This is a genomic window from Urinicoccus timonensis (assembly GCF_900232945.1).
In the GTDB taxonomy this organism is placed as follows: Bacteria; Bacillota; Clostridia; order Tissierellales; family Peptoniphilaceae; genus Urinicoccus; species Urinicoccus timonensis.
The window spans coordinates 1-57671 of sequence record NZ_OCTU01000001.1 but is presented as its reverse complement, the minus strand read 5'-3'; the positions used below and the strand labels follow the sequence as shown (position 1 = coordinate 57671).

Annotated in this window: 37 protein-coding genes and 1 pseudogene (1 of these 38 running past the window's edge); 1 reads left to right on the top strand and 37 read right to left on the bottom strand. The window is 36.6% G+C overall.

Annotation, left to right across the window (positions count from 1 at the left end; translation table 11 throughout):
• The 14 genes from CS898_RS00190 to CS898_RS00125 all read right to left on the bottom strand — a co-directional run.
• Positions 1-151 carry the 5' portion of an MATE family efflux transporter gene (locus CS898_RS00190; protein WP_099207690.1) on the bottom strand. Its footprint begins 1202 nt before the window's first position, so 151 of the gene's 1353 nt are visible here — the first part of the coding sequence; its start codon is at positions 149-151; its stop codon lies off the left edge, out of view.
• 12 nt (positions 152-163) lie between these two features.
• Positions 164-1612, bottom strand: coding sequence for an ABC transporter ATP-binding protein (locus CS898_RS00185; RefSeq protein ID WP_099207689.1), 1449 nt, complete (start codon positions 1610-1612; stop codon positions 164-166).
• Positions 1609-2289 (bottom strand): energy-coupling factor transporter transmembrane component T family protein, encoded by a 681-nt coding sequence (locus tag CS898_RS00180; RefSeq protein WP_012291072.1) that lies wholly within the window; start codon positions 2287-2289, stop codon positions 1609-1611. Before CS898_RS00180 ends, CS898_RS00185 begins: the two co-directional genes overlap by 4 nt.
• Positions 2289-2867: an MptD family putative ECF transporter S component gene (locus tag CS898_RS00175; protein ID WP_005956598.1), complete on the bottom strand. Its 579-nt coding sequence runs from the start codon at positions 2865-2867 to the stop codon at positions 2289-2291. The genes CS898_RS00180 and CS898_RS00175 overlap by 1 nt, the downstream gene beginning before the upstream one ends.
• Positions 2868-2918: 51 nt before the next feature.
• Positions 2919-3485 (bottom strand): TetR/AcrR family transcriptional regulator, encoded by a 567-nt coding sequence (locus tag CS898_RS00170; protein ID WP_099207688.1) that lies wholly within the window; start codon positions 3483-3485, stop codon positions 2919-2921.
• 85 nt (positions 3486-3570) lie between these two features.
• Positions 3571-4323 (bottom strand): alpha/beta fold hydrolase, encoded by a 753-nt coding sequence (locus tag CS898_RS00165; RefSeq protein WP_002838924.1) that lies wholly within the window; start codon positions 4321-4323, stop codon positions 3571-3573.
• Complete coding sequence (locus CS898_RS00160; RefSeq protein WP_099207687.1) at positions 4324-5379, bottom strand: Rossmann-fold NAD(P)-binding domain-containing protein; 1056 nt, start codon at positions 5377-5379, stop codon at positions 4324-4326.
• A gap of 89 nt (positions 5380-5468) precedes the next feature.
• The gene (locus CS898_RS00155) at positions 5469-10988 is read right to left on the bottom strand and encodes a non-ribosomal peptide synthetase (protein WP_099207686.1); all 5520 of its coding nucleotides are present in this window, start codon (positions 10986-10988) and stop codon (positions 5469-5471) included.
• 20 nt (positions 10989-11008) lie between these two features.
• Positions 11009-12949: a condensation domain-containing protein gene (locus CS898_RS00150; RefSeq protein WP_099207685.1), complete on the bottom strand. Its 1941-nt coding sequence runs from the start codon at positions 12947-12949 to the stop codon at positions 11009-11011.
• 12 nt (positions 12950-12961) lie between these two features.
• Positions 12962-14548: a (2,3-dihydroxybenzoyl)adenylate synthase gene (locus CS898_RS00145; RefSeq protein WP_099207684.1), complete on the bottom strand. Its 1587-nt coding sequence runs from the start codon at positions 14546-14548 to the stop codon at positions 12962-12964.
• Entirely contained in the window at positions 14548-15240 is a 693-nt protein-coding gene (locus CS898_RS00140; protein ID WP_017645389.1) for a 4'-phosphopantetheinyl transferase family protein, read from the bottom strand. The genes CS898_RS00145 and CS898_RS00140 overlap by 1 nt, the downstream gene beginning before the upstream one ends.
• The gene (locus CS898_RS00135) at positions 15230-15982 is read right to left on the bottom strand and encodes a thioesterase II family protein (protein WP_017645388.1); all 753 of its coding nucleotides are present in this window, start codon (positions 15980-15982) and stop codon (positions 15230-15232) included. Before CS898_RS00135 ends, CS898_RS00140 begins: the two co-directional genes overlap by 11 nt.
• A 162-nt stretch (positions 15983-16144) precedes the next feature.
• A complete protein-coding gene (locus tag CS898_RS00130; protein ID WP_075574293.1) occupies positions 16145-16516 on the bottom strand; it encodes a metal-dependent transcriptional regulator in 372 nt (123 codons plus the stop codon).
• A gap of 367 nt (positions 16517-16883) precedes the next feature.
• Positions 16884-18161, bottom strand: a complete 1278-nt coding sequence (locus CS898_RS00125) for an IS110 family RNA-guided transposase (RefSeq protein ID WP_099207683.1) — start codon at positions 18159-18161, stop codon at positions 16884-16886.
• A 297-nt stretch (positions 18162-18458) separates the two neighbouring features.
• On the opposite strand from CS898_RS00125, the pseudogene CS898_RS10140 reads away from it, so the two are divergent.
• Positions 18459-18554 (top strand): annotated as a pseudogene (locus CS898_RS10140) (IS3 family transposase); the annotation flags it as partial.
• 52 nt (positions 18555-18606) lie between these two features.
• Here the strand turns inward: CS898_RS10140 and CS898_RS00115 are convergent.
• The 23 genes from CS898_RS00115 to CS898_RS00005 all read right to left on the bottom strand — a co-directional run.
• Positions 18607-20184, bottom strand: a complete 1578-nt coding sequence (locus CS898_RS00115; RefSeq protein ID WP_099207682.1) for an S-layer homology domain-containing protein — start codon at positions 20182-20184, stop codon at positions 18607-18609.
• Between the two features lie 13 nt (positions 20185-20197).
• The gene (locus tag CS898_RS00110; protein WP_009430913.1) at positions 20198-20710 is read right to left on the bottom strand and encodes a cob(I)yrinic acid a,c-diamide adenosyltransferase; all 513 of its coding nucleotides are present in this window, start codon (positions 20708-20710) and stop codon (positions 20198-20200) included.
• 7 nt (positions 20711-20717) lie between these two features.
• The gene (locus CS898_RS00105) at positions 20718-21185 is read right to left on the bottom strand and encodes a LuxR C-terminal-related transcriptional regulator (RefSeq protein ID WP_099207681.1); all 468 of its coding nucleotides are present in this window, start codon (positions 21183-21185) and stop codon (positions 20718-20720) included.
• Complete coding sequence (locus tag CS898_RS00100) at positions 21163-22173, bottom strand: LacI family DNA-binding transcriptional regulator (protein ID WP_099207680.1); 1011 nt, start codon at positions 22171-22173, stop codon at positions 21163-21165. The genes CS898_RS00105 and CS898_RS00100 overlap by 23 nt, the downstream gene beginning before the upstream one ends.
• 11 nt (positions 22174-22184) lie before the next feature.
• Complete coding sequence (locus CS898_RS00095) at positions 22185-23081, bottom strand: diacylglycerol/lipid kinase family protein (protein ID WP_099207679.1); 897 nt, start codon at positions 23079-23081, stop codon at positions 22185-22187.
• Between the two features lie 215 nt (positions 23082-23296).
• A complete protein-coding gene (locus CS898_RS00090) occupies positions 23297-28624 on the bottom strand; it encodes an S-layer homology domain-containing protein (RefSeq protein ID WP_099207678.1) in 5328 nt (1775 codons plus the stop codon).
• 11 nt (positions 28625-28635) lie between these two features.
• Positions 28636-33981, bottom strand: a complete 5346-nt coding sequence (locus CS898_RS00085) for an InlB B-repeat-containing protein (RefSeq protein WP_099207677.1) — start codon at positions 33979-33981, stop codon at positions 28636-28638.
• 443 nt (positions 33982-34424) lie between these two features.
• Complete coding sequence (locus CS898_RS00080; protein ID WP_009430911.1) at positions 34425-34697, bottom strand: DUF1294 domain-containing protein; 273 nt, start codon at positions 34695-34697, stop codon at positions 34425-34427.
• Positions 34694-36901 (bottom strand): AAA family ATPase, encoded by a 2208-nt coding sequence (locus tag CS898_RS00075; RefSeq protein WP_099207676.1) that lies wholly within the window; start codon positions 36899-36901, stop codon positions 34694-34696. Before CS898_RS00075 ends, CS898_RS00080 begins: the two co-directional genes overlap by 4 nt.
• Positions 36902-36910: 9 nt before the next feature.
• On the bottom strand, positions 36911-38143 hold the full coding sequence (locus CS898_RS00070; protein WP_099207675.1) for a tetratricopeptide repeat protein: 1233 nt from the start codon (positions 38141-38143) through the stop codon (positions 36911-36913).
• A gap of 19 nt (positions 38144-38162) precedes the next feature.
• Positions 38163-39671 (bottom strand): Hsp70 family protein, encoded by a 1509-nt coding sequence (locus CS898_RS00065; RefSeq protein WP_099207674.1) that lies wholly within the window; start codon positions 39669-39671, stop codon positions 38163-38165.
• Positions 39672-39856: 185 nt separating this feature from the next.
• On the bottom strand, positions 39857-45751 hold the full coding sequence (locus CS898_RS00060; RefSeq protein WP_099207673.1) for a G5 domain-containing protein: 5895 nt from the start codon (positions 45749-45751) through the stop codon (positions 39857-39859).
• A gap of 272 nt (positions 45752-46023) precedes the next feature.
• Positions 46024-46959 carry an alpha/beta hydrolase gene (locus tag CS898_RS00055; protein ID WP_099207672.1) on the bottom strand — a complete coding sequence of 312 codons (936 nt, stop codon included), beginning with the start codon at positions 46957-46959 and terminating at the stop codon, positions 46024-46026.
• A 127-nt stretch (positions 46960-47086) separates the two neighbouring features.
• Positions 47087-47647, bottom strand: coding sequence for a LemA family protein (locus CS898_RS00050; RefSeq protein WP_009430631.1), 561 nt, complete (start codon positions 47645-47647; stop codon positions 47087-47089).
• A gap of 9 nt (positions 47648-47656) precedes the next feature.
• Positions 47657-48613, bottom strand: coding sequence for a DUF3137 domain-containing protein (locus CS898_RS00045; protein WP_009430214.1), 957 nt, complete (start codon positions 48611-48613; stop codon positions 47657-47659).
• A gap of 298 nt (positions 48614-48911) precedes the next feature.
• Positions 48912-49172 (bottom strand): DUF2700 domain-containing protein, encoded by a 261-nt coding sequence (locus CS898_RS00040; RefSeq protein ID WP_099207671.1) that lies wholly within the window; start codon positions 49170-49172, stop codon positions 48912-48914.
• Between the two features lie 31 nt (positions 49173-49203).
• Entirely contained in the window at positions 49204-50253 is a 1050-nt protein-coding gene (gene mcrC / locus CS898_RS00035; RefSeq protein WP_099207670.1) for a 5-methylcytosine-specific restriction endonuclease system specificity protein McrC, read from the bottom strand.
• Positions 50250-52751 (bottom strand): DUF8426 domain-containing protein, encoded by a 2502-nt coding sequence (locus tag CS898_RS00030; protein ID WP_099207669.1) that lies wholly within the window; start codon positions 52749-52751, stop codon positions 50250-50252. The genes mcrC and CS898_RS00030 overlap by 4 nt, the downstream gene beginning before the upstream one ends.
• 83 nt (positions 52752-52834) lie before the next feature.
• Positions 52835-53878, bottom strand: coding sequence for a Fic family protein (locus tag CS898_RS00025; RefSeq protein WP_009431036.1), 1044 nt, complete (start codon positions 53876-53878; stop codon positions 52835-52837).
• Positions 53879-54555: 677 nt separating this feature from the next.
• Positions 54556-55242 carry an MgtC/SapB family protein gene (locus tag CS898_RS00020; protein ID WP_099207668.1) on the bottom strand — a complete coding sequence of 229 codons (687 nt, stop codon included), beginning with the start codon at positions 55240-55242 and terminating at the stop codon, positions 54556-54558.
• A 40-nt stretch (positions 55243-55282) separates the two neighbouring features.
• A complete protein-coding gene (locus tag CS898_RS00015) occupies positions 55283-56203 on the bottom strand; it encodes an alpha/beta fold hydrolase (RefSeq protein WP_234975980.1) in 921 nt (306 codons plus the stop codon).
• 376 nt (positions 56204-56579) lie between these two features.
• A complete protein-coding gene (locus CS898_RS00010; protein ID WP_039880671.1) occupies positions 56580-56837 on the bottom strand; it encodes a hypothetical protein in 258 nt (85 codons plus the stop codon).
• A 13-nt stretch (positions 56838-56850) separates the two neighbouring features.
• Positions 56851-57671 (bottom strand): ABC transporter permease (locus tag CS898_RS00005; protein ID WP_143614535.1); only part of this gene is annotated, 821 nt, incomplete at its 5' end.

Here is a 57671-nt window from a genome sequence, read left to right as displayed (position 1 = left end):
CAGTTTGCCCTATAATATTTCCTGCAAAAATTCCATCCATAAGTGGATAAAGACCTATTACTATCATTCCTATTACAGCAGGGATAGATAATTGAAAAAGTAGGTCTATAGGTCTTTTGCTTAATAATTGTTCTTTCATATCTTGTTTCAAAAAATCAACTCCTTACACAATCAGTCCATCTTTAATAAATTTCAAAATATCTTTTTCATGTCCTTGAACATATACTTTCTTATATCCATCTTCTTCAAGCATTAACACAGAATTACAAACTTTAAAAATAAGTTCTATATCATGAGTTATTATGGCAAAAGGATATATTTTTGAATATCTTTTTATTATTTCAGAAATATCATTCATCCTCTTGTAATCTAAACCTGACGTAGGTTCATCAAGAATTATTAGTTTTCTACCACTTAAACAAGCAGTTAATAGTGCAAGTCTTTGTTTTTGTCCACCAGATAGATTTTGTGGATGGTCATACCTATTTTCCCAAAGGTCAATATGTTTTAATTCGTTTCTAAGTCTATTTAAATATACAACGTCATTAATTCTATCTTTTTGTAAAAGCTCATTTTCCACCGTATCAAAAAATATTTGGTATTCTACATCTTGCATCATATAATAAGAGTTTCTTAATCTTTCTTTTTTATTTCTCCCAAAGCTTGTCTTGCCTTTAAAGTTTAATAAACCAGCTAAGGATCTTGCAAGAGTCGTTTTACCTACTCCATTTTTACCTATAATCGCCATTATCTCATTTTCATATAAGCTTATATTTAAATTTTTTATTAATTCTTTTTTACCAATAGAAATACCAACTCCTCTTATCTCCTCAACTACATTTTTGCAATTATCAATATTTTCAGATAGCAAAAAATTATAATTCGTTGTTCTTAGAGAGTAATTTTTACAATCCTTTTCTGTTAATTCACCTTTTTTAAAAACTTTTTCGATTTTACCATCTTTCATATACAAAAAACGATCATATAAATCATTTAAATAGAACAATCTATGCTCAGATATTATTATCGTTTTTCCTAATGATTTTAATTTTTCAAGAATATTCTTAAGTTCGACTATTCCCCTATAGTCTAAATTTGATGATGGTTCATCAAAGAAAATTATTTTAGTATCATAAACAAGAGTAGATGAGATAGCAACTTTTTGCTTTTGTCCACCTGATAAAGAATTGATATTTCTATATTTTAAATTTTCAATTCCCATCACACTCAAAGAGTCATCAACTCTTTTCTTTAATTCTGAAAGCTCCATTCCTAAATTTTCTCCAACAAAGGCAAGCTCATCCTCAACAATATTTGCGAAAAACTGATCTGTTGGATTTTGAAAAACATTTCCTATATACTTTGCCAATTCTCCGTTGTTATATTGCGAAATATTTTTTCCTAAAATAGATACTTGTCCATACAATTGTCCTTGATAATGATTCGGAATTAAACCATTTAATATTCTTGTTAGAGTAGTTTTTCCACAACCAGATAAACCACTTATAACAACAAGTTCCCCTTCTTTAATATTTAGCTCTATATCTTTTAAAATTACCTTATCATTTCCGTCATAAGAGAATTTTTTAATATCTGCTTCTATTACATTCATATTGACCTCCACAATAAGAAAATAGCTAAAAGTAAGAATACGATATCAAAAAATTTAAAAGTTATTTTATGATAATTAGTCCTTTCCCCTCTATATTCTGCTCCTTTAGATATAATAGATGAAGTCAAAGTTTCACTCACTTGCAAACATTTATAGATAAGAGGGATGAAGTAAAGTTCAAAAGACCTAACAGGATGGAGGGGACTTAATCTTAGCCCCCTTACCTTCATGCCATTCTTTATTTCTTTAATCCTTAACCCCATCTCTGATATAAACTTCATTCCTATCACTATGCTTAGAGCAAACACATTTGGAATGTGTAAAAACTTAAGTGAACTCATCATTTTAAGTGGTGATGTATTCACAAGAATACCGCCAATAATAAATATCGGAAAGAGTTTTAATACGATTTCTACAAGACCTAAAATTGCATTTCCACCTATTCCTAAGTCTATAATAGTTAATGTTTTGCCAACAATTAACAAGATAAGAACTGTTGCTAGTTGTTTAATAAATTGTTTTAAGGAAAAAGTTAAGGTTAGAAACATTGATATTCCTATCATAATATAGTAGCCAATATCATCTGTTATAAATAATATAATCGAAAACGCTAAAATTAAAACAAATAAGATTATAGGATTTACAAGACAGTTGTCATCTCTCCTTATGTTTTCCATTACAATATTCCTGATTTTTTACTCTTTTTAAAAAACTTATTATTTATATATAATCCAAATCTTCCTGCTATTAATACCAAAACGATATTAATGCCTATTGAGATTAGCATTGCCTTTGGTGTAAAAAAGGCATCCATAAAGGCAGCCTGTTCTTTTGTAAATACGCTAAAAACTTCAACAATTTTTTCTGGTCCAAGTAATCTTACAAATGTCATTGCATGCATTGAAATAACAAACATTCCAGCAGATAATGCTAAGGCAACTCTATTATCATTTTTATAGTTACCTATAATTAATTCTGCTACAATAGCTGCGATGGCATTTACTATAAGCATTGGCCAATATCCACTTAATGCATAAAATACACCCAGCAACATGAAAAATATAAAAGCTATTCCTCTTTTTTGTAATTTTTTAGCCATAATTATAAATGGCGGAGCTACTACAAAGGAAGAAAATCCTGCCGCTATATATAAGGATAAAGTTCCTAACATTCCTGTTGCTGTTGATACAGCCATGTTTAATATAAACGCCACTACTGTAAAAATTGTAACTTGTACGATATCTTTTAATTTCATATAAACCTCCAATTTAAGATATGTTTTTTCTTTCTGAGTAAACCCTAAGATCTACTTAGCATTATTATCTAAGATAATTCGTATCATTTTTTTTAATGCAAGTTTGTTCTTCACAAAATTTTCTCTTGCATTTAGAACTTCACAACCTAGAATAAATGTGTTAATCAAATCAGTTATTAATTCGATAGCTTCACTTAATTCACCTCTTACATCTTCATCAAATAACATTAGAATACTATCAGATGATGATTTTTTTAGTTTCTTATATAAGTCTTTTAACTTATCGTCATGATTTAATTCCTGCAAAAACATTGCATAAATTGAAACATAGTCACTCTGATATAGCATTTTTTCTAAAATAATCTCAGATAAAACTTCGCTAAAATCCTGACTTGTTTTATTCATCTCATCATAGATTATCTTCTCTCTGTATTTATTTCCTTCTACCATAATGTCGTATAAAATTTCATAGGTAGAACCATAATGATGATACAAGCCACCTCTAGAAAGCCCAGTAGCTTCCATAATGTCATTCATAACGGTATTTCTAAATCCTTTTTTTAAAAATACAGCTATTGATGCTTTTTTTATTTGATCCAATCTATCTTTAACATTCATTCGCACTCTAGAAATACTACCACCTCCTTAAAGACACATATGTCGGTATCTTTGAATATTATACCATATTTTTATGATAATCAACTCATTTAATTCTACTCTTTATCATCTCAATTATTATTTCTGGATGCTTACTTAAAGCTTCTGAATGCCCCATATCTTTTATTTCTTCTACTTCTAATTCTTTTTTTATTAACTTTTCTAAATAATTTAAAGAATCTTTTGCGTATATTTCTCTACTTCCAAAAGAAACAGATATGTCTTTCGTAGCTAATTTGTCAGAATTTTTATTTGTTATATCATAACTATATGCAGCTTTAAATGTACTGTATAAAGTTTCATTACTTATGGACTTAAATAACATTGGTTTTAATACTTCAATGTCGTTTTCATCATATCCCATGTTATCTCTGATTTCTTTTTGAAGATGATTATTTTCTAATAATCCAATAAATTGTTTTGACATTATATTTGAAAATAATTCAATATTTTCTCCCATATTTATATATTGACCACCATCTAGGATTACTTTTTTTATGTTAACTTCTCCACACAATATCGTTTCAAGAACAATACTGGCTCCTAAAGATATACCATATGCTAGTTCAATATTATCAACTCTTAAATCTTTAATTTCCTTTATTATCCTTGCAGCAACTTGTTCTACAGATTTAATTGGTTCTTCATTGATATTACTATGACCTGGTAAAACAGGTAATAGAATGCAATAACTTGATTTTAAAGATTCTATTATTTCCCTAAAACAATTTTCCCAATAAAAGCCAGCACCATGAACTAGCATAATTTTAGGATTGTTTAAATCACCCACTATCTTCATTTATAACACACCCTCCTCATATTCCTTTTTTTCTTTTTTGATATTTACTTTAACATTTTTCAATATCAAATCCCTTTCTATATCTTTAAAGTCTAAAATATCCATTGAATAATATAGCCCATTTTTATAATTTTTCTCCAGGATTTTCTTAACAAGATTAGAACAAATTACAGCACTCATTGTACTGCTTTCTTTACTTTCTACTTCAATCTCAATGTTTTCCATAGAATTTTTCGCAGAAATTATTAGCTTGTTAAAATTATTTTTAGAAACATTTGCTTTAAAAAATGAAATTATATTATCTATATCTTTACTATAACTACCCTCAAATTTATCAGATTTTAATACTATTTCCTGCATTTTTCGAATAACTTTATCGTCATAAATTTGATTAAACCAATTTGCAGTGTTAACATTAAATTTTTCTGCTACTCTTAAAAATTCTTTGGTAATATAGTTTGATAGCTTATAAATATCACCATTAACATTTACAAATTTAATTCCATCTTCATATACAAGCTCACCATTTTTGTAATAATATAACGCTTTTCCAAACCCAGATAAATTTGTTAAAACAAAGTCTTCAATTGCTGATTTACTGGGAATTTCTTCACTTACATTAAAACCTGAAATAGAATCAACATTTTTTAAACAACTACAAGCATAACTTGCCATAATTCCACTTAATCCAGGGAAATATCCCGAAGATAAAACAAATATGTTGTTATCTAGTTCTTCTTTTATTTTATCCTCTAAAAATGATTCACCTGATGGATCTATATATGGAATATTGCATTCACTTGCTATTTTAGCTATCTTTTCTCCATTTTTATATGATGCTCCAGCACAATTTATCAAAATATCGACTTGATTACAAAATTCAGCGACTTTACCCAAATCTTTTATGTCCATCTGTACATAGGTGCGATTTTCTGTATCTTGTTTTTTATTGTTCTTGTAGGTAGCATATAAAGGATATATCTCACTTATAATTTCTACACATTTTGAACCAATATTTCCACTTCCTCCCAATATTCCAATTATCGGATTTTTCATATATTCACCTCTCTTTTAGTAAATAAAAACCAATATGACTTCAATTTTTAGCTTGAATCATTAAATAATTTTATCATCTTGAATATTCCCTATTCATTAATGAATTTTAATATCTTCATGCTATTTTGTTTTAGATTTTCTCCAGTTAAACAATCAAAATGTTGTCCTGATATACTGCTGTACAATATATTCCCAGCTAAATACTTCTCCCAAGTTTCTTTATCTTCTCCAAAAAATTCTCCATAAAAACTTTTTTCTGTTTCTTCACAAGAGAAAACCCTTACATTCCCGCTATATTTTGGGGGTTTATAAGTTGATACACATCCAAAATTTTGAGAAAAGATGTTAAATAGTGTATTTAACATTCTTATTTCATTATCTAATAAATTTAACTTATCTCTATTTATTGAATTATAAAGATTATTTAGTCTTTCAGAAATTGGAATTGAAGAAAGTCTTTTAAACTCAAGTCCTATATCCTCATACTCTCCAACAAGCCTCTCAAATGACTCTATTTTCAAGTCACCATCTAGATTTTTTACCATATATTTTATACAATCATCGAGTCTTTCATCACTTACAGTATGACCAGCTTTAAAAATATCAGCATTTATTAGCCTAGAAAATGTTCTTTCTAGCAGTAATTCATTTTCTAAACTCGTCCTTAGTGCTATATCATATTTATTTCTTGATAAACAATGGAAAACTGTTCTGTTTTGTTCTCTTGGAATAGTCGTACTCAATAAAGTTACATCTGATACATTCATGTTTTTATTGGTTATATAATTCGCAGTCTCAATAGCTATCAATCCACCAACGCAATGTCCAATAAGGATATACTTGGAATAACCGAGTTTACATAATACCTCTCCATATTTTTCTCCAAGATTTTTAAATGTATCCTCAGTTTTCATAGAAACATATTCTGCCTCATCTCCAAAAGAAAAGCCCAATACATCTTCGACATCATTACTATCTTTTATAATATAATCTAATAATTCTGTATATGCAGATAATGTGCCTGTCCCTGCGTGAAATAAAACTTTAGCAGTTTTCTTATCATTATCTAAATTGGATTTTTTTAATACTGATAAAGACTTATCAATCTTTTTATCAATCTTATCAAACCTGTTTTGAATTTTTTTGGAAATTTCTCTGATTGTCGGCGTTTGCATCATTTCAGTAAGCAAAGAACTCCAGTCCCAATCTTTTGCTTCTTCTACTTTTTCCAAAATTTCACTTATAATTTGTGCTATTAAAAGAGAGTCTCCTCCTACACTATAAAAGTTTTCATCTAATCCAATAAAAGACTTATTTAGCTCTTTACACCATATATGTTCAATCTTTTTTTCTATCTCTGTCATTTGAGATTTATCAATACTAATATCATAATCTTCTACTTTGAATAAACTTGATATTTCCTCTTTGTTAATTTTCCCATTGCTTGTTTTGGGTAAACTTTGTAATATTTTTATATCAGATGGAATCATATAGTTTGGCAAAGAATCATTTAAATGCTCAAATAATTCTGTTTTGTCAATGTTATAATATTCATTTTTAAATCTCGTTACAAAAACACTTTGTCCTGATACTTCTAGTAACTGACTACTTGGAAATGCATAAGATATGTTGCCATCATTTCTATCTATAATATCTTCCCATTGCTTTTTTGAGAAAAATGTTTGTTCACTTTCTTTTCTTTCATCTTCAAATCCTATCAATCCATCCTTGAATTCCATTGATGTTAATAACATATAACTCATTTTTGTTTCCTCTAATATAATCAATGTCCCAGAATCTACTAATAGATTTTTTAAGTTTTTTATAACGAAATCTATATTTCTAGAATTGTGTAATACATTTGCACATAGTATTAAATCAAATGAGAACGCATCTAGACCCTGCTTATAAAAATCTTCATTTATATCAAATATTTTGTATTTTATCCAATCATATTCATGAAAAATGTTTTTTGCATTGTTAAAAAAGAATTCAGAAACATCAGTGAAATAATATTCAACTTTTGAATCTTTCAATTTAGTAATCACATCAATAGTTGTTCCACCTACTCCTGCTCCAACTTCTAAAATCCTAAATGGTTTATCGCTATTTTTTATTTTTTCATTATATAAATAATGTATTTCATTAGCTATAAAACCATTATTGATTCTATTTATTTTATTGTCGTGATATGATGCCAAAGCAGGTTTTAAATCCCCTTTTGGAAAAAGTAAATTTAGCGGATCTTCGATTCCTGTTATTAGTTCAGGTAAAGAATCATTAGATCTTTTCAGATAAGCTAAAAAATCCTTACTGTAATTAAATTCATTTTCTACTTTATAAAAATCATTCCATAATTGTTCAAGTGTTTCTCCATTCTCTTCACCTAAATATTGGTATTGTTCCTCATCTAATTGTAATATTTTTTCTTTAACCAATACATTTAGCCATCTCTTTAATAACTTTTCTAACTTTTCAGGTACTTTTATTATTTTTTTAATCTCTTGAATATTATATTTGCTTTTTTGGTCAGTAAAAATTCCAAAATGTTGAAATGTTCCTAAAATAGATTTCAATGATACCTTGTCAGCACAATTTCCCCATTTTATTAATAAATCAAGATTCATATTCTCTAAAACACTTGATTCTAACTCTTTTAAAAACTCAATTTCATCGCAACCCAAATAAAAATCATTAGATATATAACTTTTAATTTTAGGAGTAACCACAGCATTTATTTTACCATCTAAAGATTTCCCTTTTGTATATACAACTTGTGCAGAATCTACTTTGTTATAAGAAACAATTGCATCCTCTATCTCTGATAATTCTATTCTATATCCATGAATTTTTATTTGTCCATCTCCAGACTCTCTACCAGTAAAAATAATTAAACCATTTTTTAAATAATAACCTGTATCACCTGTTTTATATATAATTTCTCCATCTCTTGTTCTTATAAATTGTTCTTTATTTAATTTTTCATCTCCGATGTATCCCTTGGATATTCCCTTACCGCCAATATACAATCCACCTTTAACATAGTCGGGGCAAGGATTTAAATCTCTGTTTAAAACGAAAAATTTTTGATTTGACATAGGGTATCCATATGGAACACTAATATCAAATTTCTCATTTTTACCTATATTATAATAGATAGACCAAATTGATGCTTCTGTAGCCCCACCCATGCTAACAAGCTTCACATTTTCAAAAATATTGTATACTCTACTTGGTAAATTTGTTGGAATCCAATCTCCCGACAACATACATAGTCTTAAATATTCACTCTTTTTTATTTTTTCAGATGCCTCTAAATAATTAACTATCAGTTGCATTTGAGCTGGCACAGAGCTCCAAATAGTTACTCTATGAAGCAACATTAAATCATAAATATACTTTGAATCATTTGTCTTCTCTGATTCTGGTAGTACTAATGTTCCCCCAATATCAAAACACCCAAATATATCATATACCGATAAATCAAAGGATAATTTTGCTAATCCTAAAAACACGTCTGTTTCTTTTATCCTATATCTTTCATTGACATCAATTATTGTATTCATAACTGCATCATGCGTTATTCTTACACCCTTAGGTTCACCAGTAGTCCCAGAAGTAAAGATTATATAAGCATCATCCATGTAATATTTTTCTAAATTTAAATCTTTCATGCTATTAAATTCACTTAAAGAAATATTGTGTAAATTTATATTTTTAAATTCAGAATTGCTCAGCTCTTCATCACATGATAGAACCACTTTAACATCTGACTTTTTTAGAATCTTGTTTTTTCTATTAATTGGCTGGTCTACGTCTATTGGAACATATACAGCGCCGCTTAATACAATAGCTAGTACAGATGCAATCTGCCACTCATTTTTTTCAATATTAACTGCTATTCTATCTCCAGATTTTATTTTATTATTTTTTAAAGCTTCCATTATCGAACTAACATATAAGCTTAATTTTCTATAAGAATAAGTATTTCCCTTGAAAATTAGAGCTGTTTTCTCTGGATTTTTATTTAGCATTTTTAAAAATCCATCTCCTAAAGTTCTTTTTGGAAATTTTCTTTGTGTTGAATTAATATCATGTCTAACTTGCAGAATATTTTCAGGTAATTCCACTGGATTTTTCAAATCTAGGATTTTATACGGATTTTTACATAGTTCCTTAATTATATTTACAAAACCTGCAAACATTTCATCCATGACAACTTGATCAAACACAAATTTTCTAATATCCCAATTTATCCTAGCTCCTGTCTTTTCTTCTGCTAACTGACAATCAATATAAACTTGAGGTGTTTGGCTGATTTTATAATTGACTTTTCGCTTTAACAATACGTCATTTTCATTTGACAGACCAACTGTGCTTGTAAAAACTAATGGCACTACAACATTCTCACCTTTTAATCTGCTAAGCATTCTTAGAACTTCAACTCCAGAAAATGAGTTATGTTCCATATCCATCCATAAATTCTTTTGCAGATTTATTATTCTATCTTTAAATGTTAATTTACTGTCTATATCTATTGCCGATACATTCACATCCGTAAAATCTCCCACTATTTCATTAATATCTTTTATATTTAAAGAACTCCTCTTAAATAAAGTGGTGTTTATGCAAAATTTATTTGTACCTGACCAGTAATATACTATTTCTGACAATACTGACATAACCACAGCCGACACAGTTACACCGATATTTTTTGACAAATCGCAGAGTTTACTCCACATGTCTTCATTTAAAAAAATACTTTTTTGAAGAAAAGAGCTATCTTCTATATCTACAGTCTTTAGTGTCGGTAAGAATGGTGAGTTTCCCATATTTTCTATCTTATTTTCCCAATATTTTTTATCTTCTTGGCTATTAGCACTTTTATTTTGTTTTCTCTCTTTTTCATATATAACGATATCTCTATAGCTACTAGAATTACACGCTTCTTTTTCGGGGTTATAATAAAAATCTTCTAAATCTTTCAATATGATATTCATGCTTATATAGTCAGCAACTATCATATCAACAGAAAAGTGAAGCAACGTTTTTTCATTTATTTTAGTTATTGCAATATCACACATTGGCCATTCACCAATTTTATACTGTTTGTTAGCTAATTTCTCCCTCAAATCTAATTCTTTTTCATCTATTGAAAAATTCTCTTCAATTTCAACAAATGGTACATCCTTTTGCACTTTTTGTTTACCATTCTTATATATGATTGCTCTAAGCATATCATGCTTTTTTATGACTTTATTCCATGCTATCTCTATTTTGTCCTTATCTAAAAGCTCGTTATATTCAATTTCCATATACCCATGGCAACCCACACCACCCAATTCAAATGCTGTATTCCTTCCCAATAAATATGAACTCTGTATTTCTGTTAAATCAAATTCCTCATAACGATTTATTTCATCTCTTTTAAAATATATGTTTTTTTCTTTATCCAAATATTCTAAAAGCATTGATTTATTAATCTTAAGTTGTTCTTTTAATTCATCTGTTAAACTCCCCTTAGGTGCTTTAAACTTTACGTTACAACCCTCTTTCCAAACAACTATATTTTTATTGTTTAAAATATCTAGTAATTCTGTTATACTCATTAAATCCATCCTTTCTTTTATTAAATTGAATAAACTTCTATATCTTCAAGAATTTCATCAATCTTATCCGATATTCTTTCTATTGTTAGATTTGTAAATATTAAGTTCATTGAAATTTGGTTTTCTAATTTAAAAACCCTTTTAATTTCATTGATTATACCCATAGCTTTTAAGCTATCACCTCCAATTTTAAAATAATTATCATAAATAGATATTTCTCTCATATCTAGATGCTTTTTCCATATAGCAATTATTTTGTTTTGTGTTACTGTTAGATTTATTGCATCAACTCTCGACTTTTCACCTAAAGGTACATCAATGCTTTGAAGCTTATTATAATTAAAATTACACTCTTTATACTCTCTATATTGTAAATAATTATTTGAAATTTCATTTTTTGCAATCCAATCATCATATTTAGTTAGCCTTAAAAGTTGTTTTTCTAAAGAATTCAACATATCATCTAACATTTTTTCAGGGAAAAGTTCATCTACACTATCCCAGCATAATACTAAATCTCCATCTTTTATATAAGATTGGAAATCTAACCATATTCCTGGAGTTTGTGATACCATATATGTAATTTTGCCCAAAGCTTTCCTTGAAATTTCAGTTTCTAGTGGATAGTCTATGTTGCACGCAAAAACTACAGGTGCTACATTAAGGCTTGTACCCTGTGATTTTGATATATCCCTTTGAACTTGTACTCCACTATAAGATGAATGACTAGCATTGTCTATAAAGGTTTCGCTTATTCTATTCAAAGTTTCTAGGAAAGAAGTATCATTTTTTCTTTCATGTTCTACTAATAAGATATTTGTAAAGTCTGCCACCATATCTTTCAAGTTTTCGTTTGAAAGATCTCTATTAAATAATGGTAAATTTATAAAAAACTTATCTTGGTTAGTCCATCTTTCTAGAATTAAAGCATACGCAGTTAATAAAACCATTGATGGCGTAGATTTATAGCTTGCTGCAAGCTCTTTTATTTTGCTCCATTTATCTTTTTCAATAACTCGTTTTCTTCTAGTGAATCTCGTTTCTTTAATTTGTTCAGGAGCTTTCTTTAATGGTAAATTAGGTCTTTCTATCTCAAATGAGTCTATTTTATCTTTCCAAAACTCTTGGTCTTTTTTATAAGTTTCAGAGTCTACTTCAAGATTGTTTATATAGTCTTTAAAAGTATAATTGTTTAGATTATCTAATTCTTTTCCTAAATACAATTCTCCTAATTCTTTCAAAAGAATACTCATACTCATGACATCGGCAACAAGTAAATCTAAATCAAAGAAAATTTTATTTCTATTCTGTGACAGATTTGCAAGTTTTAATCCTGCGACTTCTCCCATTTCTACTCTAAGTTTTCTATGAGATAAACTTTCTCGTATTTCGTCTAGTCTAATTTTGTTTTCTTCACCATCTAAATTAGATAAATCCAAAACTTCAATTTCTTCACTAAAAGGTTTATCTAATATTTCTTGCTTTCCATCTTCTGTGAATCTTGCTCTGAGCATTGGATGTCTATATTGAAGTTTATTCCACGCATCATTCAATCTTTTATAATCTATATCTTTTCCATCTATTTCAATATAGGCATGACAACCCACTCCACCTAGAGTTTGATCATCACTTCTGCCTATAAAATAAGAATATTGAACATCTGTAAGATTGAATGAATCTTTGCCATCATTTGATTTCTTATTATCTTTTGAATGTTTCTTAATAATTTTTGAATTAGCTACTAGGTCAAACCATGAATTAAGTGTAGGCTTCTCAATGAGCTTTGCGAAGGATATTCTAAGTCCTTCTTTTTTAAGAATTCCTGAAAGTTGCATTACTTGCATGGAACTTAAGCCTTTTTCTATTAAATTGTCATTTTCTTTTATGTCTGATTTCTTCAAGGTATCTTTTAACCATTTTTCAATTATTAGTTTAATTTCTTTTCTCGCATCAAATTCCATGTTCTGCTCCTTTCACTCTATTCTTTTTAATTTATTTCTATCAATTTTCCCCAAAGCAGTTAGCGGCCATGAATCTATATATTTTATAGAATCTGGTAATTTAAATTCCGCTACATTTTTATTTGCTAGAAATGTCCTGATATCTTCTAATGAGAGTTCGTCCTTCTCATCTTTTAATATGAATACTCCTATTTTTTCTCCCAAAAGTTCATCAGGCACTCCTACAACTTGAACATCTCCTATATTCTCATTGGATAGTAAAATATCTTCAATTTCAGAAGGGGTGATTTTTTCTCCAGCCCTATTTATTGTTTCTGAAATTCTTCCAACTACCTGATAATTCCCATCTTTTAGTTTCCTTGCCTTATCTCCAGTTTTGAAATATAAATCTTTGTCTATACATCTTTTATTTACTTCTGGGAGCTTATAATAGCCATAAATTGTGTAAGAGCCTCTAACTATAAGTTCTCCGTAATCTTCATCTTTGACTTCTTCTCCATCTTCATCAACTATTAACAATTCATCAAACTCACTTATAGGTTTACCTTGAGTTGTAAATATAGTTTTACTATCATCATCTAAAGAAGTTGTCATAATCAGACCTTCAGCTATTCCGAAAATTTGTTGTAATTTGCACCCAAATTCTCTTTCTATTTTTTCTGCAAGTTTTTCTTCTAAAACCGAACCTCCAACTTGAAGAACCTTTAATGATGATATGTCATAATCATCTACCTTTATAAAATCTATACATATATTTGCCATAGCAGGAACTAAGCCCGTTATAGTAACCATTTCTTCTTCAATTAAAGGCAAGATTTCATCTGGGCTTGTTACTGAGCATAAAACAACTTTGCCGCCTATAAAAAATGTTCCTAATATCCCTGGGCAACATAAAGGAAAGTTGTGAGCAATAGGAAGAGAAGCTAGATAAATACTGTCTTGATCCATTTTACATCTCTTTGCAGTTTCTTTCGCTACATAGATATAATCGCAGTGTCTCCTTGGTATCAATTTGGGTATACCAGTTGTGCCTCCTGATAAAAGTAATAATCCTATCTCTTTATAATTGATCTCTATTTGTTGAGATAAATAATCTTTATCATCAAGATTGTAAAAATTTTTATATCCTTGATTATCTCCAAGAATATAAACTTCAAAATCTATATTTAATTCTTCCTTTACTTCTCTTATCATATCAACATATGAAAAGCCAAGATATTTATCCTTAGCTATATATGCTTTTGCCCCTGATTTTTCTAATATTCCCTTTATTTCATTTTTCCTATGAGCTGGAAGTGATAATACTGGAATCAAACCAATCTTAAACATGGCAAAAAGGATAATAACAAATTCGTGACAATTAGGAAGTTGAAGAACGATTCTATCTCCCTTTTTAAATCCAGCTTTCAATAAACCATTGGCATAATGGCAAGCTTTTCTATTTAATTCTTGATATGAAAATTCAACATCTCCATCTACTAAGGCAATTTTATCCCCATATTTTTTAGCACAATCTTCAATAAATTCTCCTAAGGTTATATGCGGCCACACTTGTTCATCATAAATTTTTTCTAATTTTTCTTTTAATTCAATGTTCATTATTTTTCCTCCAAGCATATTGCTCCGACATATTTGCCATCATAATTTAATGGCTGTAATCTACTTATTATATTGTTTTTATTATCGCTAATTTCTATAACTTTATTTCCATAAGAAATTATTTCAATTTCTCTCAAATTTCTTATAAGACCAATCCCATCACATTTAAGATAGGCTTCTTTTGCAGTCCAATATCTATAGAAACTTATTATATTGTTATTTATATTTATAATTTCATCTCTAGTAAAACAGTTTTCTAATATATCTTTAAACTCAAATTTATAATTTATTTTTTCAATATCTACCCCTACTTCTCTTTTAAAAAAAGCTAACAAAATTAAGCCTTCAGTATGTGAGATGTTAAACTTTAATCCTAGAGTGCTTTCTACGTAGGGTTTATTATTTTTATCTCTTTTGACTGTTAAATCATCAATTTCTTTTTCTAGTAAACCTTTTAGGGCTAAATTAAGTATTGCCTTTGATACTAGATAATTAATTTTTGCTATTTCTGATTTATAATCCTTTGATTTTTTTATCTCCTCTTTAGTTAAGTAAGGAGGTAATTTTTCTTCTAATAATTTATCTGTATAAGCCTTAATTAGTATTAAATTATTACTAGCTAATTTATCTTTTAAATCTTCTAAAGTAAGAAAATCTTTAATTTTTCTTATCTCGTATTCTTCAATTTTCATTTACTTTTATAAACTCTTTTATCTCTTTAATGACACTATCAGGAGATGTGTTGACAAACATATGCTTGCCATCTATATATCTATAAGTGAATTCTTTTGTTGTATAATCTTGCCATTTTGTAAGTTCATCTAAGGTCATTTCTTGATCTTTATCTCCCATAAAACCTAGTATAGGTGATTCTAATTTCTCAAACTTTGTGTCTTGATAGTCTTCATCTATTACAAAATCTGCCCTCAGTGTTGGTAAGAAAATGGAAATTAAATCCTTATTATCTAGAATTTCTTTTGGTGTTCCTTCATATCTTCTCAAGCCTTCTATAAATCCGTCATCGTCAAGATGATAAATTGGATGAGGTTCTTTATATAATGGTGCTCGTCCTCCTGATATTATTATTCCTCTTGGATTTATGTAATCCGAATTTTTAATTCTTAATGCAAGTTCATAAACTATTTTTGTTCCCATACTGTGTCCAAATAAATAATAAGGTTTTCTAAAATCAAAATTTTCTTTCATATCTTCAAATAAACTATCCACTAGGATGTTAATGTCACTTATAGCCTTTTCAGAAAACCTGTTTTCTCTTCCTGGATATTGAGCAACAAGTAATTTTATATCTTCAAATTCATCTTTCCATTTTCTAAATGCAGACACTCCACCACCTGCAAACGGGAATATAAAAAGATTTGCTATTATATTATTTTCATTAATTTCTTTATTTAATATTTCAAAGTTTTTTGACATAAATTCACCTTTTTATTTATTTTCTGTTAGTATTGGCTAACTCAAAATTATTATATACCATTTGATAGCTTTTATCAATAGCTTTGAGATGTTTTTAAAAATATAATTTTAAAAATAAAAATAGCATAGACATCTCATTATGCGAGTCATCTATGCTATTTACTATAAATTATAATCGAAATGTTTTTTTAATTTTTCAAAAGTTTCATCAGAAATAACATGCTCTATAAGACAAGCTTCGTCTTCAGCATTTTTTGCATCTATTCCAAGTCTTATAAATACGTCCGTTAAATATTTATGCCTTGTATACATTTTTTTGCAAAATGTTTTTGACTCCTCTGTTAAGTGTATTATTTTATCTTCACCATAAATAATCAACCCTTTATTTTCAAGTTTTTTTAGCATTCTTGTAATAGTGGGTCTTTTATACTCTAAGTAATTAGCAAGATCCATGTTTCTTACTTCATCTTTTTCCAAAGATAAAATATATATAGCTTCTAAATAATTTTCCTCTGCAAATTCCCTGTGTAGAATGGATTATCCCTCCCTCAAAAATAAAAATAATTACATCCAGATTTAGTAAATACGAAATTAAAGAACTTAGAATATGATTTCCTTAATATTTACACTATTCCATTATACTTATAAAAATCCCTATTTAAAAGTAATTTTTGGAATATTCCTTGAAGTTTATCTTATATTGTTTATTTGTATCAATAAATGCGGTATAATTAATAAAACCTAATAAACGCTTAACGCTTATAACTTTAATAGACCAACTAAGAAAGTCAATAGTTATTTTAAAAAAATGTTAAAATATTTTTCAGTCACAGAACTTAAAAATGTGCATAGCAAATAAACCTCATATACTTTCATTTTTTGAGGCAACACTTTTAATAATTTATGCGACTAACTTACTTTTTTCTCGAATTAGTTTTTGATGTTCTTCGGGTGTTCTTAATTCAAATGATTTTTGGTTTCTGAGAACAGCAAAAATAATTTGAACCATCTTTCGCATAATTGCACACATTACAACTTTGTATGGTTTTTCAGCTATTTTCTTTTCAAAATAAGCTCGCATAACAGGATTTAAATACTCTCGGTTGCGATTTGGATACACATTAGATTTTGCCAGCATATGGAGAATTGAGCGAACATGAGGTGATCCTCTTTTAGAGATTTTATTGTTTTTCCTATTGTATGTTCCACTTTGAGTTACTCCTGGATCCAAGCCAAAGAAGGCAACTAATTCTTTCGGTTTCGAGAAATTAGATATATCTCCAAGCTCTGATAAAACGACACATGCTGTATACTCTCCAACGCCTGGAATACTTTGTAAAAGCACTATTTCTTTATGAAACTTTTCATCTAAAAGAGATAATCTTTTGATTTCATCATCGATTGCTTTCAAAGCTTCCTGTAAACTAAAAATAACTCTTACAGTTGTTTGAATAAGTACTGCCGAACTAAGGCTTACTATACAAACTTCAATAGATTTTTCAGCAGCTTTCAATAGTTTTTCATATTTTACTTCGGCATAGGAGTTGCTTTTATGTGAATTTTCTTTTATCAGTTGAATAATATCTTGCTTATTTTCAGGAGATAATACTTCTTGTATAGTAGGATATTTTTCAAGCAAAGACAAAGGTGTTTTACCTTGTAAATCCGTAAATACTTTTTTGAAATCTGGAAAGGAAATATCTAAAAAAGCGATTAATCGGTTGATGTGTTCCACAATTTCATCCGTCAATTCTTTATGCTGTCTGCAAAGCTTTTTGATACTGTTAACGGTATCTGAGTGTGTAATTGTTTCGTTGTAATTCTTAATACGATATAGCAACGCTATATTATATGCATCTGTTTTATCTGATTTAATTTTTCGGATATTGATATTTTTCAATGCTCCACTTTGAATCGGATTAATTACAATGACTTCGTAATTATGCTTACGGAAAAAATTAGCTAAAATTTGATGATAGTGTGCAGTAGCTTCCATGATAATTACTGCTCTGTCTTTGTACTCATCTTCTACCTTTTCAAGTACATAGATGAGCGACTTCATACCAGTAATATCATTAGAAATTTTAAGTCTTTTGATGATGTCATTATTAGGTGATAGAATACAGATATCACTGAAAGCTTTACTCACATCAATTCCTACAACAATTTTTTCTGACATAATATACCTCCTATAATTTGGGATGCCCTGTTAATCCAAAACCACAACAGGCTCACGAGTTATACAGGTAATCAATAAATGAACCTAACCAACCGAAAAGATGAAAGGCAATGGAATGAGGGTGGAGTCTACCAAATGAGTAATTCCTAAATTGGAAACCCAGCAAGCACATAAAACAATCCCATTTCATCCCTAATATCTATAATTTTATCATAGATGATTAGGTTCATTTTTAAGAACTATGCTTAAAGCTGTTCTTATACTATTAGTATATGAGCAAGCACAGTAAGTGNAGAGGAGTATATAGATTATTACAATAACGAAAGAATTCAATCAAAAACAAAATGGATGCCACCTACAAAGTATAGGTTAGCATCCACTACAACGAATTAATTAAATATTGTGTCCAGTTTTATGGGTACACATCAGTTTCCTAAGCTCTTTTTTATTTTTCACTGGTCCCCATATCATTGCCTGTCGCTTGTAAAATCGAATTATAGGCCCAGTGGTTTGCCTTTAAGTCCTTATAGGGGTTGGTCCCATATTGTTTGCCTAGGGGAGATGGACTGTAAATCCCCCGGATGAGCATGGTAGAACATTCAGCCCGGGACATGGTCTTTTGGGGATGGAAAAGTCCATTTTGGTCCCCTTGGACGATGCCTCGGTTTTTGATGGTCAAGATGGGATCATAGGCCCAGTAATTTTCTTTTACATCCTTGAAATTATCCCCCTGTCTAGGAATTTGGACAAAGGAGGAGGGTCTTTCTTCCTCTGGAAGCAGCTTGGCCATAATGGCAGCAAATTCTCCCTTGGTGATTTTCCTTTTGGGTTCAAAGCGGTTCTTACCGGTGCCTGTCATGAGGTTGGCCCCTTCTACAAAGCCCACGGCTTCTGCATACCAATCTTCTTGCTTGACATCCTTAAAGTTGGAGAAATAGGGGTTGGCCCCTTGTCCCTTTAATTGGTAGAGGACGCTGGCCACTTCGGCCCGGGTCATGCTATCATCTGGCGCAAAGGTTTTTTGGGACTTGCCCTTCATAAAGGCTGGTTGGATTTCCTTAATGGCCTCAATCAATTGGCCAATGACCTGGTCCGCCTCCTCATCCTTGGCAGAACTTTTGACCAAGATATAGTCCCCCATGGCCGTATAGGCCTTGAAACGGTTCACTTTTTCAAGGGATTGGCCCTTTAAAGATAGGGACTTACTGTAGTCTAAAAAGTCTTTTAGCTTTTGACTTTTTTCCATGGACAGACCCTTTTCCACCAGGACAGGGCCTGGATCTTGGCCTTGGCTCTTTTGGTCCACTACCAGGTCCCGACTCAGGACTTGCTTGTTTTCGTCCAGGGCTTGAACCCTTAGCCGGGTTCCCGGCACTTGGGGGTTGATGACAATTTCAAAGTCTCCCTTGGCGGAACTATAGGTCTCGCCAATGACCTTGTCCCCCCGGTAGAGGAGGATTTTCGTATTCTTGGGTCCTTGCCCCCTTAGGACATTTTCCTTGGAAGAAAGGTCTTCCACAATGAGCTTGCCCTTTTCCTTGGAAGGGGTGGTGATGAGTTCCTTTTGATCGGAAGATTCCTTGCCCTCCCGGTCTGCAAAGTAGAGGACATAGGTGTTTTTTAAACTTCCACTCCCCTTGATATCTTTTTTTACCAAGACAGTAATATCCAAGACAATTTTTTGGACCTTGGGTAGTTGGTTGACTTCATCTACGGCAAAGTTAATCACATCCTTGCCATTTAGGCTGGACTGGTTAATGCGCCAAGCTTGTCCCGTCTTTAAATCTCGGGGTTTAACAGATTTGACTTCCAGGTTTGGGTCCATCATCAAGGATAGGTTAAAGGATTTTAATCGTTTTTGATAGCCTTCTTTTAGGTTGATTTCAAAACTATAGTTCAAGGTCTGGCCCTTTTTGGCATTATAGACACCGGGTTGGATTAAGCTCCCCGTTACGTCTTGGGCAAAAACCCCCGCCGGTAGGGCCAAGACCATACACAAACATACCAGTAAAATTCTCTTCAACTAGACCAACTCCTTAATACTCAATACCTAGCCTTGCCTTAAGCCCCTTCTTGTAATAGTGTTTGACTTCCTTCATCTCTGTTACCAGGTCTGCAAAGTCGATAAATTCTTGAGGGGCATAGCGGCCTGTTAATACAACTTCCATGGTCTTGGGTCTCTTTTTAAGCAGGTCCACGACCTCCTTGGGGTCTATAAGCTTGTATTCACAAGCTACATTAATTTCATCAAAAATTAAAAGATCAATACTTTCATCTTCCAGGTAGGCCTTCATCCGGGCCAGGCCGTCAGCTGCTTTTTCATAGTCTTCATCAGTGGGCTTACGGTAGACAAAACAGTCCCGCCCGAATTGCTCCAGACTTAAATTTTCAAAATAGTCCGGCAGCTTTAACTCACTATAGGTCATCCCCTTGACAAATTGGCCAATAACCACCTTCCTGCCTGCACAAAGACTCCGGACAGCCAATCCCAGAGCCGCTGTTGTCTTTCCCTTGCCATTGCCTGTATATACTTGTACTTTTCCTTCCATTCTTCCCTCAATCTTTCAAATTTCCATTAAACCGTACTGTCAGCTCCTCCCGTCTTTGGATCTTCAACTTCCGATAGAGGGCTGTTAAATTATTTCGAACTGTTTTTTCACTTAAATAGAGTCTTGCTGCGATTTCCTTGTTCGTCAAACCCTGTAATATTCCACGAACCAACCGTCTTTCCCTGTCTGTTAAATCATCAAACTCCAAGGGAACCTTCTTTAAAATTTCATCGATAAAAGAGATGACTTCACTATTTGACGCATTTATAGAAAGTTTTTTATCCGTTACATTTAAGGAAAAAGTAAAATATCCATCCACTTCCAGGATTGTCAGGGTCCCTTCCACTTGGGAGACCTTTTCTTGGGTTACCTCTGTCGGAATCCCCCTTTGGGTCAACTCCCAACCCAAACCCATGGCCGGTAGATAGGTCTTTGCAATAATAATTGCCTTTTTATAAGGATTTGACACTTTCACGTTTCAAAATTTCTACAGGTAAAAAGATTGTATCTCTCGTTAATTCTTCCTTGGATTCCATACTCTTTAAGAGCTTGCGGATGGCCACAGCCCCAATGTCATAGAAGGGCTCCTTGACCGTAGTCAGGGCAGGACGGACGATTTCAGATAAAACCGTACCACCAAAACCACAAATGCTGATATCATCCGGCGTCTTAATCCCTTGGTCGAAAAGAGCATTCATTAAATGGATGGCCAAAATGTCTTGAGTACAGAAAAGAGCCGTATACTTGTGGTCCTTGATGTCGTCCAAGATGTCCTCCATAACTTCCAGGGCATCTTCCCGGTCCAGACCTTCAGAATAAATCACCCGGGGCTTTAAGTTGCATTGCCGCATGGCTTCCTTGTAACCCTTAATCTTGTAGGTTTCATTGGTCCGGTCCATATCCTTTCTCAAGGCTACATAACCAATTTTTTCGTGGCCGGCCTCAATGAGATTTTGGGTCATCTTGTAGGTGGCATTTTTATTGTTAATGGACACAGTTGCCGCTTCATCAATGGTGTAGAAACGGTTGATAACCACATAGGGAATCTTTAATTCATCCAGTTTAAACATCAAACGCTCATTTAAAATATCAGAAATCAGGATGATTCCTTCCACTTGCTTTTGACTAAAGAGGTTGGCGAACTTCATCTCCACTTCCAAGTCCCCATAGGAGGAAGATAGGAGGATATCATAGTTAAACATCCGGCCAATTTCTTCCACGCCCCTTAGGACCTGGGAGACATAGCTATTGCCAATATCGTTGACAATAACCCCAATTAAATTCGATTTTTTTGTTACCAGACTCCTGGCCACTTCATTGGGCTTGTAGTCCAAAACTTCAATGGCGTGCAGGACCCTTCGTCTAGCTTCCGGACTGACGGGTTTTGAATCATTAATAACCCGGGATACCGTTGAAATAGATACATCGGCCATTTTTGCAACATCTTTAATTGTGGATGGCATTCTTTCCTCCTTTAGACTAACACATGTAGACCCTTGTGGATAACCCGAAAAGTCATGGGGAGAGATTGGTACCTTTCCCCGTCCAGGTCTACAATAACATCTTGCTTGCAAGACAAGGTAATCTCGTCTGTTTGTAAGTAAGTCATCCGGTCATGGTGAATATGACGACCGGTCATAAACTGTGTGAGTATTTCAACTATTTCATTAAAGTCCAAATTTTCTAAAATCAGGACATCAAATAAACCATCTTGGATTTCCGCTGTTGGAGCCAGGTTTTTAAAGCCGCCGACAGAGGTTGAATTTGCAATAATAAACATTTGGGCCTGGCAGGTTTTATGGAAGTGCTTGTTGACAACCTCCAACTCCAGGGTCCTGTCCCTTCGGATAATCCCTCCAACCAGTTCCTTTGCCCCTTCAAGATAATAAGCCATCCGACCCAGCTTGGCCTTTTGGTCATCAGAAACCGTATAGGCAATTTCTGTTAAAAAGCCCCCAGCTGCCACATTGACAAAGACCCGGTCATTGGCCAGACCCAGGTCCACTGCCTTGACCTGGTTCCTCTTCAATAGTTGGTAAAATCCAGCAACATCTTGAGGGAGATTTAAAAAAGACCCAAAATCATTCACCGTCCCAGTGGGCAAAATAGCCAGGGGAACCACCCTTTCCTTGTAGTAGATCCCATTGGCCACCTCATTCAGAGTGCCATCCCCACCAATGCACACAATGACATCTTCTTGGTCTTCTTGCATAGCAAAGCGGCTGGCATCGTCCTTTTCTTGGGTAAATAAAAGTTGAATATCCCAAGGATCTCGACTCATATAGGCCAGCAACTGGTTTATTTTATATAAAGCTTGTTCTCTTCCAGAGGATGGGTTTGCAATGATTTTTACTTTTTTCAAATGAATCATCCCTTCCTTGCTAATATTATACTCGCCGCCCCCCTTTTTGTCTAGTAGGTAAAGGATTTCATAATTTTTATTTTTCCTGTTTTCCCTCGTCTTAAATCCTATGTTTTGAGAGATTTCCCCGTTTTCATAGCCCCTCTTGGGAAGAAACTGTTCCCATAGGCAAAAAAAGACCCCCGAGGCACCAGGCCTCGAGAGTCCTTTAAATGATCAGAAAGTTACCGTCTTTCTAACCTTTGAAACTTATCTTTTGTCACAGTGTATCCATCCAAATTGATGTTGTATAGGTCTTTCTTGTAGTCAACCTTGTGACCCCAGAAGGACTTGCCATCGTGGATGAAGCCGTTGCTGGCACAGAGGATGTCTTCATAGCTCCACAAGGATGGATTTACGTCTTTATAGTTGATTAAGTTTTTACTGTTTCTGTGGATATAAGTCTTGTCCAAGACCCGGTTAAAGGCCTTGTTACTTACAGCTGCCACTTCTTGTCTTGGGATAAATTCGTCCGCCCTAAACTTGGCTAGGCCTTGGCCGTAAATAGCCAACCAGCCTTCCTTGTAGGCCGCTTCGATTTCTCCCATAGCCCAGTGGTCTGCCCGAACTTGCATGTGGTTACCAGAAACTCTTTCCAGTTCTTGGAAACGTCTTAGGGTTCCAATCCACTCTGCCCGAGTAATCTTCTTGTGGGGATCAAAGTAGCCGGTGTCATAACCCTTAAAGACATTGGCTTGACTTGTAATCCGGATGGCCTTGGCATACCATTCATTGCCCACGATATCCTTGTAGTGGATAGCAAAGTTGGGGTCATAACGGTAGCCGTCTTCCACTAGGGCATTGGCCAGGATTTGAGCTGCTTCTGCCCGAGTCAAACCTGCGCCAGGTCTGAAATAGTTGTTGTAACCTTGCATATAGCGAACTTCCTTGCGGAAGGTCTTTTCTGCCGGAACCTTGACAATTTCCTTTTCCACGACAGTTACTGTCCGAGTTCGAGTGGGTCCAAGAGTTCCTGTTTGCCAACTTCCTCCAGATTCTTCCTTACCCCTATAGAGGGCTGTAATTTTATCGCCATCCCTATATTGAATGGGCCAATGGATAGAAGCATCCCAGCCTGTAAAGGTATAGTCGGTATCGGCTGTTACCCTCGGAGCGTGACTTTCTAATCGGACAGACTTGTTTGGATTGATATAAAAAACTGTATGGCCGGTTAGTTTCCCATGGGCACCAGGTAGAAAAGTAACTGTGGCATATCCCGTAGGTTTGTCTGATTGGTCAGTATTTTTTTGAGGGATTACATTCTCCAGCTCTTCATATTGGGCGATAACTCTTTTATCTTCTGTGATTTTGAAACTATTTTCCGTATCCCAAGCGGTAAACTTATAGCCAGTTTCTGCTTCAACTTCCGGCTTTGTTATATCAGCTAAAGTTTTGCCAGCTTGTGGGTTTACATAATAAACGGTTTGGCCTGTTATTGTTTTTCCGTTAGGCCCTTTTTCAAAGGTGACAGTCACATAACCTTTAGGTTTTGGATTTGGTTCTCCTTGATTATCAGTTGAAGGAATAATATCACCAAGCTTTTTAAAGCTTCCTTTTACTGTTATGTCTTTAGTATATTTGGCCTTTGTTGTAGTATCTTGATCCCATTTTTCAAATACATAGCCTGTGTCTGCAACTGTCTTTGGTGGTTGAATTGTTACATCCTTTTCTGGATTGACGAAGTAAGTGGTCGTTTCTTTGTTCGCAATTTTTCCACCTTTTCCTTCGATAATAAAATCAACCTTGACATATCCAGCTGGTTTTTCTGAATCATTGTCTTCTGTTTTGGGAATGACAGAAGCAATTGGATTAAAGGATGCTGTGATAACTGTATCTTTTGTATATTGCTTGTAGTTTGATAAGTTTTCACTCCATGCACCAAATTCATAGCCAGTTTTCCCCTTGGCATCATCCGGTGGAGTGAGTTGTACATACTTGTTTGGATTTACAAAATAAGTCTTTTCTGTAACTGTACCATTTCCACTCTCATCTGCCTTAAAGGTTACTTCTACATAGTCCTTTGGTTTGTCTACGCCCTCTTTTTTCTCAATTGCATCGGGAATAGTTTTGGCTAATGCTTTTACTACTACATCGTCAGTGCCAATAACAAAGGAATCTTTCTTGTTCCATTCCTTAAATTCATAGCCCGTCATAGCTTCCGTTGTGGGCTTAACGAGTTCCGAGTTGCCCAAGGTTATGTTGGCGTTTTTCTTTACATAGTAATCCTTCACATTGGACAGGTTAATACCCTCTTCCGCTTCAAAGCTTACCCTTACATAGCCTTCGGGTTTTGTAATGGGGTCTGTTGGGTCGTAAGGAATGATACTCGGTGTTTCTTCATAAGTGGCAGTGATGGTTGTATTTTCTGTAAACTTCTTCAATGTGGTGGGGGAATAATTTTCACCGGTCGTCACATCGCCAATCTTCCATCCCTTAAATGTGTAGTAAGTTTTCCCTAGGGGATCTTTTACTGGAATGGTAACTTCCTTTTCCGGGTTGACCCAGAAGGTTTTTTCGGTTTCGTCTGTCGCCTTGTCTGTTGGAACGAATTTTACTTCAACATATCCTTGCGGCTTAGTTTCACCTTCTTTTTTCTCCATGACATCAGAAACAGGTTTAGCTTTTGCCGTTACAACAATGTCCTTATCTTTGATTTCAGTGGTATCTGCTGGATCCCACTTGTCAAAGGCATATCCCGCTTTTTCTTCCACTGTCGGATAACCTTTTTTTTCATTATCCTTAATGGTATTTAAAGTGACCTTGGCATTTTTCTTCACATAATATGCCTTGACATCCTTTAGGCTTAATCCGGTTTCCGCTTTAAAGGTAACATTCACATAGCCTTCTGGTTGGTCCATGAGACTGGTTGGATCGTAGGGGATAATATTGTCCGTCTTGTACTGGGCTTTAAAGACTTCCCCATCAGTGACTTCCTTTGTGTTAAGTGTGTAGCTATTGCTCCCCTCAACAGTCAACTTGCCGCCTTTTGTTTCCCAAGTATCGAATTTCCAGGTATATAGAGTTTTTCCGTCGTCGTCCTGTACGGCCTTACCTACAGGACTCGTTATAGCAAATCTAACAGCCTCTTTATCCGGCGCAACCCACCAGACAATTTTTTGTTTGTCCTTCGCTTTGTCTGTCGGGTCAAAAATGACCTTGATAAAATTGTCAGGCACCGTGCTAGGTTTACCTTGTTTTGGTTCTGGAATGGCCAATCGTGAGTAAAAAGCCCTAATCAAGGTTTCTGATTTTGTAAATGTTTGATTTACTTTCAAATCAATGACGTCAAATCTATCCGTGTCCTTCTCTTGTCTCCACTTGCTAAATGCCTCTGCCCCATCTTTGGCCACGGGGTCTTGAACATCAATGCGAACCGGCGTATCCTTCTTAACCCAGAAGGTTTTGGTGAATTTCGTCTCATTCGTCGCGTTGTCCGTAGTGTCCACCGTGACTTTGACGAAATCGTCGGGAACTTTGGGTTTGTCTTCGGTTTTTTGCTCAACAATATTTCCGACGTAGTTGGCTGTAATGGTGGTTTCAGCATCGAATTGGTGTCTCGGCCTTTCTGTCAATTTGTATTCAACGGGGTCTGCTCCCGCTCCCGGAATCGTCCAATTGATGAAATTATTTCCAGGCGTTCCCACAGGGTTTTCCCCTGGAATGACAACTTTCGCTTTGGGGTTGACATAGTAAAAGTATTTTTGTGGCTTTTCCGCCTTGGTGGTTGGATCTACCGTTACTTTTACATAGCCGTTCGGAACGTAGTTTGGCTTTCCTTCTTCAGTCTTGGCTTCGTAGATGTTTTTAATGACCTTGATGGGAATATCAACTGTTTGGCTAGTTCCATTTTTGTGGGTTACCTTTGCCTTTAGTGTGACTAGTCTTGAAACTTCGGTTGCAGGATCTTCTTTTAACTTTTCATATAATTTATCTTTTAAATCCTTATCAGCAATAGGATTTCCGCTATCATCTAATATTTGAAGAGTATCATCATCTGTTAATGCCTGTGGAACTCCATTTGCGTCTTTAATCTTTACTTGCTCTTTTAACTTAGCTAATTCAGGAATAAAGTCATTAACCCAAGTATCACCATCTTTAAAAGATTCTTTTACTTCTAACTGGTCTGCTGATATAGGATGTTTGTCCCATACAGCGTAATAAGTTTGTGATTCTTTTATATTTTTAAATGCGCTTTCGTCAACTAAAAGAATATTGCCTCTTTTGTCTTTAATGAAGTTATTTTTTTCGTCTTTAATACCCCATCCTAAAAAAGTTTCACGGTCTTTTTTTGGTTCTTCAATAGTATCAGTTAAATTTTTAGTATATATAACCTCGTGCTCTTTAACCTGTTCTTGATCTTGTTGAATTGAGTCAAACTTACCGCTATTGGCATCAAATTTTAAAGTTAAAACTTCTGTCATAGTAAGCTTGCCGCCATTAATGACATCATAGTTAAAGGTATAATTATAAGTTTTTCCTTTATAGGAAATTCTATTATTATCCCTATCTAGTGTATAAGTGTCATTTGATTCAGGGTCTGGATCAGCAACATCAACTGTCGGAACTTTTTCAAGCCAACTTGCTATATATTTCCCATCTTCACCATTATCATCTCTAATGATTTCAATATCTTTATTATTTTTAGGAAATTCGAAATATCCCTCTATTTCTTCCCCATCTTTATTTTTATTATGTGTGTTATAAGAAAATTCTACAACTGGTCTATCATCTTCAATAGTATCTGTATTCCATTCTGAAACAAACTTTGTTGATGCAATTTGTATTAGAGTATTATCCATAAATACGTCAGCTACAATTTCCCCTGTTTTAGGATCTGGCTTTGCAAAAGTGAAATCAGGAGTTCCAAAAGATCCATCTAAAATAAGATTTACTCTTTCAGAATTTGACCTTTCAATATAAACTTCATACTTATAAGGTTTAAAGTCTTTTGAATATAAAGGTAATTTTATCGGATCACCGTTCTCATCAACCCAATAGTGTTTTCCTTCAGTATCAGTTTCTAATATACCTTTTATGCCTGTTTCTGTTGAAAAAGAACCTTCCTTATAGTTAAGTTGTACAAATATAACCTTAACTTTATTTAAGTCCCCATACTCATCTCTACCAAAAACACCTTCCCAGTCAAAAGGAAGTTCTGTCCCATCTTGTTGTGTAAGACCTTTTGTTTTTAGATTTACATATACCTTCCCAAAATATAAAGGTTTATCTTTATCTTCTGGATCTCTTTGATTTGGAAACCATGGTTTTGAAAATAACTGAGTTCCTTTTTCAATTGGCTGTCCGTCTTGTGCCTTTTTTGTTAGTCTGTTAATTTGTTGCATAGTCTTACCGTTTAGAGGCATAAGATTTGATGCATCTAATGTTCCAACCTTAACCATATTTTCTTTTTGATAAGAACTGGACTCTTTAGCAAAGCTCACAGTTGGTATAATTGTTTGAATTGCCATAGACAATGCAAGCACAAATGTTAATATTCTTTTTTTTGTTCTCATACTCCTTCTCCCTATCTAACCCTTATTTCTCTTCTATCAGATTCAAGTTTACCATTTACAGAATAATATCTAACTCTATCTCCACTTTGTAGAGTAATGTTATTTTCTTTTAAATCAAAACCTTTAATTTTTTCTTCTCTAAATCTTCTACCTTGTCTTACTTTCTTTGTTTTTTCTACAAGATTAAACTCATAAATCTCATCACCTCTAATGATTGTAAGAAATCCCGTGGCTCCATTCGTTAATTCTTTGAGCTCTATAAAGTTTAGTCCTGCTACTGGGTCTTGAATCACTATCTCTGGTTTTTCTTCAGGTGCTTCTTCTATTGTCCTATCATCATCAAAACTTACTTTATTAGCTTCATCTTCTGTATTTAAATCCCAAGCCTTGAAGTTGTAGCTTAAATCTGTTTTTACCACTAAAGGTGGCTTAATGTTGACAGGTTCATTCTTCTTTACATAGAATTTGGTAGGTCCTACCATGTAGGCCTTTTCTGGATCAACCTTAAAGTCTACTACAATCATGCCGTCTGGTTTTTCTCTTTGAATTTGCTCATCTGTCTTTCCTGGCTTAATTGGGATGACATTGCTTTCTAACTCATACTGAGCAATGAAGGTAATGTCTTTACCTTTTAATTCCAGTGGTTGATCCCAACCAGAATTTGTTTCTTGGGCCTTGTAGTATTCATTGGGTTTTATTGTTGGAACGATTAAACCATACCTAACAGCTTCTTCAAAGGATAGGTCTTTGCCTACTTTATATGCTGGTGAATCTGTTTGTTCTACATCGTCAATTGTTAGTTTGCCGTGAGTTCCCTCTTTGAAGATAACTTTAATAAACTCTTGGCCAACTGGGTCGTTTTCTCCAATTTTTTGAACTGCTTTTTCCCAAATGGCTACTAGGGTTTTGTCGGCTATTATCTCTGTATTAAAGTCGTAGAAGGCTGTTTGGTTTTCTTGACCCTTTTCTTTCCAACCCATAAATACGAGGCCTGCTTTTGTTGGATTTGTTTCAGGCCTTGTCGCTGTGCTACCGTGGTCTACTTCTTGACTGTCTACTAGACTGCCGCCCTTAGTGTCAAAACTTACTTTGTGTTGGATGATCTTCCATTGAGCTGTTGCCTTTGTGTCGGCTGTTAAAATAATGTCTTCTCCAGGCTTATAAATTCTATCTGTATCGCCTGTATCAAGTTTCCAACCTATGAAGTTATAATTTTCTTTTGTAAGTTTTTCTTGGTTGGCTAAAAATTCTCTTGTTCCATATTCTACAGTTTTAGCAGATGGTCCTTGGCCTATTCCACCATTTGCATCATAGGTTAAAGTTACATTTATCAATTTGAAACCAGCTACATAATGACGGTCGGCAGCAATAGGATCTTTTAAATTCAATTCTTCACGCCATTTTTCAAATTCATAGTTGGCATTGGCTGTTGGTTTTGGTACAGCAATTTGATTTTCTCCTGCTGTTCCATTAACAATTTTAATGCCGGCCTTTGGATTGACATAGTAGACTATTTTGTCTTTGTTGTTATCTAGCTTTCCATTGCCATCTGTACTAAAGATGAGTTCAACATAATCTTTTGGCTTTTCTACACTGTCATCCGTTTTTTCTACGATATCTTTTGTTTTTATGAAGTTAAAAGTAAAGACTGTATCTTTTTTGAAGATATTGTTTAATTTCTTAGTTTCGCTTGTATCCCAATCTCCACTGATATATCCAGTGTTTGGAGTTTTTGTGATTGCATTTGCAATACTTGTCATATCTTCTTGGACTTCTGGGGATACATAGTAAGCTTTCTTCTTAGCATCAGTAATTGTTCCGCCTTCGCCCGCCTTGAAAGTAATCTTGACATAATTATCAATGGCTCCTTCTGGCTTCTTACCATCGTAGGATGGAATGATGTTTTTGTGGACTTCTACCGGAATGATAAGTGGATTGTCAGTTGACCCTTGGGTTGAGCCGTCTGTATATTCAATAGTTATTTTGGCTTCTTGCTTACCCGGCTTTGACGGATCTGGTCTTTCAATTACTGTTATTGATTTAATTGTTTTATTCTCTGGTGGAGTAATTTGTTCGATTAAATCTTTATCTTCTATTGTCTTACCTTCTGGTGTATCTAACTTGTCAATCTTGATAGGCTTCACAATTGGTGTTGCTGCAAATTTTTCATAATAAGCCGCTTCAACCACTGTAACCTTATCTGTATATCGGTTCTTGGCTATATCAATAGCTAAAGGTTCTGCAATATCAACTAAATTGTTGTCGTCATCACCAGTTTTAACTTTTTGCCAACCTTTAAATGTGTAGTTTGCTTTCACTTTGCCAAGGCCGGTAATTTCTATTTCTTGATCAGTCTTTCCAGTTGGCTTATCAACATTTATCTCTACTTTTTTCGTTGGGTCTACCCAGAATGTTCTTTCAAATTTACTTTCATCTGTCGCCTTATCTGTTGTCTTAACAATAACTTTTACATAGGACTCGGGTACATTTGGTTTGTCGTTTCCTTCTTGCTCAAGGACATCTTTTGCAGATACCGGAGAAATAATGGTGTCTTCTGTGAATTTAAAGCGCTTTGCAAAATCAAAATTGCCATTTGCTTGACCATTGTCGTTCTTAGTCGGATCATCTGAAGTCCAATTTAAAAACTTTAGCTTGGCCTTGTCTTCGGCAGATAATTTTATTTCAGGTATATCTACCCAAGCCTTTGGATTGACATAGTAAATCTTTGAGTCTTTGTTATTAGGTTTATTTGATGGATTTACTGTTACTTTTATATATCTCTTTTCTGCTGTGTCGCTTAAAATACCTTTTAGTTCATTTTTTTCAGCATCAGATAGGAACAATGGCTTGTCTCCTGATGTTAAAGCTTCGTATCGGTTTTTGTAAACTTTTACTGGAAGGTCTATCTCTTTAGTATTCTTATTGTCTTTAAATTCAACAATTGCCTTAAAGTTTACTATTCTATATTCTTGATCTTTGTCGGCTACTCCAAGTTCTTTTAATTTTTCGTAAATATCTTCATCATTTGTAATTCCTTCAAATGTAACTGTTGCATCATTTGGTAGTGGTTTTTCTTGACCATTTTCCATCCATACTATTTGATTTTTTAAATCCTCTAATTTTGGAGCAAATTTATTTGTCCATGTATTATTAGGATCTTCAAAAGCTTCTGTAGTAACTAATTCCTTTGCCACTACCCCTGACCATTCAAATTTTGCTGTGAAAGTATAGTCTTTTTCGATTATTACATTATCGTTTAATAATGGACTATCTGCCCACTCTTTAAAGTTTTTGCCATTATCGGGAGTGATGTAGTATTTATCTGTATCTTTCGTTTCGCCTGTTTTTAGTACTTGTGGGACTGGAATAAATTGTGAATAGAGTCCTTTAATGACATCATAATTTATTTGTTTGATGTCCTTGCCTTGGGCATCCTTGCCAAAAGACCCACCTTCATCTGCCTTAAAGGTGACCCGGACATAGCCATCCGGTACTGGTTCATCAGGGTCTTTTACATCGATTACCCTTACGTCTTTATAATAGAAGGTAATTTCGTCTTTTCCTGTGTTGTTGATGCCTAAGAATTCATTGGTTTCTTCGTTAAGGTCAAAGAAAAGTTGTTGTTGAGGGGCGCTTGTCAGCTTCCAACCGGGGATTGGCCGGTAATTTCTGGCATCGTAGTGGCGGTTACCGTTTGTAACAAGTTCTTGGTCGATAATGGCTCCGTCTTTTTCGTTCGGCTTACCTTTAAATCTTTCGTCAATATAGTTGACCTTGTATTCACGTTGTTTGAAAGGTCTATAGAAGAAGTAAAATTCATTATCTCCATTACTATTATCTTCTTTTACCATTATTGTTTGGAAAAATGAGTTATTAAATCCATGTTTCGTGTTATAAGTATCAAAAATATTCTTAATACTTGCATCTTTAATATCTTCAGGACTTGCCAGGGTCCACTTGTCGCTGATTTGATCGCCAACTGTAGTTGAGTAGTCGCCTACACGTTTGTCATATAGCTGCTCTTTTAAAGGATTCGGGTATTGAGAGGTATCCTTATTCCCATCCTTGTCTAGGAAATAGTGGTAAATATCCAAGTCAACCCTGTCCTTTTTAACCCAAAGAGCCTTTAAGTTGATGTCAGATGTAACTGGGTTGCTAAAGGCGTATAGGACTGGAGTTTGACCGTCTTGGCTTTTTTCTATCCATTTCCAACCCATGAAGGTATGCCCTCCACGGTTAGGATCTCTTGGCTTATCAAATTTTGTTCCACTATTTACTGTACTCTTTTTTGTTTTGCCATTGCCATAATCAAGGTTTACAGTATAAGTTGCTTCTGTAGCAGGATTCTTAGCACTTGCGCTTGGATCATCTTGCCATACTGCTGTAAATTTTACTGGCCCTGCTGGCATAATTAAGCCGCCGCTTAAATCTGATTTTAAATGGCCTGCTGTATAGAAGTTGCCATTTGCACCTTTTAAAGTAGGACTTGCAGTCCATCCAAGAAGTTTCTTCCCATTTTGTGTAGGAATTTCACTTGAATCCAGAGTAGGAATTGTTTGGCCATAAAAAAGTTCACGGGCTGGCACAGGACTTCCATTACCAGTGTCAAAAGTCACTTCGTAGTGATTTCTATTGTAGCGGTATTCAACGACATAACCATTTGTATCTAATGGCAGTTGAACGGTGATAGATCTTTCTTCTGGTGTAAAACCTTTTATTTCATAATCTTGTAAAGCCGAAATTTGAAGTGCTGAACCCGTATTTCCTGTTACATTTCTTGTATCATGCTCAGGGATGGAAACATACTTGTTAAAGTCCTTGATATCTTGAAAGACGTCTTTTACTTGTATGGTCTTACTTACTGACTGGTATCTAAAGTCTTGGTTTGCAGTGTACCTGTCTCCGTTGACCTTATCTTCTGTCTTAGTAGCATTTTTTGCTTCATATACTATATCTTGATAGTTAATAGAAAAGTCCTCTTCATCATCAGGCCGTTCAAAACCCACAAGCTCTGGTAGGTCAATGGTCTTATCGACCTTAGCTTTTTCCGCAGGAGTAGCATCTGCCCCTACACTTGCTACATAGGGTTGATAGCTGATTTTGTGATCCCTTTCAACTGGGACCTTAAAATCTGTCCTTAGGGTATAAATCGCTGGTTGTTTCGGATTTTTAATTAATTCTTCGGCTGTTTGCCCATTTTCTAATTTGGCCGGGTTCACTGCTTTCCCGTTAATAATACTATCCTTGTCCCGATCTAGGTTTTGGTAGTTCACCTGACCGAAAACAGTCATGGGCCCAGGCAAGATCATGGTCAAGACCAAGACCCAAATACATAGGTTCTTTAAGTGGCTTTTCATTGTTCCCCTCCTAACTTTCTTCCTGTTTTTTCAAAAAACTTTCTTTCTCTCATCTTTCAAGTCCCCCTTGTGCTCACTTTTCTCTCCCGGAATATTGAATGGGATTTTCCCACTTTTTCTGGATAAAGCTCTAGTTTGATCCCTATATTGTTTCCTTTTGCCATAGATTATCCTATGGATTCCCAATTATATGAAAACCCTTTTTTCAACCTAATACTTCACCCTTTATTTTACTTTATTAAGCCTAAATATACAAGCTTTTCAGGGGGCTGGATCTTTGTTTTTAACTGAATTTACTTTCTTTTTCTTGATTCGCTTTTTATGAAAAATTTTCAAAAATTGGCTGGTTTATCCTCCTATAAAAAAACCCAGGCATGATGCCTAGGGCTTTTTAGTCTTATATTTTCATCTTTTCTGGAAAATTCCTGTAAGCTATTCAAATCCTAGTCCAAGAGAAGAGAGGCCAGGACGCAGCCAATCAGGTTGGCGATATAGAAATAGGACTTCCGAGTCTTATGCCGAAAGAGGAACATGCCGATAAAGCCTCCCAGGCCACCCCCCAGGGCCCCCATGAGAAGGAGGGTCTTTTCCGAAATTCTCCAGCCATGGACAGAGGCCTTGAGTTTGTCGTAGCCATAGAGGGCAAAGAGCAAGATATTTAGGCCCAAAAGGATGTTTTGGATCCCATAGTTGATGAGAAAGAAAAGTTTATTCATTGGCAACCTCCCAGGGTCTTGACCACGTCTTCTCTGCTAATGGCAAAGATATCGTCGGGTCTGGTTTGAACGACTCTGGAGGCCTGGGTGCTGGTGAGTCTTTCAAAAAAGGCCCGGGCTTCCCGTCCATTTCCAAAGTTCTTGTCCTTGTTTTGGACCAGGTCGTTAAAGTAGGACCTAACCAGGTCTTGAGCTTCCTCTTCTAAATGGTAGGAGGCGTTTTGGGCTGTCAGATTAAAGATTTCCACCATATCTTCCCCACTGTAGTCGGGAAATTCGATGATATTCCCCACCCGGGATTTCAGCCCTGGGTTAAGATCAAAGAGTCGGCCCATTTCATGGCTATAACCAGCCAGGATGACCAGGAGCTTGTCCCGGTTGTTTTCCATTTCCTGGATCAGGGTAGCCAGGGCCTCCTTGCCGAAGTCATTTGGACCACCATCGGCCAGGGAATAGGCCTCGTCAATAAAGAGGATGCCTCCATAGGCCGACTTACAGACATCCAGGGTCTTGGGTGCTGTTTGGCCAATATAGGATCCCACCAGGGCAGACCGGTCCGCTTCCACAAACTTGTCCGAAGAGGTGATGCCCAGGTTTTTAAAGATCTTACCCAAAATTCTAGCCACAGTGGTTTTTCCCGTTCCCGGGTTGCCGGTAAAGGCCATGTGGTAGGAAAGGGCCGGAGGTGTCATGCCTTTTTCTTCCAGGAGTTGGTTGAAAAGGGCCCGGTCCTTGATGGCTTGGACCTGCTTTTTCACTGATTCTAGGCCCACCAGGGAATTAAGCTCTTCCAGGGCAGCTTCGATGTTGTCTTCTTCCAGGGCCTTAAGGTCCAGGCCAAAGTCCTCGGCATCCAGCCTGGTTAATTCTTCCCTGCTGACCTTTTTATTGCCGATTTTCAGGGCCTTTTCCCGGATGGCGGCTTCGATAATATTTCTGGCCGCCCGACCGTTGGCGAAAAATTCTTGGTCTTTTTCTTGGGCAATTTTTTTCATAAAGGCCTTTTGCCCCTCTTGCGTCAGGACAAATTTATTTTTTTCCGCTGTATAGTTGGCAATTTGCAAAAGCTCCTCATTGCTATAGTCCTCAAAGTCGATTTCGATATTGATCCTGGACTTGAGGCCGGGATTTTTCTTTAAAAGGTCCCGCATTTCGTCGGTATAGCCAGCCAGGATGACAATAAGCTGGTCTCGCTTGTCTTCCATGCCCTTGACCAGGGTGTCAATGGCCTCGGGACCAAAGTCTTGTTCGCCACCCCTGGCCAGGGAATAGGCCTCATCAATAAAGAGGACCCCACCCAGGGCTTCTTCAATAACTTCCTGGGTCTTGGTAGCTGTTTGGCCAATATAGCCCACTACCAGGTCCGACCGGTCTACTTCCACCAGGTGTCCTTTTTCCAGGATGCCCAGGCTCTTAAAAATATCCCCCAAGAGCCGGGCCACAGTGGTTTTTCCCGTTCCCGGGTTGCCGTAAAAGGCCATGTGGTAGGATTGTTTATTCTCATTAATGATCCCGGCCTGCTCCCGGTTTTTTTCAAATTGGACCTGGCCGACAATCTTTCGAATTTCTCTTTTGACCTCCTCCAGGCCAATGAGGTCGTCCAGCTTTTTTAGGCTCTCTTCCAGGCCAGCTTCCTTTTCCTGGGCCTGGTGGTCTGCCGTCCTGGCCTCCTGCAAGAGCCGTTTGGCTTCCTGGGCTTCTTTGGAGTTGGGGCTTTTTAAAAGGATTTTTCTGGATAGCTTTTTGGCCCGGTCCGTGTCCCCCACCCTGCTATAATAGGTAATTTTTAAGAGTTCAAAGCCCTTGTCGGGATAGGTGTCCACCAGGTCTTTCAAGGTCTGGTAGTCCCTTTTTAAGAGGAGGTTCATAAAGTTGATCTTCTTAAATTCCTGGCTGCCAGGATAGAGGTTTTCCACAATTTCTCGGATGGATTCCAGGGCATCTTCTTGTTGGTCTTGGTAGTAAATCTCGGCCAAGAGGAGGTAGGCCTTGGCTGACTTGTTTTTACTGGTTAAGAGGATTTCCAGGGCATCTTTTTTCCCTCCATATTGGTAAAAGGCCCTGGCTCGATAGTAGGAAAAGACCTCCAGGGGGCCTTCTTCCTCTTCTTTTTTCTTGATAAAGTTTAAAAAAGAGTCCAGGCTGGTGGATTGGAGCCTTTCTTCCAGGATGGATTCCAGTCTATCTGCCGCATCAAAATTCATAAGCCCCTCCTATGACCGATTCCCAAGTCTTTTGGCATCAAAGTCTGCCCTGGTCTGGATGCCCTTGAGGTCGGGATGGGCCTTGTAGAGGGCCTTGCGATTTTTTACATAGCCAGGAGTGGAGTCGGTGATGTAGAGGAAGACTCCCAGGATAATACCTATAAGTAAGGACTCGCTAAGTGCCCAGGCCAAAAATGCCAGGCCAAAGACCTTGAGCTTGTTGAATTCTTTCTTGGTCTTTAACCTTTGAGCACTCTCAATGTTACCTGTATCCGTGTCCCTGCTTTCCACTTGCTTGGCCTTGGTCATGTAGTAGATATAGGAGTCTGCATCTTCTGGGCTAATGAGTTCACCATAGACTTTAAAATCTTCGGCTCGTCCCCGGTAGGCCCGGGCTAGGTTGCGTTTGACATTGTAGTAGGTTGTGCTATAAAAACTTGGAGGGTTCCCAGTGGTTTCGATGGTCATTTTTCTGATTTCGGGGCCTTGCTTGTAGACCTCTTCCAGGCAATTTACGGCATCTTCATAGTTTCCTTGGTCCAGGCTCATAAGCCCCCTATAAAGGAAGGCTGGCTTGGAAGTTTTGTCCTTGATTTGAGGATATAAGATGTCAAACATCTGCTTTTGTTGGTCCCGTCGGTTCCAATTCCTGTAGTAGTTAAAGAGGTTGAAAGCAGCTAGGACGTCCCTAGGGCTGAATTCAAAAACCTTCCAATAGGCATTTTCTGCCTCCTGGTTGAGGTTGACTTCCACCCCCTGGGGGCCAACCTTGTACATGCTCAGGTATTGGTTCCCAAGATTCAACCAAGCAGCCCTATGCCTGGGGTTTAAGTTGATGGCCTGGGTCAAGAGGTTAACGGCTTGGGCATCGTTGACCCCTCTGAAACTTTTGGCTTGTTGGATTAAGTTCTCCACCATTTGGTTGGTATTCGGCTGACCTTGTCCTTGGGGGTTGACTTGGGGTCTGGGCTGGGGCCTAGGTTGAGGCTGGGGGGTGGGGTTGGCTTGGGGCTGGTTGTTGAGGTTTAAGGCTTGTAGGTAGGCGGCCTTGCTGGCCTCGTCTTTAAAATGGTCCAGGGCCTCTGAAATTTCCTTGATCTTGGCTTCCGCCTCGTCTCGAATTTCTTTTTTGGGAGAATTGGCCCGCATGGTCCACTTCCGCAATTCTTTTTTAAAAAAGTCGCTAAGCTCTTGGGCGGATGCATTGGGATTGACTTGGTAGAGTGCAAAGTAGTTTTTCATATCTTCTCCTTTGGGGAAATTAATCGATCTCTAGCTGGGATATGGTATTTTTCTTTTCAAGAATTTCCTGTTTTGTCAGGTTGGAGGGCCTTTCCAGGTCCACAGCCCGCATAAGGATTCCTGTGGTGACGTCAAAAACATTCACATGGATGATGCCGTCGGTGTCATAGGAATAGGTAACTTGGACTTCGGCTCTTTCCTGCCTCGGGGACTCCGGCAGCTGGATGGTAATATCGGAAATGATGGTGACATAGTTGATGTCTTGGTCCTCTCCTTCACAAATCTTGATGTCCAGGGCTTGTTGGTTTTCATTCATCAGGTAAAAGGAGTTGGTCACCTCTGCCGGTAGGGGGGTGTTTTTTTCAATCATGATGGAGTTGACCAAGACATTTTGGTCGTTATGGGCGGCAAATCCCAGGGAGTGGGAGTTGACATCGATAATCTTGGTGCCAGAAATATTTTGGTCCGGCCTATCATCCCCGGCCAGGATGGAAGCTTGGATGGCAGCCCCGATGGCCACCACTTCATCGGGATTGAGTTCAAAAGAGGGCTTTTTCCCCACCAGGTCTTCCACCCGGTCTCGGACCAGGTTAATCCTGGAGGACCCTCCTACAAAGATGGTCTTGTCGATATCCGTCCAGTCCAAGCCAGCATCTTCCAGGGTAAAGGTCATCATGTCACAAGTCCTTTGGACATCATCAGCAATCATGGAATTAAAAAGATCCTGAGAAATTTCCAGCCGGTCCCGGACTCCGCCCACATTGATAATAAGATTGGTCTTGGTCTTGGTGGACAGGGCCTTTTTGGCATCCTCCACCCTTTCCCGGAGGTCCTCAATGATATAGGGGTCCTCATAGACATCCAGGTCATACTTTTCTTCCAAATAGTCAATGACATAGGACAAAAGAGCATTGTCAAAGTCAAAGCCCCCCAGCTGCCTGTTGCCGTTGGTGGCTAAAACTCGAAGTTCCCCTTCTTCTAGCCGCATTATGACCACATCAAAGGTGCCTCCTCCCAAGTCGTAGATCATAATGGTTTGGTCGCCCGTTTCCTTGCCTACCCCATAGGCCAGGGCCGCAGCTGTGGGTTCATTGATAATCTTCAAGACCTTGAGACCAGCAATATTAGCCGCATCTTGGGTAGCCTTTCTCTGAGCATCATTAAAATAGGCCGGAACCGTAATAACTGCCGCATCCACCTCTTGGCCCAAATAGTCCTCTGCAGTCTTTTTCAGCTTTTTCAAGATAATGGCCGACAGGTCCTCGGGAGAAAAAATTTGCCCATCTTTTCTGGCATACTTAAAATCCTTGTCCCCCATATGCCTTTTTATATAAGAAACGGTATCTTCCGGATTAATCAGGGCCTCTTCCTTGGCCTGGTTGCCCACAATGACCCGGTCCTCTTCAAAAAAGATCACAGAAGGCGTAGTCCGTCCCCCTTCATCATTGGGGATAATTTGTGGATTGCCATCCTGGTCAATATATGCCACACATGAATTGGTCGTTCCTAAGTCAATGCCTATTTCCATATCTCAATCTCCTTTTACTCTTATAGTTTGTTAAATTAATCATACAGTATATTCCACGTTTTTACCATATTCTTTCGATTTTTTCTAAGAGAATCCAGCTTTAAACATAAAAAAGAACGGGAGATTTCCCGTCCTTTTTTAATGAAGAAAAGTTAGACATTTGTGTCTTTTCCATCTTGAAATTTTTATTGGTCTTCTTCTTTTCTTTTTTTGCCTGCTAGAAAAGCCAACATTGCACTGGCAAGTCCTCCAAGTCCTAGATAGGATCCGACACCTGGGTCAAAGGTTTGTGGAGCCCTGGAATCGTCCCTATTTGAAAGTCTTTGTTGGTGTCCGACTTTTTGAGCCTCTTCTTCCACAGGGCTTGTGGCTGTTTTTTGACCTTGGTCCTTAGACTCTTGGGAAGGACGTGAATTTTCTGGACTTTCTCCTGGTTGGTCAGGAGTGTTTGCTTTGTCAGGAGTTCCTGGCTTATTTGGATTTCCTGGTTGGTCAGGATTGCTTGGTTGATTAGGATTGCTTGGTTTTTCAGGTGTTCCTGGTTTGTCAGGGCTTCCTGGTTTGTCAGGGGTTCCTGGTTTTCCAGGATTGCTTGGTTTGTCTGGGGTTCCTGGTTTATCTGGAGTTCCTGGTTGGTCTGGTTTTTTGGGATTATCAGGAGTTTCTGGTTTTTCAGGAACTGGACACATATTTTCAGTTGGTTTTGTGCCGACTCTGATAATCTTATCTACAGCTTCAGTAACAGTTTTATCTTCTCTTGATTCTTCTTTACTGTTTTTAACTTTAACTGTAGTTTCCTTCTTGCCAACTACACCTTCTCTTTCAACTTTATAAGTTCCTGCATCTAAAGTATTATCTTCGATTACTTGAACCTTATATGGTATTTCAGATTCAACTTTAAAGCTTCCTTCAGTCTTAGAACCATATTTATACTTAGCATTAGTTCCTTCAGTTCTTGTGACACTTGTTTCAAGTTTGCCCGTATCTTTGTTGAAAGTAGTCGTAACAGTTACCACACCCTTAGTGCCATCAGAAATTTTCTCAATTTTGCCGGCATCTAGAGTTGGATCGTGTTCATACTCTGTATCAAATGGAATTTCTTCTGTCTTAACAACAGGTTTAACACCAATTCTAACTTTTCTATCTTCTTTTTTAGTGATAGTTTTAGTTTCTTCAGAAGTTTCACCTGTTCCGTCAGTAATTTTTGTAGTAATAGTTACTTCTTCCTTACCAACTTTTCCTTCACTTTCAACTTTTTCACTCCCTGCATCCATAGTATCGTCATAGATATATTTAGTTTCAAAAGGTATTTCTCTATCTACAGTTTTTACTGTTGAGCTTTCTGCAACTTTGGTACCTATACGGACAATATGGTTCTTAGGTTGCTGAGTCGTAGTTTTTTCAGTAAGTTCCCTAGCTTCTCCATCTGGCTGACCATCTTTAATATCTTGTTCATAGTAAGTTGTCTTAGATCCGGCTTGGCCTTCTTGATCAACTACTTTTTCACCTTTAGCAAGATTTGGATCTTCTTTAATTTCTACTTCAAATGGTAGTGGACAAGTTTTTTCATACTTGTAAGTTCCTGTAAAGTCTTTTGTACCTACAACAATCTTTTGAGTGGCTTCTGTGACTATTTCTTCTTCAGTAGTTGTCACTTCCCCTGTCTTTGGATCGTATTTATTAACAATCTTTGTTTCAACCTTGCCCTTGGTCAACTCGCCAACTTGAACTACACCTTTGTCAAGATTTGGATTATATTCATATTCAACCTTAACATTTACGTCTTTTGAATAATCTTTTTTGTTTTCAGCCGGCTTTGTACCAACCTTGATTACTTGTTGGACAGGATTTGTTGTTGAAGTCACTTCAGATTGAAGCTGTCCATCAGCCTCGCCGTTTTTAATTCCTTGAGTGTATTTTGTTGTTTTAGATCCGGCCTTACCTTCTGTAACTACTTTGCTTGTGCCGGCTATCATATTCGGGTCTTCTTCGATAACAACATCATAAGGAATTTCTTCTGTCACTTCGTGGCTTACATTTCCTGTGAAGTCTTTCTTTCCAACTCTTATCTTAGCATTGGTTGCCGGTGTATGTTCTGTTACACTAGCAGAGCCTTCAACTACTTCAGAGTTTTTGATAGTCCATTCAGTGGTTTTAGATCCATCTTTGCCTTCAACATCAATAACATATTCTCCGGCCTTTAAGTTTTCATCATATTCGATTTCATACTTAAATGGAAGTTTTTCTGTATAAGAGTGCTTTCCATCAGTCATAGTGCCGACTCTTATAATTTGGTTTTTAACTTCTTTGGTTGTAGTTACTTCAGATTTTTCTTCCTTTGTAACCTCGCCATTAACAATTGTTCTGGTAATTGTTTGAGTAGTTTGACCATTTTCTCCTGTTTGCACAGTTTCTTTTTGTCCAGCTTTAAGGGTATTATCAAAAACTATTTCTGTTTCATAAGGAATAATTTTATTAATTTCTTCTTTAAATTCCCCAGATTTATTTTTAGTTCCAACAATAACTTTTCTAGTTCCTGGTTCTACAACTGTTTTTTCTACAGTTTTAATTTCGCCGGTCTTAGGATCATATTCATTTTCAACAACTGTTGTAACCTTGCCTTTTACAAGGTCTTCCACTTTGAGGTAACCTATGTCCTTAGTATTGTCATATACATAGGTAACTTCTACATCAACCTCATTTGTTACAGTTTCACTGTTTTTTGCAGGCTTTGTACCAATTTCTATAATGTGCTCAGTTGGTGCTACATACTTGTTAGTAAGTTCTTTTTCTGTAAATTTAGAACCTTCTTTTAACTCTCCATTAAAGATTTCTCCAGAGTATTCAAAGGTCTTAGAACCTGCAACTCCTTTTTGCTTCACATTAGATTTACCGGCTTCTAGTTCCGGATTTTCTACAACCTTCACAGTGAAAGGTATTTCTTTGGTTACGGTGTTTGTCACAGTTCCTGTGTAGTCTTTTTGGCCTACTTTAATGACTGCATCTACTGGATTTTTTATTTCAACTTTTGGTTCTCCAACTTTTTCTGAATTAACAATGGTCCAAGTCTTTGTATTTTCTCCTTCTTGACCAGGAGTTACAATCTTATAGTTTTCTGTTGCATTTGGATACTTTGTGTAGAAGTCAGGATCAAATTCTACCTTATACTTAAATGGAATCTTGTCTGTGTCGACAATTTGCCCTTGAGTCTTGGTACCGATTTTGATCTTCTTATTTTTTGCCTCTTTAGTAACATTTTTATTTACAGTAATTGTTCCGTCGTCATTTCTTGTTGTGGTGATGGTCACTTCACCCTTTTCACCATCATTAATAAGTTCGGTTTTTCCTGCTTCTAGGTTGTTGTCAACTTCATATTCTGTATCAAATGGAATTTCTACTGTAGTTGAAGCCGGCTTTGTACCAATTTTTATAATTCTTGGTATTGCTTCTTTTACTGTTTCAACTACAATCTTGCTTTCGCCTTCTTTAAAAGTTCCATCTTGTTGGAAGATACCTTTTTTGCCATTGAGGGTGTCTTGGACGAAGCTTATCTTTAACTCACCCTTTTGACCGGCTTGTGTTTCTTGGAAGTAGCCTTCCGGAAGACTTGCATCATATTCTACCTTTGTTTCAAAAGGAATTTTAGATGTTGTCGTTTCATTGGTTAAAGTCTTGTGTTGCTTTGTGGCAATAAATTGTGCCTTAATCTCTTCGGTTTTCTTTTCACCAGTGGTTTGGTCAGTATAGTTTACCCTAACAGGAACAGTCAGTTTTTCCCCACCATTTATTTCCTTACCACCAGGAAGCTTTGTTGGAAGAGTTGCTGTTACAGCACCTGTTGTTTGGTCAATAGATACATTCCAAACATTTCCCTTGTTATCCTTAAAGGTATCACCAATCAGTTCGTAGGACTTAGGTTGGTTTTTCTTTAAGTCTTCTTCACTTTCTGTAATGATTGGCTTATTGACTAAGGCATTTCCTTGTGGTCCCACCTCTGCTAAATACTCTGGTCTATTGTTGTTACTTTCTTGAACAACAAAGTGGAACCAGTGGGTATCTGTAGATCCATTAGTATAGGTATATTCAACAGGTAGAGCTAAGAAATCTCCTGCCTTGGCTTGTTTTGGAGCTCTTATTGTAAACTTGGAAATATTGTCAGACTTACCAACAACCGTCCAACGCTTGTCTGCGTAATCGTCGCTTGTGATAAATTCATCATAATCAACTCCTAAATCATCAGCTATTTGTTTGTTAGCTATATCAAGGAATTCTTCTTTTAGTTTGCCTGATGCTTCTCCACGACTATAAGCGCCATCCATGTCTGCACCAGTTTTTTGAGTTCCACCAGGTTCTGCCGGATCTTGTATCTGAACACTAAAGTCTTCACCAGAAATTACTTTTGTAGAGCTATGCTCATCAAGTTTATTTCCTTGTTGATCTTTAAAAACTTGGTCATAGTGTCTTGTATCATCAAGGTTTAGGTTGAACTTACCAATTAGGTTGTAATGGTCATAGCGGTCGATGCCTTGCTTGTCGATTTCTATATCTTGACCCTTGTGGTTAATTGTGGCAGACCCTGCCCCTGTTTCTGTATACTGTGCATTACCAAAGGTAGATTCATTGTTTTTCGTAGCTACATTTTCAAACTCAGCTTTAGTCCTAGGGCGAGCAAAAAATCTGACATCTAGGCTTTGAATTCCCTTATAGTCAGCTGTGTTAAAAATAGACTCTTCATCTACTACATACTTGCCACTTGCATCCTGTTTTAGGGCGCCCTTAGGCATTTTTACCTTAACAATACCATTTTCGTCAATATAGGCACTGGCGCCCGGTACGACCTTGCCTGTGTTTGGATTGTAGACTTGGCCGACTAGTCTTTCTCTACCATTGTCATCCAGATTCTCTACTTTAATTCCTGTATCTACTTCTTGGCCTTGGACAAAGACCTTGTCCTTGTATTCTCCTTCTAGCTTCATCAATTGGAGCTTATCATTTTCATTTGGCCACGGGTTGACTGTGAAGTAAAAGTTAGCACTATCTCCTTGGGTGGCTTTCAGTCCATTAGGATTGTCAACTTTGTACTCGCCTTTCCAAGCCATGGTAGTATTGTCATTAGCTGTGCTGTTGATGTGCTTGAGGTCTTCTTCACTAGCCCCAATATTCACATTTCTTTGTCTTCCTGCATTTGTTATATCAAGATTAGCCTCAGCCTTGTAGTTAGGGTCTTTGAAGCCCTCAGCAAGCTTTTTCCCTTCATCATTTGCCGGAGTAGAACCAGCATCAAGTACTCCTCCAAGATTTCCAGAATTGGTAAAGCCAATCTCCGTATAGGTCCTTTGGCCCTTTTCCTTGTCGATTTCTATTTCAATACCAAACTTTTTCTTGTCCGGGCTATCGGCACCTGGTTCTAGGGTCTTGTAGCGAACTCCGTCCTTGAAGTCCATCTCGGGTTTATTTGATTCATTATGGGTTGGGCCACCGGAAACTAAGTCGCCATTTTCATCTACTTGGCCCGGTTCCATTTGGCTTTCGCGGTAGTTTCCTACCTTCTTTTCGTCTTCAGAATAGTTTGGCTCAGTTGTTTCTGCTTGTGCAGTTTCTCCTGCCCTTTGGGCTTGGGCTGGATTTCCTTCTCCTAGTTCTAGATTTTCTTCTGCTTGGGCTTTAATTTCGTCAACGTTAAATAGAGCCTCTATGCCTTCTTTGTCCATAGGGCCTTCTGGGTTTGGATTTGATTTTTCTTTTCCTGCTGAAACTTGAGTTTCTCCAGCTTGACTTTCAGTTGCTTGGTCTTGAGTCTTGTCTTCTACTCCTTGACTTTCAGCTACTGCCTGGTCTTTTCCTTCTCCTTGGACTTGGGGTGAAGCTATTGCTTCTTTTTTAACTGTTTCAACAATGGCCGGGACTTGGTCTTGGCTGGCTGCATAAACAGGGCTTGGGCTTCCTGCTAGGCCCACTCCTCCCGCGATAATTGCCGTCCCCAAAAGAACTTTCTTTACATATTCATTGGAAAAAGGCACCATGCTGGGTGTCTTTCCTCTTGTTTTTTTGTCTATATTTTTTCTCGTATCTTGGCTCATTTCCACTCCTAATCTCTATCTCTCTATTTATCTATCTTTCTGTAAAGGGCCATTATACCATAACCTCTTTTTTATTTTCTAGTTTTTAACTAGACTTTTACAGAATTGTAATATTTCTTACCCTCTCTTTTGTGAGGTTCAAGTAGGCTTTCTCTGCAAGTTTACCCGTTTTCCTATCATTTAAAACTTATTTTCTCTGATTTTTTAACTTGGTCAATTTTTCTAAACCAGGATTCTTTTTAGCCGCTTTCTCTCAGCTACCAGTTGGGGGCTTAGAGGTTGGCTTGTAAAAAATCTTCTACTAGTCTTTGGTAGGTCTCTCTTTCTTTTTGGGGAAATTCTGTATGACCAAAACCCTGGGCAGTATAGAGCCGCTTCTTATCGTGAGGGATGGTCTGGTAGAGGTCTTCTCCCATATAGGGCGGGGTGACCTGGTCCTGGTCAGAATTACTGATGAATACGGGAATGGTCACCTGGTGGATCCACTGGCAGGCGTTGATATCTTTAAAGGAAAAGTGGAGCTTATACCGGGTATAGAGGTCGCCTGTCCACCGCATATAGGCCAGGGGAATTCCCTGGTTTTTTTCTATTTTTTTGAGTTCTCGGTCCAACATGTCATTAGAATCTGCCAGGGGGGATTCCAAGATCAAGACGTCAATTTTTGAGTCATCTCTTCCTGCTGCTATGGCAGCGCTGGCTCCTCCATAGGATTCGCCCCACAAGACCAGCTTGCCTCCGTCGTCCAGCTTATTTTCTGCCACTTGGACGGCATCCAGGATGTCCAGGGATTCCAGGACGCCAAAGGTGTTGTAGGGGGCTTGGTTGTCTCCGGAGTTTCTCTGGTCTATAGCCAGGACATTGTAGCCTAGGTCTAAAAAGATGTCCATAATCCGGGCCAGGGAGGTCTTGGTCCCTCCTAGGCCATGGACCAAAACAGCCATATTTTTGTTGCCGGGTTTTTTTAGCAAAATAGCAGGAATGGTGTGGTCTTTTTGTCGGGAGGGAATGGCCAGTTCTTCCAGGTCCTTGTCCTGGGCAAATTGGTCAAAGGCTTTTTCATAGTCTTTAGCATAGCGGAGGGTTTCTTCCCTGGGGATGACATTGCTAAAACCCTCAAAAACTTGCTTGCCTATAAAAATGGAAAATCCAAGACCTCCCAGGACCACCAGGGCCACCAGCAGGATTCCTAATTTTTTTACTTTTTTCATGCGACTTGCTCCTTGATTTTATTTATTGTTTCCCTTGGAAAAGTGGCCAAGCTTGTTGGGGTCCCTTGGCAAGGCATTGTTTCCTAGGATGGTCTTTTTACTCGCTGGTTTAAGTCCTTTTATCTAACTAGAGGTCATAATTAAAGTCATGGATGGACTTTTTGCCGGTTAGGTCTTCTTCCTGGAGGAAGTCAATTTTCCCCACGCCCTTGACCTTGGCCACCAAGGACCTTGGAAAGCTGACAATTTCTTGGTTGATCAGGCTGATATTGCTGTTGACGATTCTCTTGGCCGCTGCCAATTGTTCATTTTCGTCGTCAATTTCCTCTTGGAGTCGTAAAAATTCTTGGGAGGACTTGAGGTCTGGATAGGCTTCTGCCAGGGCGTAGATGTGGTCAATGGCTTGGTTTTGATCTTTTATGGCCTTGCCCAGACTTTGGAGGTCTGTTTCTTGTCTTAGTTTGATAACATCCAAGAGGGTGGTTTTTTCATGTTTGGCAAAAGACTTGGCCACTTTTGCCATTTCACAAATTGTGTCGTATCTTTTGGCCAGGGCGATATCCAGATTTTTCTTGGATTCTTCAATCTTGACCAGGTACCTGTTGAGCCGGTTGGAACTTTTGATAAACCAAAGTCCAATTAGCAGGACGACCAGGGGAAGCCCTATTAAGCTGATGTATTTTTCCATTTTTCCTCCTTAATACAATTTTTCTACAATTCTATCGATTAGGTCATAAAAATCGGCTAGTTTTTCCTGGATTTTTTCATATTCTCCTGCCAGGGATAGCTTGTCTATATCCTCTGGGGTCTTGGGGACGGAAAATAAAAATTCCCGGGATTCAAAGGCCAGGGATATCTGTTTTTGGTCCAGGTAGAGGCAGAGTTTCATCTTGTCTTTCCAGTTGTTTAAGATGTCCAAAATATGGGGGTCCAGGATTAGGCGACTGTAAAAAGTATCTGTCGAAAAGATGGAATAGGCCTGGTTGAAGACCAGGGACTCTGTTTGGATTTCTTCTTCCTCTCTCCTCTTTTCCCCGTATTGCCCGTAGCTTTTATGGCCCAGAAAATTTTCTTTCACAAGGGGGACAATCCGGATGTGGCCCTTAATTTGTGTATTGAGCTTGACGGCTAGGACTTGGCCTGTAAAGTCAACTCGCTTCTGGTCGTTGCCGTCGCTATCTTTTATATAGTGGTAGGATTGCATGTTACAAAACTCTGTCTCCAGGTCGTCTCCAAATAGGATGTGGCAATTTGAATAGTATCCTTCTGACCCAGGGACTAGCTTTTGTAAAATCCCTACATCCATCTTTTCAAAGTAGTTGACTCTTGTTTGGGGCAAAATTTCCTGCAAGACAGGCCGCAAAAAATGGTCGGTATAGTCCCTTGCAAGACTTGCTTGGTTTTCTCTAAGGTATTTAGTTCCAAAATACCAGGCAAGGCAAAGTAGGATGACCCCATAGCTTTTTAAGTAGGCAAGGGTAATAAAGACAAGAAGCAGGCCCAGGCATCCAATATAAAAGGGCTTCTTGATTTTTTCCTTCATCCCTTCTTTTACAGACCTTAACCTAGCCTGGTTTTGGGGAGTTTTTTCAAAATCTTCAATTTTTTTGATGGTTTTAGGGTCTGTAAATTGGTCTCTAAATTTTCTTCCCACAAAAAATCCTTTCTACGGTCCCCGCTTATGGCTTTTCAGCAATTTTATCTCTTGGGAAAAGGTCTCTAAGAAGAGATTTTAAGTCTCCTTTTTCTATTCTCTAGTGATTCCTAATTATACCCAAAATTTTCTTTTTTGGGTCTTAATTTTTTGTAAAAATACAGAATTTACGCAAAATTTACATTGGCTTGACCCATCTCTTGCATGGGCTTTTTCTGTCTATCTTTTCTTCATATAAATCAATAAAAAACCCCGGCAGGGTGGATTTATTTTCACCGTGTCGAGGTTTTATCTGTTTTTATTTTTTGATACCCATTCCTATGGCCATGCCAAAGAGCATGCCCAGGGATATGCCCATGGCCATGTCCTGGTCCAGTGTCGTTGACAAAGCAATCCCCAAGCACATACCAATGGACATCCCTTCTGCCATGTAGTTATCTGTGCCTTGTCCTTCTTTGTCTTGGTTCTTGTCCTTTTTCTTGGTCTTGGCAAGATAAAGGACATAAATTACTGCTAGGCCTATGATTAATAGGGGAAATATAATTCTTAAGATATCCATGTTTCTCTCCTTTCTTTAAGTTTTAAGATTGTTAATAAACTTTATTTATATCCGTAAAATGTGACTCCACAATCCTATCCAGCTGGTTGGCAACTTCTTCAAAGGGAAGATTTAGATCTAGAGTTTTCGCGCTTATCTGGTTTCCATGCATTTGGTAGACGTTGTCGGGTTGTATCGAAACATCTGTCTTGGCATATAGGAGCATTCCAGAAACCGTGTTCTCCTCATCGCCAAATTGGTATTGGCGATTTTTTACATAGGTAAATATCTGGTATAGGTTGTTGGAATGTAAGGTGTGTTTATTGAACTGGGTCTGGGTCGATCTTTTATAGTATTTGGCATCGATAATAAGCACTGTATTTCCTCTCTCAAGATGGATGTCACTCTGCATGATTGGCAGCATATGGTCCACTCCATCATCCAATGACCAGGGTATTTGTGAAGCACTGGCGGATAAGTCTGGATAATGTCTTTTATAGTATTCCAAAATAAACTTTTCATACAAACGGTACATTCTCTGCTCATCAAGAAAGTCCATGAGTTTGCTTGTTCCATTGGTATTTGTATGAAGCAGACCCTTTACAATCAAATAGCATAGGGAAATCAGCATCTGATAGGTCTGGTTGTTTTGATTGTACTGCAGGTTCCAATTGACCCTATATAGGTTGATGGGCCTTACATTTGTAAAGTAGACCATTAACTTGCGGAGTTCTTTTTTCCTAGTTTTTGATATGTCCGCCTTAAGAAGGAGCTGGGCCGTTGACTTGATGATTCGATTCATCGTATTGTTTTCAGAAAAATCATCATATGAGCATACTAGCCTTTTTCTGAGCATACTATTTGTCTTTAGGGATTGTGTTATGTCGATTTTACCTCTAATGGCGGATAGTTCTTCTGTTTGAGCTATATAGTCTTTTTTAAGTCCCTGCTTCAACTGACTAGCGATGCCTTTTGCCAATATTGCCGCCATCAGCTCTGCTGTGTTCTTAAATTCTTCAGTAGCTATCTTTTTGTATCCTTGTTGGTTAAGGGCTTTAAAGGCATAGGATAACATGTAATAAACATTTTGAACTGGTATCACTTAAGGGCGCTCCTTAAATTGCTGGTCCAAGTTGTTACTCTTGTTGGCTCATCAAACCAATACTCTTTCAGAAGTGGGATCAATTCATATTCGACAATGCCTGACAGGACCAGGGCATCCAGGGTAGATGGAGACAAGTTACAAAAGTAGCTATGGCCAATACAGAAACCCTCTCCTAGAGATTCATCTTCAGAAATAACATCATTTAAGTTCTCTACACATGCTATCAACTTATCGAATTTCTCATTTTCTAGGCCAGCTGCGTATTTTTTAAATCCATCCGTTGTAAATCCTGGCTTGATTTCAAAAAAAGCAAACCTTCTTCTCAAGGCATAGTCCAGCATAGCTAGACTACGGTCTGCCGTGTTCATCATGCCTATTATATGAATGTTCTTGGGGACAGAAAATTTTTCATCCGAATACAAGAGTTGCAAGGGAATCCCTCTCTTATCATTTTCAATAAGCATAAATAACTCGCCAAATATTTTACTTAAATTGCCCCGGTTAATTTCATCAATGATAAAAAAATAGTCATTCTCTTCATCAATTTCCGCTTTTTTACAGAAGTTATAAAAGGCTCCTCTTTTCAACTCAAATCCATTGCTTGAAGGTCTAAATCCCATGATGAAGTCCTCATAGGAATAACTCTGATGAAACTGGACCATCATCACTCTTTCTACATCCTTGACCCCCATCATAGAAAAGGCTAGTCTCTTAGCCGCAAAGGTCTTGCCAACTCCTGGAGCCCCCTGTAAAACAACATTTTTCTTGATTCGTAAAATACCAGCTAGTTTGTCATATTCTTCTTCTGACATATAGACTTCTGACAAGAAGTTTTCTTTCGTATAGGTCGGGTAGATCTTTTCGACTTCTTCAACATCTTCTTCAGATTCATCTTCAAAGATGGCATTGAGTTTTTCCACATAATCTGTATAGGGGGTGATATCCGTAAGAGTCTTTGGTACTGCCTGTCCCGGATGGGGCCACTCCCCAGTATGGGTCCAATCTACTTGACGAATGTTTTTAAAATCATCTTCTCTACTGGTGTCAAATTCATAATCAGACATCACTACACCCCGGCCAATAAGCTGGTGCATTCCCTTTTTCACAAAGATAATGTCCCCTATTTTCATTTCATTTGCAAATTGCCAGGTTAGGTGGGCTGAATTTTGATAGGTTAGATTTTCATCAAATATTTCCTTCATTTTGGCCTTCATGGCATCCTTGCTGTCAAACTGAGTGAGGTCCCCAAGCTCTCCCCAACCAATGGCCATAATGCCTTCATCATAAAATTCCTCCCACCTGCATGATCCTTTGCCTGGAGCATAGATCCAATAGCGAACAGTGTGGACATCCTGGTCTGCCAAGGCAGTGGATTTATTTTCCGTTTTATCTGAGCTCGATGACAAGACATTTTTAAATATATCTGAGGCCATTTCTCTTGTCATATTGACCGTCTTTCCTTTTTCAGTTAAGGTCCATACTCCATAAAGGCTTCTATCAATATAGCCTGCATTTGCAAGATAATTCCGCGCAAAGGCCACTTCATTTGCAAATTTATTTACCTTGTTTTTTCCTCTTGTCTCATTAACTTCTTCTTCTGACAAATTTTCATTTTCGATGATTTTTTCTCTGGCTTTAGCCGGAGATGCAGATCCACCCAAATCACGAAGGGCCTGAATTAAGGGACCAAACCAGCGCAAAAATGCAGCCTTAGAGGTTTTCTTATCCTCTTCCACTTTATTTTGTTGGTTTACTTCTTCTGAATATATCCAGGCTTGAAAGGAAAGTTCTTTAAAGTCCTTTAGGTCACTCCCTTCACTTTGTAAATAAGACCTCACGGCCTCTATAATTTTAAAGTATTTGCTAGCAGGAATCTTGGGGTGCATTTTGGGGAGTTGCTCTACGACATCCACTGGCAGTTTGCCAGATTTATAGATATACCACCTATTGCGTCTATCTAAATTCAAAAATGTATCTGGTGATGTCCAATACAAAGCCATGGTAATTTTACTGTTCCCACTCCCTTTTTTATTCATTACCAGGTCAAAGTAGCGAGAAAAAATCTCTCGATTTTGGTCTGTTGGGGCCTCTGCATAGGCTAGGGCGGATGCAAATAATTCCCACAAGTCGTCAATATCCTCTTGACCTCTTTGGTCTATAAAATAATAGAAGGTCGCATTCTGGGGGCTAAGAACTGGAAGACTGTCAAAGGATGTCGGAACCTGTGTTTTGACGTTAAATAAATTTGCTATTGCCTGTATAATCTTAATACGCTTGTCTTCTGTTATCTTCTTGTTAAAAAGGCCAAATACAGTAAAGGGATCAATGTCCACAAGCTCGTTATCCTTTTCCAAGGTCGGCATATTGATCCCTGTCATAGTATAGATAGCCCTTACCTTTTCTACCAGCTCTCCTCTTTTATTTTTGTAAGCCAATAGCTTTACTGCAAATTCCCTATAAAAATCGACCCAGTCAAATTGATTTTGCTCATTCATTTATTTTTCCTCCCTATCTTTATAAGACCACAGATATCTGTGGAGATTAGATAACCTATCTAAGACTTACCATACCAAAACCCTTAAACTTTTATATATTTTGTTGCCCTTCCCCTGCCTATTTGTTTAATCAAATCCTCATCTTTTAATTCCTTCAAAGCTCTTTCAATGGTCCGTTGGGAAATATCTGAACACAATAAAATCAAATCAGATTTAGATAAGGGTTCTAAAGAGTTTTCAAACACTTTCATCACTCTTTCTGCAGAAGTTAGGGATTTCTCTCCTATCAACTTAAATCTCTCATCACACTCACTATATGCCTTGTAAAGAATAGATAGCATATAGTTTATAAAGGGGAGGTTATCATTTTTCCCATTGTGCCAGTTTTCACTAGAAGCTTGTAGTGCTTCGTAGTAAAGATCTTTCGTATTTTCAATGAGCATTTCTAAAGAAATGTATTTTCCTACAAAAAACCCATTTTTATAAAGAAGTAGGAGGGTTAGCAGTCTCGACATTCTTCCATTTCCATCGGAAAATGGATGAATACACAAGAAATCATGAACAAAAGTCGGAATTAAGAGGAGGGGAGGGATCTTTGCCCTTACAGCCTCATCATAAGCAGCAAGCATCCTATCAATAGAGGCTTCTGTTTCAAAAGCTGATATCGGCTGAAATCTTATTCTTTTCTCACCAAGTGAATCCACTTCTATAATACTGTTATCTATGGTTTTAAATTTACCTTTGTGATTTTCTCCAGAATATGAATAGAGCTTATTATGTAGGGTTAGAATATTATTTTTTGTCAGTTCAATGGTCCCATAGTTTTCATGGATAAGATCCAAAACTTCTCTATAGCCATAAATTTCTTCTTCATTTCTATTTCTAGGCTGGCTTTTTTTATTCATTAATTCTTCTAGCCTGCTATCATTTGTAGAAATCCCTTCTATGGCATTCGATGATTTTGTAGATTGAACTTTTGCCACTTCCACCATCTTATCCAATACATCAGAAAAGTTAGCTACATATAATTCTTGTTTCCCCTTATATTCATAGATCCCGGCTATTAATTCGTAAATCCTTACAGGCAGCTTTAAAGCTAATAGGTTTTTATAATTAAAGTCTCTCATACAAGCCTCCTTTCTCGCCATTATAGTATAAATGGCGTAGATAAATCAAGTTTGGCGAGATTTTTCTCGCCATTTTTATATATTTGGCTTCGATACATTTCTTGTGGCGGGATTAAAACACGAAATCTCTATCATCATTATAGCCCACCCATTCGTCTCACATTCTGATGACGATGAAAATGATCTTTAAATTTTCCTTTAGAATGCAAGTCATTTAAGTATTATTTATTCCAAGTAGGACCAGTTCTTCTGCATGGACTAAGACTACAATTAGGATTTGTTCAAATGCCTTGTATATCTAAATGTATCCGTTATTTTAGTTAATTATATCAATATAAAGTCAAGAAAAAACAGCCCCTAGGGACTGTTTATCTAGACAAGCATGTAAATAGAGCAAGTGAAACTGTGCAGTTTCCACCAACTGTAATCATCCTATCAGACGATTTGTTCACAAAGCCCGGCTTGTGCAATTTTGATACCATATAAAACCTCAATTTCACTCAAAATTCCATTTGTGACTGACTTTTCTTCTCCATTCGTGCTGGAACATCTCCCCAACAATGGGTTAATTTTGAGGAAAATACATTGCAGAAGCTTGCTCCAAAAGAATAGGTATCCAATCTTCCACTTATATAATCTGGATATGATAATCTTATGGTTTCTGTTCTTCCTCCTAATTATATTTCTTGGTCCCAATCTTCTTGTTTGGACAATTTTACTGATTCTAAGTCAAAGTCTGCTTTTAGTTTCTTAAAAAATCGACCAATATTATAATTTTTATAAAAAGATAATTTTGCTTGGACCATTGACTTGTCATCCATGTCCTCATCAAGGATATTTAACCTTCTTACTTCCACACCCTCTTTTGAAGTGAGTTCCCGAAAATAATCCCGATTGAAATTGTCAGTATCAAATATCATTATATAGGATTTTGTTGTTCTCCTATTGATCAAATCACTAACTCCTTGTAGTGATACCAGGGTTATTAGGCAAATGATCGTTGCTATGATTGCCCCCTCATAATATCCAATTCCTGTTGCCAGTCCAATGGCTGCAGACAGCCATAGGGTTGCTGCTGTGGTCAGGCCTGATACCCCATTCTTTTTTTGAAGGATCGTACCTGCACCTAAAAAGCCAATGCCACTGACAACTTGCCCTGCAAGTCTTGCGGTGTCCCTTGCCTGGTCACTAGATACCTCACCTATCGCATCAATGCCTATGAGCATAATTAAACATGCCCCCACACTGACAATAATGTGTGTTCTAAAACCAGCTGCCCTATTCTTAGCTTCCCTTTCTATGCCAATAATCGCTCCTAAAAGGGCTGCTAATAATAATCTAGTCAGCACTGAAAGTATGCCCATCCTTTTCCTCCTTATTTAATGGCCAAAAAGTTAATTGCCTCTAAATCTTTTCTTTTTTATTTGTATCAGAGCGTAAAAATTCTAGCACGTCCTGGTAAATAGTTTCTTTATCTCTTTCATTAAGTATTTCATGTTTCATACCCTTATAAAGCTTGCTTTTAATGTTTTTATATTCAAGACTTTTTAAAAATCTTTCTAAACCCTTAAACTTTTCTTTGCCTTGAATAACAGGATCATCTTCTCCAGCTATTAAAAATATTGGTAAAGCAATGTTTTTTGGTCTCCAGTCTCTGCCCTTGTAGGCTGACTCTAATAATTTAAATAGGTTGATAAAGGCATTTGTAGTAAATATAAAACCACAAAGCGGATCTGCCTCGTATGCCTCGACTGTGTCTGGATTAGAGCAAATCCAATCTAGCTGGTTTTCATATCCCTTGCTATATTGACCCACTGATAAAGCATTTAAAAATTTATTGGGCTTATATTTGCCATAAAAAATACTGCTTATTTTTGCTAAAAATACTGCAAATCTTGCTAATTTATTCTCAGTTGGCGGGCCACATAAAACTATTTTCTCAAGTTCATGATCGTATTTCTTTAAATAATTTCTAGAAACAAGAGTGCCCATGCTATGACTAAAAATTGAAATACTCAGCGAAGGATATCTTTCTTTTAAGTATTCTGTCACTTGATGAGCATCGTCAACAATAACAGAGCTGTCCTCTGTATAAAAATATCCTAAGTGAGATGGGTCTTTAACGCTAGCTCCGTGGCCTCTATGGTCATGAATCGCACAGATGTAGCCGTTTTGAGCTAGGTAATTCATAAAATCGTAGTAACGCTCTTTATGCTCTGACATTCCATGAACTAGCTGAACAATTCCAATAGGATTAGAGCTTGGCTCGATGATAGCAAGTTCCAGCTCCAGTCCATCTCGCTTAGACTTAATTTTTTTATTCATCATAATTTCACCTACTATCTAATTACAATATAATTATGAATACACTTCCTTCACGCTCGTGACAACAGGGCAATAGCCTCAGCAATCAATTTCTGGCAATCGAAGCTCCCTATTTGGTCGATTCTCTTGGGAAATCTTTGCATGAGACCTGCCTCTACTTCTCAGCGTCGCTTCGCTCCTTGACAAGTAGGGCTAGGGCTTCACAATGGCTTGAGTGGTCAGAATAGATAAAATTTAATTTTTTTTAAAAGCCTCGTATGTGGGAATATGTCAATAAATAAACATCTTATAATTTATTATATCATTTTGGAACAAAGAAAAAACAGCCCACAAAAGAGCTGTTTAAATTACTATCTTCTTGTTTAAGTCGCATTACTTATATTAGATGACCTACAAACATTGCTATAGGCAGTAATAAAATTAAAAGTAGATTCAATATTATAAACAACTTATCTTTGTCCTTTATCCCAAATATTAAACCTATTAGTCCAATAATTGGGCAGACAAACATTGATGTAAGTCCAGTTGGTCTTAGGTTTGTATAGCTTTGAAATATATCTACTGGAAGTAGGTAAGAAATTACAAATATTACGAGTCCAAGTAGAAATATCTTCTTGCTTAAATTTTCTTTCATAAAACCTCCTCTATTATTCTAAACTTCTTATTCTATCTACAAGACTGTTTTGACTGTGCTTTTCATAGAACTTGCCAGTAAATATTATCCCAATAATTATATTTACAAAGTTTACAAGGATAAGTGGCATGATTATAAATTTATAGGAAGTCCACTGAGTCTGTTCCATAAAATCCATCAAGATAAATTTATCTACAAGAAGCATAATGATGAAAGAAAATACTAAGCCACATAAAGAATAAATCAAATTCTTTTTCACTAAATATTTTTTAATATTTTTCTTTGTCATTCCAATTGCTTCAAGGATTGATAAGTTCACCATGTTTCGTAGTATTTCAGTAGCAATAACGTTAATAAAGTTCAACACAGATATTAAGAATAATACTATAGATAAACTATATCCAGCAAATTCTATTAGGCTTTTGAATTCCATTGTAGATTTGATCTGAAGGTCTCTTGAATCATAGGAAAAGTCTGGCTCATTTTCAAAAGTTTTTAATAGATTATCAAAATTTTCCTTTTCGCTATCTTCTACATCAAATCCATAGGACATTATACTCTTATCTCCTGTGAGCTCTTTATACTCATTCGGATTCATATAAATATATTCCAAGTCTAAAGTAGGACTAGATTCGTCGTTTATATCTTCCTTAATTACAGAAAAATATCTAAGACCATTTGAAAAATTATATTCAACTTTTCCCATAACTTGGACTTCTTTGACTTTATTTTTGACATTAATCTTTATTTTATCGCCAGCTTTATAGTCAGAATTATTTTTTATTTTTTCGCCTATAATAACATAATTTCCAGTTTGCCATTTTTCTTTATCAA

Coding starts and splice junctions, on each gene's coding strand:
- CS898_RS00030 (WP_099207669.1), bottom strand. CDS start 52,751: ATGAATGAGCAAAATCAATTTGACTGGGTCGATTTTTATAGGGAATTT.
- CS898_RS00125 (WP_099207683.1), bottom strand. CDS start 18,161: ATGTCAGAAAAAATTGTTGTAGGAATTGATGTGAGTAAAGCTTTCAGT.
- CS898_RS00060 (WP_099207673.1), bottom strand. CDS start 45,751: ATGAGCCAAGATACGAGAAAAAATATAGACAAAAAAACAAGAGGAAAG.
- CS898_RS00155 (WP_099207686.1), bottom strand. CDS start 10,988: ATGAGTATAACAGAATTACTAGATATTTTAAACAATAAAAATATAGTT.
- CS898_RS00065 (WP_099207674.1), bottom strand. CDS start 39,671: ATGGAAATAGGCATTGACTTAGGAACGACCAATTCATGTGTGGCATAT.
- CS898_RS00090 (WP_099207678.1), bottom strand. CDS start 28,624: ATGAGAACAAAAAAAAGAATATTAACATTTGTGCTTGCATTGTCTATG.
- CS898_RS00100 (WP_099207680.1), bottom strand. CDS start 22,173: ATGCCATCCACAATTAAAGATGTTGCAAAAATGGCCGATGTATCTATT.
- CS898_RS00150 (WP_099207685.1), bottom strand. CDS start 12,949: ATGGAATTTGATGCGAGAAAAGAAATTAAACTAATAATTGAAAAATGG.
- CS898_RS00050 (WP_009430631.1), bottom strand. CDS start 47,647: ATGGAAAAATACATCAGCTTAATAGGGCTTCCCCTGGTCGTCCTGCTA.
- CS898_RS00080 (WP_009430911.1), bottom strand. CDS start 34,697: ATGAATAAACTTTTCTTTCTCATCAACTATGGGATCCAAAACATCCTT.
- CS898_RS00015 (WP_234975980.1), bottom strand. CDS start 56,203: ATGAATAAAAAAATTAAGTCTAAGCGAGATGGACTGGAGCTGGAACTT.
- CS898_RS00010 (WP_039880671.1), bottom strand. CDS start 56,837: ATGAAAGAAAATTTAAGCAAGAAGATATTTCTACTTGGACTCGTAATA.
- CS898_RS00085 (WP_099207677.1), bottom strand. CDS start 33,981: ATGAAAAGCCACTTAAAGAACCTATGTATTTGGGTCTTGGTCTTGACC.
- CS898_RS00135 (WP_017645388.1), bottom strand. CDS start 15,982: ATGTCAAAAAACTTTGAAATATTAAATAAAGAAATTAATGAAAATAAT.
- CS898_RS00145 (WP_099207684.1), bottom strand. CDS start 14,548: ATGAACATTGAATTAAAAGAAAAATTAGAAAAAATTTATGATGAACAA.
- CS898_RS00025 (WP_009431036.1), bottom strand. CDS start 53,878: ATGAGAGACTTTAATTATAAAAACCTATTAGCTTTAAAGCTGCCTGTA.
- CS898_RS00180 (WP_012291072.1), bottom strand. CDS start 2,289: ATGGAAAACATAAGGAGAGATGACAACTGTCTTGTAAATCCTATAATC.
- CS898_RS00095 (WP_099207679.1), bottom strand. CDS start 23,081: ATGATTCATTTGAAAAAAGTAAAAATCATTGCAAACCCATCCTCTGGA.
- CS898_RS00070 (WP_099207675.1), bottom strand. CDS start 38,143: ATGAAAAACTACTTTGCACTCTACCAAGTCAATCCCAATGCATCCGCC.
- CS898_RS00055 (WP_099207672.1), bottom strand. CDS start 46,959: ATGAAAAAAGTAAAAAAATTAGGAATCCTGCTGGTGGCCCTGGTGGTC.
- CS898_RS00075 (WP_099207676.1), bottom strand. CDS start 36,901: ATGAATTTTGATGCGGCAGATAGACTGGAATCCATCCTGGAAGAAAGG.
- CS898_RS00040 (WP_099207671.1), bottom strand. CDS start 49,172: ATGGATATCTTAAGAATTATATTTCCCCTATTAATCATAGGCCTAGCA.
- CS898_RS00175 (WP_005956598.1), bottom strand. CDS start 2,867: ATGAAATTAAAAGATATCGTACAAGTTACAATTTTTACAGTAGTGGCG.
- CS898_RS00170 (WP_099207688.1), bottom strand. CDS start 3,485: ATGAATGTTAAAGATAGATTGGATCAAATAAAAAAAGCATCAATAGCT.
- CS898_RS00020 (WP_099207668.1), bottom strand. CDS start 55,242: ATGGGCATACTTTCAGTGCTGACTAGATTATTATTAGCAGCCCTTTTA.
- CS898_RS00140 (WP_017645389.1), bottom strand. CDS start 15,240: ATGAAAATTGAAGAATACGAGATAAGAAAAATTAAAGATTTTCTTACT.
- CS898_RS00185 (WP_099207689.1), bottom strand. CDS start 1,612: ATGAATGTAATAGAAGCAGATATTAAAAAATTCTCTTATGACGGAAAT.
- CS898_RS00160 (WP_099207687.1), bottom strand. CDS start 5,379: ATGAAAAATCCGATAATTGGAATATTGGGAGGAAGTGGAAATATTGGT.
- CS898_RS00110 (WP_009430913.1), bottom strand. CDS start 20,710: ATGGAAGGAAAAGTACAAGTATATACAGGCAATGGCAAGGGAAAGACA.
- CS898_RS00165 (WP_002838924.1), bottom strand. CDS start 4,323: ATGAAGATAGTGGGTGATTTAAACAATCCTAAAATTATGCTAGTTCAT.